This window comes from Streptomyces sp. NPDC050658 (assembly GCF_044457025.1).
In the GTDB taxonomy this organism is placed as follows: domain Bacteria; phylum Actinomycetota; class Actinomycetes; order Streptomycetales; family Streptomycetaceae; genus Streptomyces.
In genome coordinates, this window is sequence record NZ_JBITGM010000006.1 from 532,290 (window position 1) to 587,832 (window position 55,543).

General features: G+C 71.0%; 53 protein-coding genes and 1 pseudogene. 30 read left to right on the forward strand and 24 right to left on the reverse strand.

All coding sequences use genetic code 11. The features are described from left to right. Positions 1–42 precede the first annotated feature (42 nt). Positions 43–588 carry a hypothetical protein gene (locus ACIBKX_RS23715; RefSeq protein WP_363273739.1) on the reverse strand — a complete coding sequence of 182 codons (546 nt, stop codon included), beginning with the start codon at positions 586–588 and terminating at the stop codon, positions 43–45. 89 nt (positions 589–677) lie between these two features. Between ACIBKX_RS23715 and ACIBKX_RS23720 the strand changes: the two genes are divergently transcribed. After that, complete coding sequence (locus tag ACIBKX_RS23720) at positions 678–1,271, forward strand: TetR/AcrR family transcriptional regulator (protein ID WP_363273737.1); 594 nt, start codon at positions 678–680, stop codon at positions 1,269–1,271. 135 nt (positions 1,272–1,406) lie between these two features. On the opposite strand, the gene ACIBKX_RS23725 is transcribed toward ACIBKX_RS23720, so the two are convergent. The 4 genes from ACIBKX_RS23725 to ACIBKX_RS23740 all read right to left on the reverse strand — a co-directional run bounded on the left by ACIBKX_RS23725 (position 1,407) and on the right by ACIBKX_RS23740 (position 4,980). Then, positions 1,407–2,096: a response regulator transcription factor gene (locus tag ACIBKX_RS23725; protein WP_363273735.1), complete on the reverse strand. Its 690-nt coding sequence runs from the start codon at positions 2,094–2,096 to the stop codon at positions 1,407–1,409. After that, complete coding sequence (locus tag ACIBKX_RS23730) at positions 2,060–3,385, reverse strand: sensor histidine kinase (RefSeq protein ID WP_363273734.1); 1,326 nt, start codon at positions 3,383–3,385, stop codon at positions 2,060–2,062. Before ACIBKX_RS23730 ends, ACIBKX_RS23725 begins: the two co-directional genes overlap by 37 nt. 112 nt (positions 3,386–3,497) lie before the next feature. Next, complete coding sequence (locus tag ACIBKX_RS23735) at positions 3,498–3,959, reverse strand: hypothetical protein (protein WP_363273733.1); 462 nt, start codon at positions 3,957–3,959, stop codon at positions 3,498–3,500. A gap of 166 nt (positions 3,960–4,125) precedes the next feature. Further along, positions 4,126–4,980, reverse strand: coding sequence for an alpha/beta fold hydrolase (locus tag ACIBKX_RS23740; protein WP_363273731.1), 855 nt, complete (start codon positions 4,978–4,980; stop codon positions 4,126–4,128). Positions 4,981–5,210: 230 nt separating this feature from the next. Here ACIBKX_RS23740 and ACIBKX_RS23745 point away from each other — a divergent pair, with 230 nt between their 5' ends. The 3 genes from ACIBKX_RS23745 to ACIBKX_RS23755 all read left to right on the forward strand — a co-directional run bounded on the left by ACIBKX_RS23745 (position 5,211) and on the right by ACIBKX_RS23755 (position 10,719). Next, positions 5,211–6,617 carry a PLP-dependent aminotransferase family protein gene (locus tag ACIBKX_RS23745; protein WP_363273729.1) on the forward strand — a complete coding sequence of 469 codons (1,407 nt, stop codon included), beginning with the start codon at positions 5,211–5,213 and terminating at the stop codon, positions 6,615–6,617. Then, the gene (locus ACIBKX_RS23750; protein WP_363273728.1) at positions 6,614–7,009 is read left to right on the forward strand and encodes a hypothetical protein; all 396 of its coding nucleotides are present in this window, start codon (positions 6,614–6,616) and stop codon (positions 7,007–7,009) included. The genes ACIBKX_RS23745 and ACIBKX_RS23750 overlap by 4 nt, the downstream gene beginning before the upstream one ends. A gap of 410 nt (positions 7,010–7,419) precedes the next feature. Then, positions 7,420–10,719 (forward strand): BTAD domain-containing putative transcriptional regulator, encoded by a 3,300-nt coding sequence (locus tag ACIBKX_RS23755; RefSeq protein WP_363273847.1) that lies wholly within the window; start codon positions 7,420–7,422, stop codon positions 10,717–10,719. A 134-nt stretch (positions 10,720–10,853) separates the two neighbouring features. Here the strand turns inward: ACIBKX_RS23755 and ACIBKX_RS23760 are convergent, their stop codons facing one another. After that, positions 10,854–12,572: a bifunctional 3'-5' exonuclease/DNA polymerase gene (locus ACIBKX_RS23760; RefSeq protein ID WP_363273727.1), complete on the reverse strand. Its 1,719-nt coding sequence runs from the start codon at positions 12,570–12,572 to the stop codon at positions 10,854–10,856. 111 nt (positions 12,573–12,683) lie between these two features. On the opposite strand from ACIBKX_RS23760, the gene ACIBKX_RS23765 reads away from it, so the two are divergent. Next, the gene (locus ACIBKX_RS23765) at positions 12,684–13,523 is read left to right on the forward strand and encodes a nitrilase-related carbon-nitrogen hydrolase (RefSeq protein WP_363273726.1); all 840 of its coding nucleotides are present in this window, start codon (positions 12,684–12,686) and stop codon (positions 13,521–13,523) included. Positions 13,524–13,853: 330 nt separating this feature from the next. On the opposite strand, the gene ACIBKX_RS23770 is transcribed toward ACIBKX_RS23765, so the two are convergent. Continuing rightward, on the reverse strand, positions 13,854–16,031 hold the full coding sequence (locus ACIBKX_RS23770; RefSeq protein WP_363273725.1) for an ABC transporter permease: 2,178 nt from the start codon (positions 16,029–16,031) through the stop codon (positions 13,854–13,856). Between the two features lie 473 nt (positions 16,032–16,504). Further along, positions 16,505–17,224, reverse strand: a pseudogene (locus ACIBKX_RS23775) (ABC transporter ATP-binding protein); the annotation flags it as partial. A gap of 83 nt (positions 17,225–17,307) precedes the next feature. Here ACIBKX_RS23775 and ACIBKX_RS23780 point away from each other — a divergent pair. Both ACIBKX_RS23780 and ACIBKX_RS23785 read left to right on the forward strand, forming a co-directional pair. Beyond that, positions 17,308–18,432, forward strand: a complete 1,125-nt coding sequence (locus ACIBKX_RS23780) for a DUF2786 domain-containing protein (protein ID WP_363273724.1) — start codon at positions 17,308–17,310, stop codon at positions 18,430–18,432. Between the two features lie 264 nt (positions 18,433–18,696). Next, positions 18,697–21,069: an FUSC family protein gene (locus ACIBKX_RS23785; RefSeq protein ID WP_363273723.1), complete on the forward strand. Its 2,373-nt coding sequence runs from the start codon at positions 18,697–18,699 to the stop codon at positions 21,067–21,069. A gap of 23 nt (positions 21,070–21,092) precedes the next feature. Here the strand turns inward: ACIBKX_RS23785 and ACIBKX_RS23790 are convergent, their stop codons facing one another. The 3 genes from ACIBKX_RS23790 to rpmB are packed head-to-tail and all read right to left on the reverse strand — an operon-like array spanning position 21,093 to position 22,173. Beyond that, positions 21,093–21,593, reverse strand: coding sequence for a hypothetical protein (locus ACIBKX_RS23790; protein WP_363273722.1), 501 nt, complete (start codon positions 21,591–21,593; stop codon positions 21,093–21,095). A 38-nt stretch (positions 21,594–21,631) separates the two neighbouring features. After that, positions 21,632–21,937 carry a 30S ribosomal protein S14 gene (rpsN, locus tag ACIBKX_RS23795; RefSeq protein ID WP_363273721.1) on the reverse strand — a complete coding sequence of 102 codons (306 nt, stop codon included), beginning with the start codon at positions 21,935–21,937 and terminating at the stop codon, positions 21,632–21,634. After that, a complete protein-coding gene (rpmB, locus tag ACIBKX_RS23800) occupies positions 21,937–22,173 on the reverse strand; it encodes a 50S ribosomal protein L28 (RefSeq protein WP_363273720.1) in 237 nt (78 codons plus the stop codon). Before rpmB ends, rpsN begins: the two co-directional genes overlap by 1 nt. Before the next feature lie 83 nt (positions 22,174–22,256). Between rpmB and rpmG the strand changes: the two genes are divergently transcribed. The 5 genes from rpmG to ACIBKX_RS23825 all read left to right on the forward strand — a co-directional run bounded on the left by rpmG (position 22,257) and on the right by ACIBKX_RS23825 (position 24,621). Continuing rightward, on the forward strand, positions 22,257–22,421 hold the full coding sequence (gene rpmG / locus ACIBKX_RS23805) for a 50S ribosomal protein L33 (protein ID WP_003999141.1): 165 nt from the start codon (positions 22,257–22,259) through the stop codon (positions 22,419–22,421). A 1-nt stretch (position 22,422) separates the two neighbouring features. Beyond that, a complete protein-coding gene (locus tag ACIBKX_RS23810) occupies positions 22,423–22,668 on the forward strand; it encodes a type B 50S ribosomal protein L31 (RefSeq protein ID WP_363273719.1) in 246 nt (81 codons plus the stop codon). Continuing rightward, positions 22,665–23,822: a GTP-binding protein gene (locus ACIBKX_RS23815; protein ID WP_363273718.1), complete on the forward strand. Its 1,158-nt coding sequence runs from the start codon at positions 22,665–22,667 to the stop codon at positions 23,820–23,822. Before ACIBKX_RS23810 ends, ACIBKX_RS23815 begins: the two co-directional genes overlap by 4 nt. Before the next feature lie 3 nt (positions 23,823–23,825). Next, positions 23,826–24,062 carry a 30S ribosomal protein S18 gene (rpsR, locus tag ACIBKX_RS23820; protein WP_363273717.1) on the forward strand — a complete coding sequence of 79 codons (237 nt, stop codon included), beginning with the start codon at positions 23,826–23,828 and terminating at the stop codon, positions 24,060–24,062. Between the two features lie 319 nt (positions 24,063–24,381). Next, complete coding sequence (locus ACIBKX_RS23825) at positions 24,382–24,621, forward strand: DUF397 domain-containing protein (RefSeq protein ID WP_360774291.1); 240 nt, start codon at positions 24,382–24,384, stop codon at positions 24,619–24,621. A gap of 112 nt (positions 24,622–24,733) precedes the next feature. Here ACIBKX_RS23825 and ACIBKX_RS23830 read toward each other — a convergent pair whose 3' ends face one another. Next, positions 24,734–25,219: an ATP-binding protein gene (locus ACIBKX_RS23830; protein ID WP_363273716.1), complete on the reverse strand. Its 486-nt coding sequence runs from the start codon at positions 25,217–25,219 to the stop codon at positions 24,734–24,736. 343 nt (positions 25,220–25,562) lie between these two features. Here ACIBKX_RS23830 and ACIBKX_RS23835 point away from each other — a divergent pair, with 343 nt between their 5' ends. The 3 genes from ACIBKX_RS23835 (at position 25,563) to ACIBKX_RS23845 (ending at position 28,637) form a co-directional block, all read left to right on the forward strand. Next, positions 25,563–26,426: a helix-turn-helix transcriptional regulator gene (locus ACIBKX_RS23835; protein WP_363273715.1), complete on the forward strand. Its 864-nt coding sequence runs from the start codon at positions 25,563–25,565 to the stop codon at positions 26,424–26,426. Between the two features lie 64 nt (positions 26,427–26,490). After that, positions 26,491–27,948: an aldehyde dehydrogenase family protein gene (locus ACIBKX_RS23840; protein WP_363273714.1), complete on the forward strand. Its 1,458-nt coding sequence runs from the start codon at positions 26,491–26,493 to the stop codon at positions 27,946–27,948. Positions 27,949–28,091: 143 nt separating this feature from the next. Then, the gene (locus ACIBKX_RS23845; protein WP_363273713.1) at positions 28,092–28,637 is read left to right on the forward strand and encodes a DinB family protein; all 546 of its coding nucleotides are present in this window, start codon (positions 28,092–28,094) and stop codon (positions 28,635–28,637) included. On the opposite strand, the gene ACIBKX_RS23850 is transcribed toward ACIBKX_RS23845, so the two are convergent. Continuing rightward, positions 28,634–29,230 (reverse strand): VOC family protein, encoded by a 597-nt coding sequence (locus tag ACIBKX_RS23850; RefSeq protein WP_363273711.1) that lies wholly within the window; start codon positions 29,228–29,230, stop codon positions 28,634–28,636. The two genes, ACIBKX_RS23845 and ACIBKX_RS23850, sit on opposite strands and share 4 nt — an antisense overlap. A gap of 40 nt (positions 29,231–29,270) precedes the next feature. On the opposite strand from ACIBKX_RS23850, the gene ACIBKX_RS23855 reads away from it, so the two are divergent. The 3 genes from ACIBKX_RS23855 (at position 29,271) to ACIBKX_RS23865 (ending at position 31,879) form a co-directional block, all read left to right on the forward strand. Next, a complete protein-coding gene (locus ACIBKX_RS23855) occupies positions 29,271–29,912 on the forward strand; it encodes a PadR family transcriptional regulator (protein ID WP_363273710.1) in 642 nt (213 codons plus the stop codon). Positions 29,913–30,086: 174 nt separating this feature from the next. Beyond that, positions 30,087–31,055: an ATP-binding cassette domain-containing protein gene (locus tag ACIBKX_RS23860; protein ID WP_363273709.1), complete on the forward strand. Its 969-nt coding sequence runs from the start codon at positions 30,087–30,089 to the stop codon at positions 31,053–31,055. Positions 31,056–31,129: 74 nt separating this feature from the next. Then, on the forward strand, positions 31,130–31,879 hold the full coding sequence (locus tag ACIBKX_RS23865) for an ABC transporter permease (RefSeq protein WP_363273846.1): 750 nt from the start codon (positions 31,130–31,132) through the stop codon (positions 31,877–31,879). A gap of 37 nt (positions 31,880–31,916) precedes the next feature. Here the strand turns inward: ACIBKX_RS23865 and ACIBKX_RS23870 are convergent, their stop codons facing one another. After that, complete coding sequence (locus ACIBKX_RS23870; RefSeq protein WP_363273707.1) at positions 31,917–33,338, reverse strand: glutamate decarboxylase; 1,422 nt, start codon at positions 33,336–33,338, stop codon at positions 31,917–31,919. Between the two features lie 189 nt (positions 33,339–33,527). On the opposite strand from ACIBKX_RS23870, the gene ACIBKX_RS23875 reads away from it, so the two are divergent. Next, positions 33,528–34,286 carry a MerR family transcriptional regulator gene (locus tag ACIBKX_RS23875; RefSeq protein WP_363273706.1) on the forward strand — a complete coding sequence of 253 codons (759 nt, stop codon included), beginning with the start codon at positions 33,528–33,530 and terminating at the stop codon, positions 34,284–34,286. Between the two features lie 55 nt (positions 34,287–34,341). Here the strand turns inward: ACIBKX_RS23875 and ACIBKX_RS23880 are convergent, their stop codons facing one another. Then, the gene (locus ACIBKX_RS23880; protein ID WP_363273705.1) at positions 34,342–34,710 is read right to left on the reverse strand and encodes a YbjQ family protein; all 369 of its coding nucleotides are present in this window, start codon (positions 34,708–34,710) and stop codon (positions 34,342–34,344) included. A 136-nt stretch (positions 34,711–34,846) separates the two neighbouring features. Between ACIBKX_RS23880 and ACIBKX_RS23885 the strand changes: the two genes are divergently transcribed. Beyond that, positions 34,847–35,551, forward strand: coding sequence for a VTT domain-containing protein (locus tag ACIBKX_RS23885; RefSeq protein WP_363273703.1), 705 nt, complete (start codon positions 34,847–34,849; stop codon positions 35,549–35,551). Positions 35,552–35,560: 9 nt separating this feature from the next. On the opposite strand, the gene ACIBKX_RS23890 is transcribed toward ACIBKX_RS23885, so the two are convergent. Beyond that, the gene (locus tag ACIBKX_RS23890) at positions 35,561–37,246 is read right to left on the reverse strand and encodes a threonine/serine exporter family protein (protein WP_363273701.1); all 1,686 of its coding nucleotides are present in this window, start codon (positions 37,244–37,246) and stop codon (positions 35,561–35,563) included. A gap of 134 nt (positions 37,247–37,380) precedes the next feature. After that, on the reverse strand, positions 37,381–37,869 hold the full coding sequence (locus ACIBKX_RS23895) for an inorganic diphosphatase (RefSeq protein ID WP_135330561.1): 489 nt from the start codon (positions 37,867–37,869) through the stop codon (positions 37,381–37,383). A gap of 448 nt (positions 37,870–38,317) precedes the next feature. On the opposite strand from ACIBKX_RS23895, the gene dacB reads away from it, so the two are divergent. The 7 genes from dacB (at position 38,318) to ACIBKX_RS23930 (ending at position 46,508) form a co-directional block, all read left to right on the forward strand. Next, the gene (gene dacB / locus ACIBKX_RS23900) at positions 38,318–39,523 is read left to right on the forward strand and encodes a D-alanyl-D-alanine carboxypeptidase/D-alanyl-D-alanine-endopeptidase (RefSeq protein WP_399375976.1); all 1,206 of its coding nucleotides are present in this window, start codon (positions 38,318–38,320) and stop codon (positions 39,521–39,523) included. A 98-nt stretch (positions 39,524–39,621) separates the two neighbouring features. Then, positions 39,622–40,743, forward strand: coding sequence for a zinc-dependent metalloprotease (locus ACIBKX_RS23905; protein ID WP_363273699.1), 1,122 nt, complete (start codon positions 39,622–39,624; stop codon positions 40,741–40,743). Positions 40,744–40,977: 234 nt separating this feature from the next. Beyond that, on the forward strand, positions 40,978–42,072 hold the full coding sequence (tilS, locus tag ACIBKX_RS23910; RefSeq protein ID WP_363273698.1) for a tRNA lysidine(34) synthetase TilS: 1,095 nt from the start codon (positions 40,978–40,980) through the stop codon (positions 42,070–42,072). Between the two features lie 51 nt (positions 42,073–42,123). Beyond that, a complete protein-coding gene (hpt, locus tag ACIBKX_RS23915; RefSeq protein WP_135330538.1) occupies positions 42,124–42,684 on the forward strand; it encodes a hypoxanthine phosphoribosyltransferase in 561 nt (186 codons plus the stop codon). A 159-nt stretch (positions 42,685–42,843) separates the two neighbouring features. Beyond that, positions 42,844–44,871: an ATP-dependent zinc metalloprotease FtsH gene (gene ftsH, locus ACIBKX_RS23920; RefSeq protein ID WP_363273697.1), complete on the forward strand. Its 2,028-nt coding sequence runs from the start codon at positions 42,844–42,846 to the stop codon at positions 44,869–44,871. 141 nt (positions 44,872–45,012) lie between these two features. Next, on the forward strand, positions 45,013–45,618 hold the full coding sequence (gene folE, locus ACIBKX_RS23925) for a GTP cyclohydrolase I FolE (protein WP_363273696.1): 606 nt from the start codon (positions 45,013–45,015) through the stop codon (positions 45,616–45,618). 368 nt (positions 45,619–45,986) lie between these two features. Then, on the forward strand, positions 45,987–46,508 hold the full coding sequence (locus ACIBKX_RS23930; protein ID WP_363273695.1) for a hypothetical protein: 522 nt from the start codon (positions 45,987–45,989) through the stop codon (positions 46,506–46,508). A 2-nt stretch (positions 46,509–46,510) separates the two neighbouring features. Here ACIBKX_RS23930 and ACIBKX_RS23935 read toward each other — a convergent pair whose 3' ends face one another. From ACIBKX_RS23935 to ACIBKX_RS23960, 6 genes are all read right to left on the reverse strand, one after another. Continuing rightward, entirely contained in the window at positions 46,511–47,005 is a 495-nt protein-coding gene (locus ACIBKX_RS23935) for a DUF3180 domain-containing protein (protein WP_363273694.1), read from the reverse strand. 77 nt (positions 47,006–47,082) lie between these two features. Continuing rightward, on the reverse strand, positions 47,083–47,694 hold the full coding sequence (folK, locus tag ACIBKX_RS23940) for a 2-amino-4-hydroxy-6-hydroxymethyldihydropteridine diphosphokinase (RefSeq protein ID WP_363273693.1): 612 nt from the start codon (positions 47,692–47,694) through the stop codon (positions 47,083–47,085). Then, positions 47,691–48,050, reverse strand: a complete 360-nt coding sequence (gene folB, locus ACIBKX_RS23945; RefSeq protein ID WP_363273692.1) for a dihydroneopterin aldolase — start codon at positions 48,048–48,050, stop codon at positions 47,691–47,693. The genes folK and folB overlap by 4 nt, the downstream gene beginning before the upstream one ends. A 133-nt stretch (positions 48,051–48,183) precedes the next feature. After that, the gene (locus ACIBKX_RS23950; RefSeq protein ID WP_363273691.1) at positions 48,184–48,678 is read right to left on the reverse strand and encodes a nuclear transport factor 2 family protein; all 495 of its coding nucleotides are present in this window, start codon (positions 48,676–48,678) and stop codon (positions 48,184–48,186) included. Further along, positions 48,675–49,547: a dihydropteroate synthase gene (gene folP, locus ACIBKX_RS23955; RefSeq protein ID WP_363273690.1), complete on the reverse strand. Its 873-nt coding sequence runs from the start codon at positions 49,545–49,547 to the stop codon at positions 48,675–48,677. Before folP ends, ACIBKX_RS23950 begins: the two co-directional genes overlap by 4 nt. A 30-nt stretch (positions 49,548–49,577) precedes the next feature. Further along, complete coding sequence (locus ACIBKX_RS23960) at positions 49,578–51,383, reverse strand: phosphatidylglycerol lysyltransferase domain-containing protein (protein WP_363273688.1); 1,806 nt, start codon at positions 51,381–51,383, stop codon at positions 49,578–49,580. Positions 51,384–51,612: 229 nt separating this feature from the next. Here ACIBKX_RS23960 and ACIBKX_RS23965 point away from each other — a divergent pair, with 229 nt between their 5' ends. Next, positions 51,613–52,737, forward strand: a complete 1,125-nt coding sequence (locus ACIBKX_RS23965) for an alpha/beta hydrolase-fold protein (protein ID WP_363273687.1) — start codon at positions 51,613–51,615, stop codon at positions 52,735–52,737. A 4-nt stretch (positions 52,738–52,741) separates the two neighbouring features. Here ACIBKX_RS23965 and ACIBKX_RS23970 read toward each other — a convergent pair whose 3' ends face one another. Continuing rightward, the gene (locus tag ACIBKX_RS23970; protein ID WP_363273686.1) at positions 52,742–53,899 is read right to left on the reverse strand and encodes a betaine/proline/choline family ABC transporter ATP-binding protein; all 1,158 of its coding nucleotides are present in this window, start codon (positions 53,897–53,899) and stop codon (positions 52,742–52,744) included. A 132-nt stretch (positions 53,900–54,031) separates the two neighbouring features. On the opposite strand from ACIBKX_RS23970, the gene ACIBKX_RS23975 reads away from it, so the two are divergent. Continuing rightward, positions 54,032–54,760 carry an ABC transporter permease gene (locus tag ACIBKX_RS23975; RefSeq protein ID WP_363273685.1) on the forward strand — a complete coding sequence of 243 codons (729 nt, stop codon included), beginning with the start codon at positions 54,032–54,034 and terminating at the stop codon, positions 54,758–54,760. Next, on the forward strand, positions 54,757–55,431 hold the full coding sequence (locus tag ACIBKX_RS23980; RefSeq protein ID WP_363273684.1) for an ABC transporter permease: 675 nt from the start codon (positions 54,757–54,759) through the stop codon (positions 55,429–55,431). The genes ACIBKX_RS23975 and ACIBKX_RS23980 overlap by 4 nt, the downstream gene beginning before the upstream one ends. Positions 55,432–55,543: the final 112 nt, after the last annotated feature.

Below are 55,543 nucleotides of genomic sequence, written 5' to 3' on the forward strand. Positions count from 1 at the left end.
TTTCTAGAAAGTAGTTTCAGTTCCGTGGGGGAGCGGCTCGGTTCAGCGGGCGTATGAGCCCAGGCCCACCAAGCAGTAGACGTACTCGTTGATCGTCGTTCCGTTCAGCGTGTAGCGGGAGGAGAAGGCGTACTGCGTCTGGGAGTTGTCCTCGCACGCGCTCAGCTCCGACGTCATCGGGATGCTCTCGATCACCCGGTAGTGCGCGTCCGACGCGGAGCAGTCCACCTCGTCGATGTCGCTGACCTCCTGCGCGGTCTCGGAGTCCGGCAGCGTGCCGTTCAGGCAGGTGCCCGAGTCGTAGGGGCTGGGGGCCGCGCTGCTGGGCGTTGCGGGGTCGGAGTACGAGGGGACGTTCGTGGGGACGTCCGTGGGGATGTCCGTGGGGATGTCCGTGGGGATGTCCGTCGGCGGTTCGTAGCTGCTGTAGCTGGACGGTGTGGAGCCCGGTGACGCCGTGCTCTCGTCGTCGTCGCCCTGATTCGCGACGAGTACGGCGATGACGACCGCTGTCGCGACGCCGAGTACGGACAGGCAGCCGCGGGCGAGGGCGCCGGGCCGGGGTGTGGGGGACGTGGGTTCAGGCATCGGATCAGTGTGGATCAGGCGACGCCTTGTTTGGAGCGTGTTTCTAGAAATTCATTCTAGAAGTGATGTGCCTTACGCTGGGTGTCACCATGAGCCCCAAGCAGCAACGCGGTGCGGAAACCGCCGACCGACTCCTGGACGCCGCGCTTCAGGTGTACGCCGAGGCCGGCGAGCAGGGCGTCACCGTGAGCGCCCTCACCAAGGCCAGCGGTGTCAGTCTCGGCAGCCTGTACCACCACTTCGGCAGCGTCGACGGCCTCATGAACGCCCTGCTGGTGCGCTGGCTCGGCCGGCTGCTCGGCGAGCTCGTCGCGCCGGTGCAGCGGTCCCGGACCGCCAAGACGGGGATCCGCGCCCTTGTGCGTACGTACCTGACGTTCATCCAGGAGAACCCCGACGCCGCCCGCCTGGTCCACTCCTACTACGCCGACCGGCTGATCATGGACCAGGCGAAGCAGCTCCGCGACGCGCAGGAGGCCCGCCTCTCGCCGCTCGGCGTCTGGGCGCAGCAGCACATGGAGTCGGGCGAGATCGTCCGGTTGTCGGTGCCGATGGTCGAGGCGCTGGTCATGGGACCCGTCATCGCGACCGCCCGCCGCTGGCTCTCCGGGATCGACGACTCCGATCTTGAGGAAGCGGTGCGGGTCCTGCCGGAGCGGATCTGGCGGTCGATCAGCGCCTGAGGTGCTTTGAGGTCCCTTGGGGTGCTTTGTGATGCCTTGTGATGCCTTGTGATGCCTTGAGGAGCCTTGTGATGCCGTGAGGTCCCGTGAGGTCCCGTGAGGTCCCGCGAGGTCTCATGAGATCGCTTGGGGCGATCAGCGGTTCAGGTACGCCAGGACAGCCAGCACCCTGCGGTTGTCCGTGTCCGACGGGGGCAGGCCCAGCTTCGGGAAGATGTTGCCGATGTGCTTGGCGACGGCCTTCTCCGAGATGACCAGGGCCTCCGCCGTGCCCGCGTTGGAGCGGCCCTGGGCCAGGCACGCCAGGACCTCGCGCTCGCGTGGCGTGAGGCGGGACAGGGGCTCGTCGCGGGTCTTGGCGAGGAGGAGCCGGGAGACCACGTCGGGGTCCATCGCCGTGCCGCCCTCGGCCACCCGCCGGATGGTGGCGATGAAGTCGGCGCCGTTGGAGACCCGCTCCTTGAGGACGTACCCGATCCCGGTGGAGCCGGAGGCCAGCAGTTCGCGGGCGTAGAGCGGCTCGACGTACTGGGACAGGAGCAGGATCGGCAGCCCGGGGGTGTGGGCCCTGGCCCGGAGCGCCGCGCGCAGGCCGTCGTCCGTGAAGTCGGGAGGCAGGCGTACGTCGACGATCGCGATGTCGGGCGGGGCGGTGGATCCGGTGGATCCGGTGGATCCGGTGGATTCAGGGGATCCGGTGGTCAGGGCCTTCAGGAGATCCGGGCCGTTGTCCACCGCCGCGACCACCTCGTGGCCGAAGGCCTGGAGCAGGCGGCTGATGCCGTCCCTCAGGAGGAAGTGGTCTTCTGCGAGGACAACACGCACGGGAGCTCCATCGTCACCATGGTCGGGCCGTTGAGGGGGCTGCTCACGGCGAGGACTCCGTCGAAGGTGGCGAGGCGGCGTTCGATGCCGCGCAGGCCGGTGCCCGCCGAGATGTCCGCGCCGCCATGGCCGTCGTCGGTGACGGTGATCCGCAGCGTGCCGTCCTCGTGGCGGATGTCGATCCAGGCCCGCTCGGCACCGGAGTGCTTCGCCGCGTTGGTCATGACCTCCGAGACCGCGAAGTACGCCGCCGACTCCACCGGGGGCTCCGGGCGGCTCGGCAGGTCCGACTCGACCTCGGTGCGCAGCGGGGACAGCATGGCCAACGAGCGTACGGCGTCGGCGAGTCCGCGGTCCGCGAGGACCGGCGGATGGATGCCGCGGACCAGGTCGCGCAGCTCCTGGAGGGCCTTGACGGAGGACTGGCGGGCCTCGACGAGCAGGGCGCGGACGGCCTCCGGATTGGACTCCAGGAGGTGTTCGGCGGCGTCGAGGGTCATGCCCATCGCGACCAGGCGGGCCTGCGCGCCGTCGTGCAGGTCGCGTTCGATGCGGCGCAGTTCGGCGAGCTGGGTGTCGACGGCGTCGGAGCGGGTGGTGGTGAGGTGCTCGATGCGCCCGGCGAGGAGTTCGCTCTCGCCGGGCGCCAGCAGGGCGCGCAGACAGCGGTGGTGCAGGCGGACGGCGCGCGGGCCCGCCCAGTAGACGGCGAGCGGGAACTGGAGTACGCCGACGACTCCCGCGAGCGTGGCCGTGGCCCAGCCCTGCACCGGGATGAACAGGTACCAGATGCTGCCCCAGGTCTCGGACAGCTGCGCACCGAAGAAGGCGGTCGTCAGGCCCCAGAGGCCGCTGAGGATCAGGGCGAGCGGGGCGAAGGCGATGAGCCCGCCGACGAAGGGGTCGAGGCTCACCCAGCGCCAGTCGCGCCAGAACTGGTTGTCCTTGGTGCGGAGTTGCGCGCGCAGGGCTTTGGCGGTGGGCTCTTCGGAAGCGGCCTCGGTGGGAAGCTGCGGGTAGGGGGCCGGGATGTCCACGCCCGACCACTCCTTGGCCAGGCGGCGCTGACGGTCGGCCAGTCCGCGTACGGCGCGCATGGTGCGCGGAAGCAGCGGCAGGCCGAGGCCGCTGCCGAGCAGTGCGTGCACGACGTGCAGCCACAGCGAGAGCCAGCACGCGCGGTGCGCGAGGCCCCAGAGGACCAGGGAGCGCTTGAGGCCGACGGGGCCCTCGCGCGGGGTGAGTCGACCGGCCGCGGGCTGCGGGTTGCGCTGTCGTATGCGGGACATACGGCGATTATGGGCGGGCCCGCGGGGCGTTGTCGGTGGTGAAAACTCCCCTCTTCGGGCAGTCTTCGAGCAGCCTTCGGGCAGTGGGTTCGAGCCGGTCGTGTACGTCGGTTCAGTGCCGCAGCGCTCTGCCGATCTCCGCCTTCGGGGTGCCGGAAAGGCTGCGGTTGCTGCGTGCCGTACCGGACTTGGAGGCTCCGGGGTCCACGCCGTCGATGTTCATGACGACCGTGTCGAGGAGATTGCCGTCGCCGTCACGGAAGTCGACGGAGACCGTGTAGTCCGCCTTCTTGTCCGTGCTGTTGGTGGCGGTGATCTCGGCGGTGGTCCGGTCGCCGTCGGCTTTGGTGGCGCCGTCCGTCTTCACGTCTCCCTTGGCGTTCACCCCGTCCTTGACCTGCGCCATCTTGGAGGCCGCGGCCTCGGTCGCCTCGGCGACCGCCTCACCGGCCTTCGCGGTCGCCGATGCGACGGAGTCCTTGGCCTTGTCGACGTCCTCCTCGGAGCAGCCGGTGACCGTGAGGGCGAGCAGGGCGGCGCAGGCGGCGGCCGCGGCGATGGGGGTGCGCTTCATGCGGCCACCCTCCGGGGGCTGGGCGGGGGGCGCGAGGCGGGGCGGTCCGTACGGGGGATTTCGTACGGAGATCTTGGATACGGGGACTCTGTACGGGGACTCCGTACGGGGACTCCGTACGGGGACTCCGTACGGGGACTCCGTACGGGGGTGAGGGCGTCGCGGGTCAGGCGGTGATCCGGGAGAGCCACTTGCCGACCGCCGCGTTGAACGCCTCCGGGCGTTCCAGGTTCGGCAGGTGGGCCGCCGATTCCACCACGCACAGGTCCGCGCCGGGGATCGCCTCGTGCATGGCCTCGGCGTCGGCCACCGGCGTATAGGTGTCGTCACGGCCGACGACGATCAGGGCAGGGACCGTGACCTGGGTCAACAGGGTCCGGTAGTCGGGGCGTTCGGCCCGTCCGCGCAGGGCTGCCGCCGCGCCCTCCGGCGGGGCCGCCAGCATCATGCTGTGCACATGGGCCGAGGCCTCGCGGTTGTACGGCGCCGCCATCTTGTCCAGGACCTCGTCCGCGTACGGCTTCATGCCCTCGGCGAGCAGGCGGTCGGCCAGAGTGTTGCGCCAGACCTTGCCCTCGGGCGTCTCGGCGGCCGGGAACGTGTCCGCCAGGAGCAGGCCGCTGATCCGCTCGGGGAAGAGGCGGTAGCACTCCATGGCGATCTGGCCGCCCATGGAGAGGCCGCCGAGCGCGCAGCGGTCCACGCCGAGGTGGTCGAGGAGGGCGAGGACGTCCGCGGCGAAGGTGGCGAAGGGAGTGGTGCCGGGGACCACCTCCGACTCGCCGTAGCCGCGGAGGTCGGGGGCGATGACGCGGTGGGCCGGGGAGAAGGCGGTGCGCTGCGGGGTCCACATGGTGCGGTCGAAGGGGTGGCCGTGGATCAGGAGCAGGGGCGCCCCTGGGGCGCGGGAGCCTGCCGTGCGGGAGCCCGCGGCGCGGGGGCCCGCGGCGCGGGGGCCCGCGGCGCGGGGGCCTTCGTCGTCGTAGCCGATGGTGAGGCCGTTGAGCTGTGCGGTTGCCATGGTGAACGAGGCTAGGTGCGGGGAACTCCGCGGTGCAATAGGGTCTTTGCTCTCGGTGCAATGTGCGCGGGGTGCGCGGGCGGGATGCGGTGCTCTGGGTTGGGGTGGGCCTGTGTTCGGGGCCTCCTGCCCGCGCACCGCCCGTTACTGCCAGTTGGAGGAGTCGGACTCTCTCGTGGGGGTCCCCGCCGTCGGCGGCCTCGGGTCGTGAGTGGAGAAAGGCTGGTTCCGTGTCTCGTGACTACCGCGTCGTCGCCGATGAGATCGCCGGGGAGATCGAGCGCGGCGCGCTTCTTCCCGGCGATCAGCTGCCCACCCAGCGCGCCTTCGCCCGGCAGCGGCGCATCGCCAACTCCACCGCCATCCGCGTGTACGGCGAGCTGGTGCGCCGCGGGCTCGCGGTGGGCGAAGTGGGGCGTGGGACCTTCGTCAGGGCCGCGCCCCCGCACCCCGGAGGGTCCGCCTCGCTCGCCGAGCGGCCGCGGGGAGCGGACGTGCCGCCGGTGAATCTGGAGCTCAACTACCCCGTGACCGAAGGGCAGTCCGAGCTGATGGCACGCGGCATCGCCCCGCTGCTCCGCCCCGACGTCCTCCTGGAGGCCACCCGCCCGGCGGCCGCCGACGGCACTCCCCAGGCACGTGCGGCCGCCGCCGAGCTGCTCGCCCGCCCCGGCTGGCGCCCCGACCCCGCGCACATCCTCTTCGCGGGCAACGGGCGGCAGGCCATCGCCGCCGCGATCTCTTCCCTCGTACGCCCCGGAGGCCGGCTCGGTGTGGAGGAGTTGACGTATCCGCTGGTCAAGGCCATCGCCGAGCGGCTCGGGGTGAGTCTGGTGCCGGTTGCCGTGGACGAGGAGGGGATGCGGCCGGACGCGCTCGCCGCCGCCCACCGCGGTGCGTCGCCGCTCAGTGCGGTCTACGTGCAGCCGACGCTGCACAATCCGTTGTCCCTGACGGCGGGTGTGGAGCGTCGGCTTCAACTGGCGGCTACTCTTGGCGAGTTGGGGCTCTTCGCGATCGAGGACACCACCTGGGCCTTTCTGGCGGCAGCCGCAGACGGCGGCGCCGTCCCCGCTCCCCTTGCCGCCCACGCCCCCTCCCGCACCGTCCTCGTCGACAGCCTCTCCAAACGGCTCGCACCCGGACTCACCGTCGGCATGCTGGCCGCGCCGCCGGATCATCTGGACGTCCTGGCGCGGACCCTGCGCTCCGGGGCCTGGACGGCGGGCGGGGTGAATCTGGAGGCCGCTGTGCGGTGGTGCGGGGACGGGACGGTGGACTCGGTGGTCGCCGCCAAGCGGGCGGACGTGGCGGCGCGGCACCGGATCGTGCGGGAGCGCATCGGGGCCGAGGCCCGCGTGGGCCGGATCCGCACCGATCCGCACAGCTACTTCTGCTGGTGGGAGCTGCCCGCGCGGTGGCGGACCGAGACCTTCGTGGCCGCCGCGGCCGAGCGGGGTGTCGCCGTGACGCCGGGTTCCGCCTTCGTGGTCGGCGAGCGGGCCGCGCCCGGCGCGGTCAGGATCGGGCTCGCGTCGCCGCCGCCGGAGGTGCTCGCGGGCGCCTTGGACGTGTTGGCCGATCTTGCCCGGAACCCCGGCTCCCGGGCCGGTGTCGATGCGAGGATGCCCCGATGAGCGAGACGGTGGAGTTCGTGCGGTTCCAGTCGCCCGTACGGCATGAACGCGGCCATTTTCCCGGGGTGTTCGTGCTGGTCAACGGGCTTGCGCGGGAGGGCAGGCTGACCCCGGAGCAGGAGCGTTTCCGGCGGGTCAACAACGACTGGTACGACGCCGCGTACCCGACTCCGTCGAAGGTCGACCCGGCCGTGTACGACGACGAGTTCACGCCGGGAGCCGTGGCCTGGTTCAAGTCGACCGCCACGCATCTGATCGAGCGGGTGCCGGGCTATCTGGAGATCCTGGACGCGCACGGCGTGGAGTGCCGGAAGGTGCGGTCGTCGGATCCGGGGCGGGTCGTGTACGAGGACGAGTTCCAGGTGGTGGTCGTGCCCTACGGCACCCAGTGAGTGAACGGCCGTCGGTGAGCGAAACGGCCCTCGGTGAGTGAACGGCCCTCGGTCAGTGAACGGCGTCGGTGAGTGATTGGTGTGGGGCGCGTGAGCAAATCGTGCCGGTATCCGGGGTGTGGCCGGATCGCCGTGGGCTCGGACCGAGGGTAACCCCTCAGTAGCTCCGGCCCTCGATTCCACCCCGTGCCAGGCGTCGCGATGCCGCGCGTTCCCCAACTCGCCTGCTGAGCAAGGGAATTCACTGTCGTGCGCGGAGGATGACCAGACCCGGCCGCGGCGGCGTCACTCCCCCGAGCTGCGCGATTCGCGCGAGCACCGCCGTGGCCGGTTCCGATGCACTGATCCCATCAGGGCCCGCCAACCGATCGCTAACATGAGGCCAACGGTTGGCGGGAGATGGCATGGGCATGCGGTGCGAGTTGCGGTTCGGACTCCTCGGGGCCCCCGCCGTGTACGACGTGGACGGCGAGCCGCAGCCCGTGCAGAGCGCCAAGGGGCGGGCCCTGCTCGCCGCGCTCCTGCTCGAACCGGGCCGGGTGGTCTCCGTCGAGGCCCTCAAGGACGCGCTGTGGGGCGACCATCCGCCCGCTTCCGCGCACGCCTCGCTGCAGAACCACGTGACACGGCTGCGCCGGCTCCTCGACGACCCCGACCGGCTGCGGGCGGTACCGCCGGGCTACCGGCTGCGGGTGGCGGAGGGTGAGCTCGACGTACGCGTCTTCGAACAGCTCGTCTCGCGGGCCCGGACCGCGCACGCCGAGCGCGCCTGGGACGGCTGCGCGCGTGCCGCCACCGACGCGCTCGCCCTGTGGCGCGGCACCCCGCTGGACGGGCTGCCGGCGGACGCGGCGGGCCACGCGCTGGTCCCGCGTCTCGAAGAGGCCCGCCTGCTCGCCCTGGAGCTGCGCTACGACGCCGAGCTGGCCCTCGGTAAGGGTGCCGGACTCGTCCCGGAGCTGGCCGAGCTGGTCGCCGAGTACCCCTTGCGGGAGACCTTCCACCGGCAGCTGATGCTGGTCCTGCACCGCGCCGGACGGCAGGCGGAGGCGCTGGCCGTACACCGGGAGCTGCGGCGCAGGCTGGTGGAGGAGCTGGGCGTGGAGCCGGGTCCCGCGGTGCGGGAGGCGCACCGGGTGGTTCTCCAGGAGCCCGTGGGAGCACCTGAGCCGCAGCCGCAGCCGCAGCCGCAGCCGCAGCCGCAGTCGCTGTCGCAGTCGCTGTCGCAGTCGCTGTCGGAGTCACAGTCGTCGTCGGAGTCGTCGGGTTCGGAGTCGGGCGCGACGCCGGGAGCCGAGGGGAACGCGGCCGCTATGACCTCGACCTCGACCTCGACCTCGACCTCGATCTCGGCCCCGGCCCCGGCCCCGGCTTCCGCTCCCGCGCCGGTCGCCCCCGCCCAACTCCCGCCGTCTCCACCGCACTTCACCGGACGTACCGATGTGACCGAGGCTCTTTCGCGGCTGCTAGCCGGGGCCGGTGCCGGGACCGGGACCGGGGCCGGGGGCACGGCGGACGGGGCCCGAGGCGTGGACAGCGGCCGGACGCCGCCCGTGGCCGTCGTCTCCGGCATGGCGGGCGTGGGCAAGAGCGCCCTCGCCCTGCATGTCGCGCACGGACTGCGCGAGCTTTTCCCGGACGGCCAGCTCTACGTCAATCTGCACGGCGCCACCCCCGGCATGACCCCCCTCACCCCGGACCAGGCGCTCGGCGCGCTGCTCCGGGACCTGGGTGTCGAGCCGCAGCACAGCCCCGACCACCCCGACGCTGCGGCCGCGCTGCTGCGTTCGCTGCTCGCGCCCACCCGCACGCTGATGGTCCTGGACGACGCGGCGACCGCCGCGCAGGTGCGGCCGCTGCTTCCGGCGGGGTCCGGCTGCGCGGTCATCGTCACCAGCCGGTCGCCGCTCGCCGCGCTCGACGGTGCGGGGCGCTTCCCTCTGGAGCCGCTCTCCGGAGGGGACAGCGCCGCGCTGCTGCGTGCCGTGTCCGGGCGGCCGGGGCTGGACGCCGGGCATCCGCTGGTCGAACTTGCGGGGCGGCTCCCGCTGGCCCTGCGGATCGTCGCGGCCCGGCTCGCCGCGCGGCGCGCGCTGACGCCGGACGCGTTGGCGGACCTGCTCACCGCGAGCGACGGACGGCTGCACCACCTCGAACACGACGACCTGAGCGTGCGCCGCTCGCTCGCCGTCGCCCTGGACGCGCTGTGCACCTCGGACCGGGAGACCGACCGGGACGCGGCCGCCGCGCTCGCCCGGATCGGCGCCGTGGACCTGCCGACGTACGGAGTGCCGCTGCTCGCCCGGCTGTTGGGGGTTCCGGAGCGGCGCGCGGAGGCCGCGCTCGACCGGCTCGTCGATGTCGCGCTGCTCGACGAGACGGCGTACGGCAGATACGCCCCGCACGACCTCGTCCGCGATTTCGCGAGGGAGGCGGCCCGCGAGGACGGCAGCGGGGCCACGGACGCGGACGTGGCGGAGAGGGCACTGCACTGGTACGCGGAGTCGGCCCTCGGCAGCCTGCTGGCGATCATGCCGGACGGCCTGGACCGGGACGACCGGATGCGGGGGGTGGTGGAGCGGCTTTCGGAGCGGCGCGGGGGTGCCCTTGCCCTGGGGGGTTCAGCGGATGCGCCGGGCGGTTCGGCGGATGCCATGGGGAGTTCGCCGGATGCCGTGGGAAGTTCGCCGGATGCCATGGGGAGTTCGGCCGACGCCGTGCCGTCGATGACCACCGACGAGGCCTTCGCCTGGGGGGACACGGAGCTGGTTAACGTCATCGCCGTCGCCGACCGCTACGGCCGTTCGTCCGCGCTGCTCCCCGTCCTGGTCCGCTGCATCTTCTCGTACCTCAAGCGCCGTGGCCGCCTGGCCGAGGCGGATCTGCTGACCCGCCTCGCGGTGACCGCCGCACGGCGCAGCGGCGACCGCGAGGCCGAGGCGCAGGCGCTGACCGACCTCGCGGGGCTCAACTACGTGTCGGGGCGCAGTGGCGCGGCGCTGGAGCGGATCGACGAGGCGCTGGCCCTGTGGCAGGAGCTGGACCATGTGTCGTGCGTCCACCGTGGTGTCATCAACCGCGGTCTGCTGCTCGAAGCCCTGGGGCGGCACGAGGAGGCGGCCGACGCCCTGCGGCAGAGCCTGGACCTCGCCAGGGGCCTGGACGATCCGTTGAGCGAGGCGTTCGCGCTCAGCAATCTCGGCAACATCTACGAGCACACCGACGCGCGCGCCGCGATCGACTGCCACGAGCGGGCGCTCGCCATCGCCGAGTCCGTGGGGCACGTCGGGGTCCGCCAGGAGGCGCACTGCGACATCGGCTTCTCCCATCTGGCCCTCGGTGAACCGGCTGTCGCGCTCAAGCACTTCGAGGAGAGCCTGCGCATCCACGACGAGGGCGAGGACTGGCACAACGAGTCCCGCGTGCGGCTCGGCATGGTGCGCGCCCTGCGCGAGATGTCCCGCACCCAGGACGCGACGCGCGAGTGCGACGAGCTCCTGAAGCACGCGGAACAGCGGGCCGACGCCCATCGCGCGGGCCTGGCCCGCCATCAGCGCGGACTTCTTCTGTACGCCGACGGGCGCGCCGAAGAGGCGTACGCGCAATGGAAGGCGGCGCTGGCTTCGCTCGAAGGCACGGACAGCAGTGAGGTCGTGGAGGAGCTGCGCGAGCTGCTGGCGGACGCGGACATGCCGAGCCGGATGCCTTGAGGTCGACGGGTCCTGCGCCTTGAGGTCGACGGGTCCTGCGCCTTGAGGTCGACGGGTCCCGCGCCTTGAGGTCGACGGGTCCTGCACCTTGAGGCCGACGAGGCCCGTGCCCCGAGACCGCGGCAGCCCAGCGGCTACTTCGCGTCGGCGTAGCACTCCACCACGGCCGTGGTGAACGGAAAGCGCACCGGTGTCTCGCCGAACGCGATGCGTCCCGCCAGCTCCCCGGCCTCCCGGATCGCCGTCACGACGGCCGGTGCCTCCTGCTCGGGGCAGTGCACGATGACCTCGTCGTGCTGGAAGAAGACCAGCTCGGAGCGGAGCCCGGAGTCGGCGATGGTCTGGCGGAGCGCGGCCAGCATCAGCAGGGCCCAGTCGGCCGCGCTGCCCTGGACGACGAAATTGCGGGTGAATCGGCCGCGGGCGCGGGCGTTCGTCGAGGCGTAACCGGGCGTGAACTCGCTCTCCTGGGCGGCCTGTTCGGTCTCGTCGCCGCCCTGCGGGAGGCCTGCCTCGTCGAAGTCGCCGGCGCCGGCCGCGGGCGGGCTTGTCCTGCCCAGCCAGGTCCGTACGAGCCTGCCGTCCTCGCCCGCCTTCGCCGCGTCGTCGACGTACGCGACCGCGGCCGGGAATCTTCGGCGCAGCGCCGCCAGGTTCTTCAGGCCGTCCCCCGACGTCTGGCCGTAGACGGCGCCGAGGAGCGCGAGCTTGGCGTGGTCGCGGTCGCCCGCGAAGGCACGGTCGGACAGCCGGGTGTAGAGGTCCTCGTCGCTGCCCGCGACCTCCATCAGGCCCCGGTCGCGCGAGATCGCGGCGAGGACGCGCGGCTCCATCTGGTCGGCGTCGGCGACGACGAGCCGCCAGCCGGGGTCGGCGACGACCGCGCGGCGGATGACCTTGGGGATCTGCAGGGCGCCGCCGCCGTTCGTCGTCCAGCGGCCGCTGGTGGCGCCGCCCGGCGTGTACTCGGGGCGGAAGCGGCCGTCGCGCACCCAGTCCTGGAGCCAGCTCCAGCCGTGCGCGGTCCAGATCCGGTACAGCTTCTTGTACTCGACCAGGGGCTTCACGGCGGGGTGGGCGATCTCCTCCAGCTCCCAGCGCCGGGTGGACCTGACCTTGATGCCGGCCTGCGCGAAGGCCTTGATGACGTCGGCGGGCAGATCGGGGCGGACGCGGCGGCCGAAGGCGGCGGAGACCTCGTCGGCCAGCTCGGCGAGGCGCCTTGGCTCACCGCCCGCCGCGTTCCGCCCGCCGCTCGCGTAGCGCTCGCCGAGGAGGTCGGTGAGCAGGGCGTGGTGGACGTCGGCGCGCCAGGGGAGCCCCGCGACGTTCATCTCGGCGGCCACCAGCATCCCCGCCGACTCGGCCGCGGTGAGCAGTCGCATCCGGCCGGGGTGCTCGGCGGCCGCATGTCTTCGCTCCTGCTCGGCATAGACCTCCAGCAGCGCGTCGAAGGGGAGCGGGGTGACGGGGGAGGGCTCGAAGAGTGAGTCCTGGGCGCCGGGGGCGGCCGCTCTGGCGGGCGGGTCGGGCGGCACCGGGGCGTTGTGCAGCCGGGCCCAGGCGGCGGCGGCCGAGCGGGGCTCGCCGAGGCGGCCCTCGTGGGCGAGGAGGAGCTGCTCGGCGACCTCGATGTCGTAACACCTGGGGATCCGGGCGCCGGCGGCGAGGAGCCGCGGATAGATCTCCGGGGTGGAACGCCAGACCCACCGGGTCACATGCGGCCGGTCGCGGACGGCCGCGGCGAGGTCGGGCTCGCGCAGCACGGGGCCCGCGGGGCGTGCGTCGGGGCCGAGAGGGGCGAGCTCGGCGCCGCCCGCCTCGGTCGCCGCGATGGCCCACCGGTCGGTCATGCGATCGAGTCTGACAGCCGCCACTGACAATCACCGGGACGCCGCTTCCCCGCGGCCTCGGGCGGGCGTCCCCGACATGCGGGGTGCGTCCGGCGCTGCGAGGCTCGGGGCATGAGAGTGGCCCTTGCGCAGACCGACTGCGCCCTCGGCGAGGTGGACGACAATCTCGCGGTGGCGCGGGAGCAGATCGGGCAGGCGGCGGCGCAGGGGGCGGACCTCGTCGTCTTCCCGGAGCTGAGCCTGCACGGCTACCACCTGGGCGGTCTGCACCGGGACACGTCCCTGGACGCCACGGACGCACGGCTCCTGGAGCTGTCGGCGGCGGGCCCCGACGTCATGGTCGGCATCCACGAGCGGACGAGTCTGCGCGCGTACAACACATCGGCGTACTACGCCGACGGCCAACTCCTCCACGCCCACCGCAAGTTGTACCTCCCCAACTACCTGGCCTGGGAGGAGCGCAAGCACGTGAGCCCCGGCCAGCACTTGCGCGCGTACGACCTGCCCGGCGGTTACGGCCGCGCCGCGACCCTGGTCTGCAATGACGCGTGGCAGCCGGTGCTGCCGTGGCTCGCGGTGCAGGACGGGGCGGAGGTGATCATCGTCCCCACGAACAGCGCGGCCAGCCTGGATCCCGAGGCGATGGACACGGGCGTGTACTGGGACACGCTGCTCTCCTACACGGCCCGGATGCTGCAGTGCTGGGTGGTCTTCGTGAACCGCGTCGGCAATGAGAACGGGGCGTCCTTCTGGGGCGGTTCGCGGGTGGTGGACCCACGGGGCTCGGTGGTGGCACAGGCACCCAAGTGGGAGCCGGCGCTGGTGACGGTGGACATCGACGTCCACGAGTCCCGCCGCCACCGACGGGCGGTACCGCTGGTGGCGGAGGCGCGGCTGGGGTTGATCGACCGGGAGGTACGGAGGTTGATCGACGAGGGCGGGGACAGCTAGTTCTGGCGGGGGCGCCTTCTGCGGGCTCTCCGTGGGTGCGCTTTTGTGTGCGGGTGCGTTGTGGCTGGTCGCGCAGTTCCCCGCGCCCCTGACGGGGCGCTACCCGCAGCGCACATCGAGCCGCGAGGGGACGGGCGTCGGCCCCCACCCGCGGTCAGCGCGCATCGAGACGCGAGGGGACGTGTCGGTATGTCCGCACGGAGCACGGTACGAACATCTCCCGAGCCGAAGCAGGAGAAGAGTCAGCAGGAGATGGCGAGTACGGACATACCGACGCGGCCCCGCCCCCAACACGAACCGCACCGCACCGCACGACCACCGACCCACCCCCTAAACCCTCCGTACCCCCACCACCCCCGCCAAACTCCCCACCACCACACAGCCACCCAAGGCCACGCCCACCTCACCCCAAGGCACCACCACCCCCGCCGGTACCGACAGGAGCCCCAGCCCCGCAGCCAGGCCGCCCAGGTTGACGGCGGTGACAGCCGCGCCCAACACCGCCCCCAACCCCACCCCCACCAACGCCTCCCCGGCCACCACCAGCCGCACCTGGAAGCCCGTGGCCCCGGCCAGCCGTAGCGACCGCAGTTCCGGGCCCCGTACCGCCGTGGCCATCAGCAGCGTTCCCGCCAGCGAGACCGCCGTGTAGACGAGGGCGATGGCCAGCAGCATCAGGAGGCCCAGCCGGGTCTGCGGTTTCGTCGCGGGGTACGTGGCGGCGAGCCACTCCTCCGCCGACCGCACCCGGATGTCCGAGACATCGGAGCCCCCGAGCCCCCGCAGCCCCGCGGCGACGTCCCCCGCATCCGCCCCCTCCCGCAACCGCACATCAACCCGGTCCACCGCCGCCACCGCGTTCGCGGCCGTCACATACGCCCCGTTGCCCCCCGACCCCCGCGCAAGCACCGCCACGACCCGCAGCCGCGCCTCCCGCCCGTCCCCGAGCCAGACGTCGACCCAGTCGCCCACCTGCCGCCGCTCCCACTCCTCGTTGACGACGATCGACCGGTCGTCGAGATCGCGGACGTCCCCCGCCACCACCGGCAGCCGGGACACCGAGGCGAAGGCCGCCGGATCACGCACGGCCCGCGCCTCCGAGCGGACGAGCGCGGTGCCTTCCTCGCGTACGAACACAGCCGTGGCGGCAGAGGCGGCGGCGAAGGCCACCCCGTCCACCCCCGCGACGCGCCCCGCGATCTCACCCGCAGGGCCCAAGTCCCGCCCCGTGACGACCAGTTCGGCCCGCGTCTGCTCCCGGACCTCCGTAGCCCTCGCGGCACCCGCACTCTCCGCCGAGCCGAGCAGCGACCCCGCGAGCGCCACCGTGACCAGGACCGGCGCGGCGACGGCGGAGGTCCGGCGCACGGCGGCGGCGGAGTTCTCCCGGACGAGGAGTCCGACGGCGCCCGGCAGACGGACGGCGCGCAGGAGCGGACGTACGAGAAGAGGGGTGAGCGCGGCGCACGCGGTGATGAGGATCATCGGCTGAGTGGTGTACGTCTTGCGCTTCAGCAGCGCGGCCGGATCGGTCCACAGGGTCCACCCGAGCAGCCCGAGGCCACCGGCCAGCAGCGCACCGCCCGCGATCCGCCTGCTCCACGGCATCACCCCGCTGTCGACGCCCGCGTCCCGCAAGGCCTCGACGGGCCCGACGCGCCCCGCCCGCCGGGAGGCGGACCAGGCCCCGGCGAAGGCCACCGAAACCCCGACTCCGAAGGCGAGCGGATACGGCCAGACGGCACGGCCCACCCCGAACCACTCCGGGGCGATCCCCGCGTCCACCAGCGCCCGAGCCAGCAGGGGCGCGCCCCAGGCACCCAGCACACCCCCCGCTCCGGAGGCGACGACCCCCACCGCGAGCGCCTCGGCGAGCAGCGTCCTGCGGACCTGCCCGGGCGTCGCCCCCGCCATCCGCAGCAGCCCGAACTCCCGCCGCCGCAGGGCGACGACGAAGGCGAAGGTGGAGGCGGTGACGAAGACGGCGACGAACGCGGACACACCGCCCGCCGTCCCCAGGAAGGAATGCACGGCGACCAGCGCCTCCGCGTCCCGCGCCGGGCCCGGATCGGCGAGCCGCCGCTCGCCCCCGGTCAGCACACGGGCCCGATCGCCGACGAGATCACGTACGGCGGAAACGGGCGCATCGACACCCACGGCATCCGGACCAGGTCCGTCCACACCCACGGCGTTCCGCCCGCCGGTATCCACCCGCACAGGCCCGAGCCTCCCAAGCTCGCGCAGCAGTTCGATATCCACAGGGTGTGGATGAGCGAGCGGCTTCGACACGACATCGACGTCGGGTCCCCGCCGGACCGGCACGCTCAGCCGGTCCTGTCCCATCACGACGACGGGCGACCCCGCGAACCGCACGGGTTCACGCTCGGGGGCGTTCAGGCTGGCGGCGAGCCCGAGCCCCATCGCGGCGACGAGCGCGACTCCCAGGGTCACGGCGACGAAGGCCCCGAGCAGACTGCTCCACCGGGCCCGCAGAAGAGCGAGAGCCATCACCGCCGGATCACCCCCGCGGGCCGAAAGCTGTCCCTGCCCGCAGTCGGAGAGCCGTCCCTGCCCGCGGGCCGAAAGCTGTCCCTGCCCGCAGTCGGAGAGTCGTCCCTGCCTGCGGGCCGAAAGTCGTCCCTGCCCACCGTCAGAGAGCTGTCCCTGCCCGCAGTCGGAGAGCTGTCCCTGCCCGCAGTCGGAGAGCCGTCCCTGCCCGCGGGCCGAAAGCCGTCCCTGCCCGCAGTCGGAGAGCCGTCCCTGCCCGCGGGCCGAAAGCTGTCCCTGCCCACCGCCAGGGAGCTGTCCCTGCCCACAGTCAGAGAGCCGTCCCCGCCCGCAGTCGGAGAGCCGTCCCTGCCCGCGGGCCGAACGCTGTCCCTGCCCACAGTCAGGGAGCCGTCCCTGCCCACCGCCAGGGAGCTGTCCCCGCCCACAGTCAGAGAGCCGTCCCCGCCCGAGGGCCGAACGCCGACGCCTCCCGCGGCCTCAAGCCCCGCCATCCGCCGGGCGACCTCCCCGGCGTCCGGGCGGACCACCTCGTCCGCGACGCGTCCGTCGACGAGAAAGACCACGCGGTCGGCGGCAGCGGCGGCGACGGGATCATGGGTGACCATCACGACGGTCTGCCCGGCGCGATCGGTCAACTCCCGCAGCAGTCGCAGCACTTCACGACTGCTGCCCGTGTCGAGCGCCCCGGTCGGCTCGTCGCCGAACAGCACGGCGGGCCGTGTGACGAGCGCACGGGCGAGCGCGACCCGCTGCTGCTGGCCGCCGGACAGCTCGCCGGGCCGGTGCCGGGCGCGGTCGCCGAGCCCCACCCGTTCCAGCGCGTCGCGAATCTCCGTACGCGAGGGCCGGCGCCCGGCGAGTCGCAGGGGGAGGGCGACGTTCTGGGCGGCGGTGAGCGAGGGAAGCAGGTTGAAGGCCTGGAAGACGAACCCGATGCGGTCGCGCCGCAACAGGGTCAGCCGCCGCTCGCTCAGCCCGGTCAGCTCGACCCCGCCCACCTCGACCGACCCGGACGTCGGCCGGTCGAGCCCGGCGGCACACTGCAGCAGCGTCGACTTGCCGGACCCGGAGGGGCCCATGATCGCGGTGAAGGTGCCGGCCTCGAAGCGGAGGTCGACGCCGTCGAGCGCGGTCACGTCGCGGTAGCGCCGGCGGACCGCCGTGAGACGTACGGCAGTTGAAGTGGTCATGGCTCAAGCCAACCGTCCGGGGGCCGCCCCGGCACGACCACTGGGGGGCGTCCCGGGGGTAGGGCCAGCCATACCCTTGCCGTATGGATCAGGTGACCGAGGTGATCGACAAGGCGTTCGCGGCGGCGCTGTACGCGGACGGCGACGACGGCCTCGACACCGGCGCGTCACTCCTCGCGGCGGCGCCAGAGGCGGACGCGGAGCTGCGTCGCAGGGGCGAGGAGCTGCTGCGCGGGGCGTGGCAGCGGGGCTGGCAGCCGGCGGACGTGATGCGGATGGTCGGCAGGTCCGACGTACCACGGGCGGTGGCCGCGGAGCTGATCATCACGGAGGCCGTTCGGTACGGCGATGATCTGCCGCCCCGCTGGAGGGCGCAGCTGGAGGGACTCGACCCGCACGGCGAGCGCCCGCGCGCGGCCGACCGCTTCTCCCGTACGACGCAGACCCTCGCCCTCTACCGCCTCCTCCTGCGCCTCCCGTCGATCGAACCGGTGGGCCCGCCGCCGGGCACCCCCCTCCGCACACCCACGCCCCCCGGCCACGATGAGCCCCGCATGCTCACCCGCATCAGGGCCCTGCTGGCGAAGGCGGAGGGGACGGACTTCCCCGAAGAGGCGGAGGCGCTGACGGCCAAGGCGCAGGAGCTGATGGCCCGCCACACCATCGACGAGGCGCTGCTCGCGTCCCGTACGCACGCGAAGGACGTTCCCGCCGCGTGCCGGATCGGTGTGGACACGCCGTACGAGACGGCGAAGGCGATTCTCCTGGACGCGGTGGCCACGGCGAACCGTTGCCGCGCGGTGTGGAACGAGGCGTACGGCTTCTCCACGGTGGTCGGCTTCGAGCCGGACCTGGAGGTGGTCGAACTCCTCCACACGTCGCTCCTGGTCCAGGGGACGGCGGCGATGGCGAGGGCGGAGGCGGGCCAGCGGGCGGGGGGCCGCAAGCGCACGAAGACGTTCCGGCAGTCGTTCCTGATGGCGTACGCGAACCGTCTCGGCGCTCGGCTGGCCGCGACCGCGGAGCATGTCACCGACGAGGCGCCGGAGCCGGAGCTGCTTCCGGTCCTGGCGGCCCGCGACGTGGCCGTCACGGCGACGGCCGAGCGGATGTTCCCGGCAACGACGACGACACGCGTCCGGGGCGCGACGGACCTGGCGGGCTGGACGGACGGCACGGCGGCGGCGGACGAGGCGAACCTCTCCTAGCAGCTTTGCCCCCACCCCGACTGAATCGCTGCCCGGCATGAGAGCTGTGCCCACCCTTCCCCAAGCTCTCGGCTTCGTTCGAGCAGGGGAGACCCACTAGCCCTGCGGAACGCCTGCCCACAGCAGGGACGGGACGCTTGCAGGAGATGGCGAGTACGGACATACCGGCGCGGCCCGCCCCAGAGACGAACCGCATCGCACGACCACCACCCCCAGGCCGAACAAGCACCGCAACCCATCCCATATCCCCCGTATCATCACAGAGTGACCTGGTTCCGAGCGCTGAAGGAGACCTCTCGCTCGGGGCTCAGCGTCGAGCGGAAGCGGCTCGAACCGCTCATCGCCATCCGTGGCGCCGCAGGCCTCGCCATCATCATCGGGGTCAGCCTCACCCTCTTCGGCCCGGCAGTCGCCGCCAGCTCCGCCTTCGGGGCCTTTCAGGCGGCCATCGCCACGTTCCAGCGCAGCTGGCGCCCCCGCCCGGAACTCGCCCTCGCCTCCGGCACCAGCCTCGCCGTCTCCACGTTCCTCGGCTACCTCACCGGCTCCCACACCCTCCTCTTCCTCGCCCTGCTCTGCTTCTGGACCCTGCTCTCGGGCCTCAGCTGGGCGGCGGGCCCCACCATCGGCATCATCGCCTCGTCGAACGTCGCGATCATGCTCGTGACGGTCACGCTCCCCACCTCGCTGCCCGCCGCCGCGGGCCACGCGGCGATGATGGTGGTGGGCGGCGCGGTCCAGGCCGCGCTGGTCGTCCTGTTCCCGGTACGCAGATGGGGCGCCCAGCGGGACGCCCTCGCCGACGCCCTCGCGGCCGAGGCCGACTACGCCCGCCGCCTGCGCCAGGACCCGCTGGCCGACTTCGACCCGGAGCCCCTGATGGCGGCCCGCGCCGCGGCGACCATCACCCCGCGCCAGGCCCGCACCCGCCCCGCCGAACTGCACGGCGCCCGGGGCATCGCGGAACGCATCCGCCCGGTGCTCGCCTCGCTGGCCGACCCGGCCGTCGGCGTACCGGAAGAGGGCCCCGAACGGGACAGGGTCCGCGAGATCCTCGCGGCGGCGGGCTCGATCCTGGACGCCGCCGCACGGGCCATCCGGCACGGCGAACCGGTCCGGATGCCGCCCGCGGCCCTGTCCACCCTCAAGACCCCGGACACCGGAGCGATCCTCACGGGTCCGGCCTACCGGGCGGCGAAACGCCTGGCGGACCTGCTGAGCGACGTACTGGAAACGGCGGGAAAACCCCCGGACAGAGCCGAACCCCCAGCAGGCTCGGCACAAGCCGAAGGTCCCGCACCCGCAGCAGGTCCCACCCCCACCCCCACCGCAACCCCCCTCCTGCGCCCCACCCTCCCTGCCCTCGTCCCCGCGGCCCTCCGCGCCATGCGGAGCGAACTGCGCCACGAATCCCCCGTCGCCCGCCACGCGATCCGCGTCACCACTGTCGCCGCGGCCGGCTATCTCCTCGGCACCTGGCTCCCCTTCGGGCACGGCTACTGGGCCCCCATGGCCTCTGTGATGGTGATGCGGCCGGACTTCTCACAGACGTACTCGCGCGCGGTGGCCCGCTTCGGCGGCACGCTCATCGGCGTCGCCCTCGCCACGGGCCTGGTCCAGCTCGCGGACCCCGGCACCGGACTCTCCGCGACGCTCGCCGTCCTCTGCGCCGGGATGATGTACCTGCTGATGCGCACGGGCCAGGTCGCCGCCCAGGCCTGCATCGCCGCGTACGTGGTGTTCCTGCTCGGCATGGGCGGCGAGCAGTGGACGCAGACGGTGCCGGAACGCGTCGTCCTGACCCTCCTCGGCGGCGCCCTCGCGATGATCGCGTACGCCGTCTACCCGGCCTGGGAGACGCCACGGCTGCGCACCCGCCTCGCCGACTGGCTGACCGCGGACGGCCGTTACGCCGCCGCGGTGGTCGGCCACTACGCCGACCCGGCGGGCAAGGCCTGCCCCGACGTCCGCGAGGCGCTGCTCGCCGCAAGGGACGCCCGCATCGCCTGGCAGGAGGCCACGGCACGGGCCGAGAACGAGCCGGTACGCCACCGGGGCCTGTCCCGCGCCGCGGCGGCCGACGCCGAGGACGCCCTCGCCCAACTCGGCCGCGTGGCCATGCTGATGGAGGCCCATCTGCCCGAACGCGGCGCGACGCCGGTCCCGGCGGCCGCCCGGCTGGCAGAGGCGCTGCGCAAGTCGACGGAGGCGGGCGCCAAGGCGGTGCGCGAACGCCGCGTGCCGAAGTGGGAGGCGGTCAGCACCGCGCTCGCCGAGTGGGACGGCGAAGGCGTACCCGACCGGGTGGTGCGCAAGGGCGCGGGCCTGCTCCTCACGGCCCTGGAGGAACTCTCCGACGCGGTCGACACGAGCCCGCCGCCGATGCTGGTGGACGGCACGGAAACAAAGAGCGGGCACCCGGAAACGAAGAGCGGGCACACAGAGACCAAGAGCGGGCACCCGGAATCCGACACCCGGCACCCGGAAACCAACAGCCGGTACCCGGAATCCGACACCCGGCACCCGGAAACCAACAGCCGGCACCCGGAAACCAACAGCCGGCACCCGGAAACCAACAGCCGGTACCCGGAAACCAACAGCGGGCGGCAGGACCCGGAAGATCCCGCCGCCCGCTGACGGCCGTACGAAGCGAAGAAGCCTCAGGACTTCGGCAGGCCCGCCGTAGGCAAGCCATCGGGCAGCTTCCCGCCCTCGGTCTTGGTGAACTCGTCCTTGCCCGAGCCCGTCCAGGACACCGTCATCGACGAGTCGTTCACCGAATCGACCGTGCCGGACGTGCGCCCGGAGTCGCCCTTGACGCACTTGAGCTCGATGGCCGACTCGCTCGCGGTGCCGCTGCACAGCACGTCCTCGCCGAGCAGCGTCGCCTTCTTCTCGGCGATCACCAGCGCGAGCGGGCTGCCGTCGGCGGTGGTGACCCAACTGCCCTCGATGCTGCCGTCCTTCGCGCCCGTGTCGCCGGAGCCCTCCTCCGGCGTCTCGGCCCCGCCGGACCCCTCGGCCCCCGAAGAGGACCCCGCGGACCCCTTGCCCTTGCTCCCGCCGTCGTCGCCGTCACTGCTGCAACCGGTCAGGACGAGAGCGGCGACAAGACCGGCCGCCGCGGCACCGATACGTACGTTCCGGACGTGCGTGCGCACTGATTCCCCCTAGCTACGTCGATGGATCGCGCGCCAAGCTACCAGGACGACTTGCGCACTCCGGGGAGGAATCCGGCGTGCGCTTGATCACGCAACTTCACCCTGGAGAGCCCGAACTTCCGCACGTATCCGCGCGGTCGCCCGTCGACACCGTCCCGATTGCGTACCCGCGTCGCACTCGCGTCCCGCGGCTGACGTGCCAACTCGGCCTGGGCGGCGCGCCGTTCGGCATCACCGGTGCCGGGCCGCCGGACGATCTCCTTGAGTTCGGCGCGCCGCGCGGCGTACCGGGCGACGGTCTCGCGCCGCTTCTCGTTCTTCGCGATCTTGCTCTTCTTCGCCATCAGACCCTCACCCCGCGGGCACGGATCCGGGCGACGGCGGCCTCGACGCCGATGGCGTCGACGGTCTTGATGCCCTTGGCGCTGAGCCGGAGCCGGACGTACCGGCCCTCGCTCGGCAGCCAGTAGCGCTTGCTCTGGACGTTCACGTCGAACCGGCGCGACGTGCGCCGGTGCGAATGGGAGATCTGGTTGCCGAAGCCGGGCTTCGCGCCGGTCAGCTGGCAGTGGGCGGACATGGTGACGCACCTCTCGGTCGCGGGGAAGGGGTTCCCCTGGAGAACCGTTTTGAAAACGGGATTCATTTTCATACACTAGCGGCATGGCTCGCAACGAACTCCGCCCCGTCATCAAGCTCCGGTCCACGGCCGGCACCGGGTACACGTACGTGACCCGGAAGAACCGCCGGAACGACCCCGACCGCATGACCCTGCGCAAGTACGACCCCGTCGTCGGGCGCCACGTCGACTTCCGAGAGGAGCGCTGACATGCGCAAGGACATCCACCCGCCGTACGGCCCGGTCGTCTTCCGCGACAAGTCCGCCGGCTTCGCCTTCCTGACCCGGTCCACCGCGACCAGCGAGAAGACGGTCGAGTGGGAGGACGGGCGTACGTACCCCGTCGTCGACGTCGAGGTCTCCTCCGCGAGCCACCCCTTCTACACGGGCACGGCCAAGGTCCTGGACACCGCGGGCCGCGTGGAACGCTTCGAGCGCAGGTACGGCGCCCGATGAGCCCCACCGGCAACGGGTTGGACGTCGCGATCGTCGGCGGCCTGCACGCCGACGCCCGCAGACAGGCCGTCGAGCGGCTCCTCGCCACCGTTCCGGGCAGCGTGGCGCTCCACCACGACCTGGCGACGGCGGTGCACGGCACGGTCGTCCGTACCGTGCGCGACGCCACCGGAGTGCTCTCCACCGGCGAGGCGCCGCTGGTCAACGACTGCGCGTGCTGCGCCCTGCGCGAGGACCTGGTGCCCGAGCTGGAACGGCTCGCGGACTCGGGCCTCACGCGGCTCGCGGTCGTCGAGCTGTGGGACTCCGTTGAGCCCAAGGCGATGGCCGAGGTGATCGCGGCGCACGGCGGCGACGGCAGGCTGCGGCTCAGCGGCGTGATCACCGCCGTGGACCCTGCGCTGCTCCTTTCCTGCCTCGGCAACGGCGACGACCTCATGGAGGCCGGACTCGCCGCGGCCACATCGGACCAGCGGACCGTCGCCGACACCTGGGCCCGCCAGCTCGAGTACGCGCCCGTGCTCGCCCTCGCCGACTCCCCGGAGGCCGACGACGAGGACCGCGCGCTGCTCGCGCAGCTCCACCCGACCGCCCGTCAGGTCCCGATCGGCGGTCATGGGGACCTGGCGGGTGCCGCGCTGGCCGGCTTCGACGTCGAGGCCGCCGCCGCGGCGCAGCATCCGTCCTGCGCGCTGCTGCCGACCGACGCCGACGAGGCCGGGGTCGCGACGCTCGTATGGCACCGGGACCGGCCCTTCCACCCGGAGCGGCTCTACCAGGCCCTGGAGGACCTGACCTGCGCGGCGGCGCGCAGCCGCGGCCGGTTCTGGCTGGCCGACCACCCGGACACGCTGCTCGGCTGGGACGCGGCCGGCGGTGCGCTGTGCGTGGAGAGCGCGGGGCCGTGGCTGGCCTCGCTGCCGGACGCGGCGTGGGAGATGGTGCCGCCGGTGCGGCGGGCCGCCGCCGCGCTCGACTGGCATCCGGAGCACGGCGACTGCTGCCAGCACCTGGTCTTCACCTCGCCCGGCCTCGACCGCGACGGTCTCGAACAGGTCCTGGAGTCCTGCCTGTTGACCGACGAGGAGTACGCCGCCGGGCGCGAGGCCTGGAAACACCTGCCGCCCGCCTTCGACACCCTCCTGGAGGTCTGACCCATGTCCCCTCGTAAGCCCCTGCGCGTGCAGAAGCCGAAGCCCAACCCGCTGGACCAGGCCGGGATCACGTACATCGACTACAAGGACACGGAGCTGCTGCGCAAGTTCATCTCGGACCGGGGCAAGATCCGCTCCCGTCGGGTGACGCGGGTCTCCGCCCAGCAGCAGCGGCAGCTCGCCCGCGCGGTCAAGAACGCCCGGGAGATGGCCCTTCTGCCGTACGGCACCACCCGCTGAACGCACCACGGAGCCACGTCGTCCGCAGGACGTTCCCCGCGCACTTCGCGGGGAACGTCCTGCTTCACTTTCTGGACGGTGGAACACGAACGGCGCCGCGTGCGTCTCTTCTTAGTACACACGGAGTACATCGAGTGCCTGACGGCGTCCGCATGTGATGCGGGAGCCTGGGCAGGTGCTGACAGAGCTGTAACCAAGGGAACACCCCGCGTGCACGTGCATCTGCCCATGCATCGGCATGTGAACACAGCTATGATCCGGGACAGTTGACCACTGCATCTAGAGCCACATCAGGCACTGCACCACCGGGGAGCGACCTGTGCACCACGTGTTTAACGGCATGGCGGCCACGGAGCTCCACGGAGTGGTCTGGCAGAAGAGCAGGCACAGCAACTCGCAGGGATCCTGTGTGGAGTTCGCGAAACTGCCCGGCGGAGACGTCGCCGTACGCAACTCGCGCTTCCCCGACGGCCCGGCGCTCGTATACACACGGGCGGAGATCGAGGCGATGCTGCTCGGCATGAAGGACGGGGAGTTCGACCACCTGATAGGCGGTTAGCCCCGGGCCGGTGAAGGGTGACGGCGCCGAGCGCCCGGTGCCGCGCCGTACGCGGACCGGGCGGTGCCCTACGCCAGGTGGAGCGGTGCTCTACGCCAGGTGGAGCGGTGCCCTACGCCAGGTGGAACAGTGCCCAGACGACCTTGCCGCGCAGCGTGCCGGCCAGCGGGTGCCAGCCCCAGCTGTCGCTGAAGGAGTCCACCAGGAACAGGCCGCGGCCCGACTCGGCGGAGAAGTCGTCGTCCGTCTCCCGGGCCACCGGGCTGTCGTCACTGGGGTCGCGCACGGCGCACACCAGTCTGCTGGTCCAGCGCATCAAGTGCAGCCGTACCGGCGGGTTCTGGTCGCGCGGAGTGTCGGACGGCAGCGCGTGTCTGAGGGCGTTGGTGACCAGCTCGGAGACGACGAGGGCGATGTCGTCGAATCGTTCTTCCAGTTCCCACTGGCTCAGCGTCTTGCGCGTGAACTGCCGTGCGCTGCCCACCGCTTCATAGCGGGCGGGCAGGGAGCAGGAGGCCGCGCCGGAGACCGCGGAGGGGTCGAGTGGGGGAAGCCCCTGCCGTAACGGCTCGAGCATGGTCGATCCATTCGTCCCCATGCGAGGCACTCCCCGGTTTCGCGGTACATAGCGATGGAGCGGTGGTGCGATGGTGCGGTCGGCACTGCGGGAGCCATACCGCAAAGGAGCGGTACAGCCCGGTACGACGGTGGTACAGAGGTGGCGCGCGGACCATGGTTCCGAATGCGTACAGCAGATGCAAGGGCAGATGCACGTGCACGCGCCGGACTTGGTCGCTCCCGTGCCGCTTCTTGCCCATTTCTTCCTACGACTTCTTGTGGAGGACTTCCGAAGGCTTTCCGTTTCTGTAACCGAACGAGTACGGCCTGAAGCGTTTAATGGCAGACTGCTGGCTTCCAAGTGATGGGGAGGATTGAGCGAAGTGACCGCAGGGGAGTCGAGCGGGTCGGTCGTACGGCGCATGCTCCTTGGCTCGCAACTCAGGCGCCTCAGGGAATCGCGCGGCATCACCCGTGAAGCGGCCGGCTACTCGATCCGCGCTTCCGAATCGAAGATCAGCCGCATGGAGTTGGGACGGGTGAGCTTCAAGTCCAGGGACGTCGAGGATCTGCTGACGCTGTACGGCGTCACCGAGGAGACGGAGCGTGTCGCCCTCCTCTCCCTCGCCAAGGAGGCCAACCTCGCGGGCTGGTGGCACAGTTACTCGGATGTCCTGCCCGGCTGGTTCCAGACCTATGTGGGCCTCGAGGGCGCCGCTTCGCTCATCCGCGTCTATGAAGTCCAGTTCGTCAACGGCCTGTTGCAGACCGAGGCGTACGCCCACGCGGTCGTCGCACGCGGCATGAAGGGCGCGAGCAGCGCCGAGATCGACCGCCGCGTCGCGCTGCGCCTGGAGCGCCAGAAGCTGCTGGTCTCCGAGCGCGCGCCCCGCTTCCACTGCGTACTCGACGAGTCCGCGCTGCGACGGCCCTACGGGGACCGGGAAGTGATGCGGGGTCAGATCCAGCATCTGATCGACATCTCGGAGCGGCCGAATGTCACCCTTCAGGTGATGCCGTTCAGCTTCGGTGGGCACTCGGGCGAGAGCGGAGCGTTCACCATGCTGCGCTTCCCGGAGTCGGACCTCTCGGACGTGGTGTACGTCGAGCAGCTGACGGGAGCGCTGTACCTCGACAAGGCCGAGGAAGTGGCCCAGTACGAACGGGTCGTGGGCCAGTTGCAGGGCGACAGCCCGAATCCGGCCGATAGCCGCGATCTTCTACGCGGTCTGCTCCAACTGACCTGAAACGTCAGTACGATGACGTGAATTCAGATGTCGGATGTCTGCACCGTCTGCGGCAAGGGGTCTCATGTCCTTCTTCACTGACCTGGCTCACCAGTACATCGACGGTGAGTGGAAGGCCGGATCCGGCTCCTGGGACATCATCGACTTCAATCCGTACGACGGCGAGAAGCTGGCGTCCATCACCGTGGCCACGGCCGACGAGGTGGACCAGGCCTACCGCGCGGCCGAGCGCGCCCAGAAGGAGTGGGGGGCGACCAACCCCTACACGCGGCGTGCTGTCTTCGAACGTGCCCTGCGCATAGTCGAGGACCGCGAGGACGAGATATCCGAGGCGATCATCGCCGAACTGGGCGGCACGCGCCTCAAGGCCGCCTTCGAGATCCACCTCACCAAGGAATTCCTGCGCGAGGCCGTGCACTTCGCGCTGCTGCCCGAGGGCCGCATCCTGCCCTCGCCCGGCGACGGCAAGGAGAACCGCCTCTACCGCGAGCCGGTGGGCGTGGTCGGCGTCATCAGCCCCTTCAACTTCCCGCTGTTCCTCTCCGTCAAGACGGTCGCCCCGGCGCTCGCCCTCGGCAACGCGGTGGTGCTCAAGCCGCACCAGGACGCCCCGGTGATCGGCGGCACGCTGCTCGCGAAGATCTTCGAGGAGGCGGGGCTCCCGGCCGGCCTGCTCAACGTCGTCGTCACCGACATAGCCGAGATCGGCGACGCGCTGCTCGAGCACCCGGTGCCGAGCGTCATCTCCTTCACCGGATCGGACCGCGTGGGCCGCCATGTGGCCACGGTCTGCGCCGCCAACTTCAAGCGCTCGGTCCTGGAGCTGGGCGGGAACAGCGCCCTTGTCGTCCTGGACGACGCGGACATCGACTACGCCGTGGACGCCGCGGTGTTCAGCCGGTTCGTGCACCAGGGGCAGGTCTGCATGGCCGCCAACCGCGTGCTCGTGGACCGTTCCGTGCAGGCGGAGTTCACGGAGAAGTTCGTCGCGAAGGTCGAGTCCCTGACCGTCGGCGACCCGGCGGACCCGGCCACCCACATCGGCCCGCTGATCAACTCCTCGCAGGCGGACGCCGTGACGAAGACCGTCGAGCAGACGGTCGCCGCGGGCGCGAAGGCCCTGCTCCACGGCCGCACCGAGGGCAACCTCGTGTACCCCACCGTCCTGACGGACCTGCCGGACGACTCCCCGGTCAGGCACCAGGAGATCTTCGGCCCGGTGGCCCTCCTGGTGCCCTTCGACGGCGAGGAAGACGCCCTGCGCATCGCCAACGACACCCCCTACGGACTCAGCGGCGCCGTTCACACGGGGAACGTGGAGCGCGGCGTGCGGTTCGCGCGGCGGGTGAACAGCGGCATGTTCCACGTGAACGACGGCACCGTGCACGACGAGCCGATCGTGCCCTTCGGCGGCGAGAAGAGCTCGGGTGTGGGCCGGCTGAACGGCGAGTCCACGGTGGAGGCCTTCACGTCCCAGAAGTGGATCTCGGTCCAGCACGGCAGGTCGCGCTTCCCGTTCTGAGTACGTCGTTTCCGAGTACGTCGTTTCCGAGTACGTCGTGCACACCCGGACCCTTGCGGACAGAACCTGACCGCAAGGGTCCGTAGCGTCTGTGGTGTCGGAAAGCCCGGCAGACGGCACAGACGCATCGAGAGGCGGACCCCATGGTCACCCACGTCAACGCAGAGGCCCCCGGCGACGAGCGCGGCGCGCTGCTCGCCTTCCTGGACGCCGAGCGCGGCGGCATCCGGCGGGCCCTGATCGGCCTGAGCGAGGAGCAGGCGGCCACGAAGCCGAGCGCCAGCGAACTCTCCCTCTCCGGGCTGCTCAAGCACGTCGCGGAGGTCGAGGAGGGCTGGATCGCGCGGGCCCGCGGCGTCGCCCCGGCGATCGAGCGGAACGAGGCGAACTGGGACGAGTGCTTCCGCCTGGTCGAGGGTGAGACGGTCGATTCGGTGCTCGCGTACTGGCGCCAAGTGGCCGACCGCACGGAGGAGTTCATCCGCGCGCTGCCCACCCTCGACGAGACCTTCGCCCTCCCGGACCAGCCGTGGTTCCCGAAGGAGGACGTGTCGATGCGCTGGGTGCTGCTCCGCCTGATCACCGAGATGTCCCGCCACTCGGGCCACGCGGACATCATCCGCGAGTCCCTGGACGGCAAGACGGCCTTCGAGCTGGTGGCGCAGGAGCGGGGCGAGAGCTGGGGCTAGCCCTCCTCGTCGACGGACGCGGCCAACTCGGCCCGCAGGGCGCGCAGTTCCGCCAGCTGCTCGGGGGTCGGGGTTCCGTCGGCCGCGAGCGCGTGGTCGATGACGCGGATAGCGGCTGCGGGGTCCTCCTTGGAGTGACCGAGGAGGGTGGCCTGGTGCAGGGCGCGGGCGTAGCGCTCCTTGGGGACCGGCGCGTGCTCGAAGGAGTCGGCGATGCGCTGCCCGACGCGGACGCAGTTGCCCGCGGGGTCGGTCATCAGGAACTGCCGTACTCCGTAGCTCATGTCCTTCACGGGCCCGATCCGCGGCAGCCCGCGGGTCGGAATCCGCCCGAGACTCTCCTTGAGCCCGGCGCGGAAGGCGTCGTGGAGGGTGTCGACGCGGTCGGTCAGGACGTAGCAGGTGCTGTACGACGCCTTCGGGTCGTACCCCTTCAGCTGGAAGAACTGCAGCTCCATGTCGCCGCGCCGGACCACGCCGTACGGATTGGGCGCCTTCTGGCGGAAGGTGACCTCGAAACCGATGGCCTCGTAGAAGCCGAGCGTCTCGTCGAGCTGATGACAGGGGAGTAAGGGGATCATTGTCTCGGCCATACCGCTAGCCTAATCAAAGTTGATTAGAAAGAGGTGGCTCATGTCGGCGATCCGGCTCCTCGTCCTCGGCGCCGTCCGTCAGCACGGGCGGGCCCACGGCTATCAGGTGCGCAACGACCTGGAGTACTGGGGCGCCCACGAGTGGTCCAACGCCAAGCCCGGGTCGATCTACCACGCGCTGAAGCAGATGGCCAAGCAGGGCATGCTGCACGCGCACGAGATCGCGCCGTCGACGGTGGGCGGGCCGCCGCGCACGGAGTACGAGATCACGGAGCGCGGCACGGAGGAGTTCTTCGCGCTGCTGCGCAACGCCCTCACCTCGTACGACCAGCGGCCCGACATCCTCTCGGCGGGCCTCGGCTTCATGGTGGACCTGCCGCGCGCCGAGGCCGTGGAGCTGCTCAAGGACCGGGTGCGCTCCATCGAGGCGTGGCGCAGGTCGGTCACGGAGTACTACACGCCCGAGGAGGGCCCGGAGCAGCTCGGGCACATCGGCGAGATCATGAACCTCTGGGTGCACACGGCCGACGGCGGCGCGGAGTGGGCCCGCGGCCTGATCGAGCGGATCGAGGGCGGCGCGTACACGTTCGCCGGGGAGGGCGAGCCGTTCGTCGGGGTGCTCCGCGAGGGCGAGGAGAACCCGTACGCGACCGGCGAGCGGCACGCGGAGGACGAGTACTAGGGCTCACCCCTGTCATGCGCCAGGGCTCACCCCTGTCATGCGCCAGGGCTCACCCCTGTCATGACTAATCAAGTTTGACGAATCCCAAATCCGGGAGTACCTTCCTTCGCGTTGAGCTCGTAGTCAAGTTTGACTACGAGGCTACGCATGGGGACCGAGCTCGGAGGGAGACGGATGACGGACGCGATCGTCGTCGAGGGAGCACGGAAGCGGTACGGGGAGAAGCGCGCCCTGGACGGCCTGGACCTGACCGTGGGGCGCGGCACGGTGCACGGAGTGCTCGGCCCGAACGGCGCGGGCAAGACCACCGCGGTGCGGGTGCTCGCCACGCTGCTGCGGGCGGACGAGGGCCGGGTGGAGGTCGCCGGGTACGACGTACGGCGCCGGCCCGACGAGGTGCGCCGGCGCATCGGACTGCTCGGGCAGCACGCCGCCCTCGACGAGGAGCTGAGCGGGCGGCAGAACCTGGAGATGTTCGGGCGGCTCTACCACCTGGGCGCCCGGTACGCGGGCACGCGGGCCGATGAACTCCTGGCCCGCTTCGGCCTCGCCGACACGGGCCGCAAGGCGGTCAAGCAGTACAGCGGCGGCATGCGGCGCCGCCTGGACCTCGCCGCCTCGCTCATCACGGAGCCGGAGGTGCTCTTCCTGGACGAGCCGACCACGGGGCTCGACCCGCGCGGCCGCACGGAGGTGTGGGAGGCGGTCCGCTCGCTGGTCGACGGCGGCACGACGGTGCTGCTCACCACCCAGTACCTCGAAGAGGCCGACCAGCTCGCCGACCGCATCTCGGTGGTGGACCGCGGCCGCGTCATCGCGGACGGCACGGCCGACGACCTGAAGTCGAAGATCGGCGGCGACCGGATCGACGTGGTGGTGCACGACGCGGCCCAACTGGAGCCCGTGGCAAGGCTGCTGCCGGGCGAGGCCACCCTCGACCCCGACCGACGCCTGGCCAGCGCACCGGTCGCGGACCGGATGGAGGCGCTCACCGGGGTCGTCCAGGCGCTGCGGGCGGCCGGCATCGAGGCCGAGGACATCGCGGTGCGGCGGCCGACGCTGGACGAGGTCTTCCTGCGCCTGACGGGACGCACGGAGACGGAAGAGGCCGGGACGACGGAACGTACGAAGGAGGCCGTGTGAGTACGACGGTGACGAGCGGCGGGCCGGCGGTGCGCCGCAGCCCGGTCGGCTGGGCCGCGGCCGACTCCTGGACCATGACCCGGCGCGAACTCGCCCACTGGGCGAGGCAACCGGTGCAGGTCCTCGTCGGTCTGGTCTTCCCCGTGATGCTGCTGCTGATGTTCAACTACCTGATCGGCGGCGGCAAGGGCATCGAGGGCGACTACGCCGAGTTCCTCGTGCCCGGCATGTTCGCGCTGACCATGGCCTTCGGCCTGGACGCCACGATGGTCGCGGTCACCCAGGACCTCAACAAGGGCGTGGTCGACCGCTTCCGGTCCATGCCGATGACCAACGGGGCGGTCCTGGTGGGCCGTTCGGTCGCCGACATGCTCCAGTCGTTCGCCTCGCTCATCGTCATGATCGGCGTCGGCCTCGCGATCGGCTGGCGCTGGCACGGCTCCTTCGCGGCGGCGCTCGGCGCGGTGGGGCTGCTGCTCCTGCTGCGGTTCGCGATGCTGTGGATCGGCATCCACCTGGCGATGGTCGCGGGCAAGCCGGAGCTGGTGACGGCCGTGCAGATCCTGGTCTGGCCGGTCGGCTTCCTCTCCAACGCCTTCACGGTCCCGCAGAACATGCCGGGCTGGCTGGGCGCGGCGGTCGAGTGGAACCCGATGTCGGCGACGGCCACGGCCGTGCGCGATCTGTTCGGCAACGACCCCGGAGTGGTGGGGACGTCCTGGGCCGCGGAACACGCGGGGCTGATGGCCGTGGTGTGGCCGGTGGTGCTCGTGGGGATCTTCCTGCCGCTCGCGGTACGCAGGTTCGGGGCGCTCAGCAAGTAGGTGGTGCCCTGGGGAGGCCCTGATGTCCGGGAGCCCCCTAGTGGTGGAACCCCGTGGCTGCGTCCCGGTCGCGGGTCAACGGGTGCGGCTGGTTGCGGAGTTCGGGCACCAGGCTGCCCAGATCCGCGAGGAACAGCTCCGCGAGGTCGGCCGAGAAGCCGTTGCGGCAGACCACGCGGAGCACCGCCAGGTCCTCGCGGTGCGCCGGGAAGGTGTACGCGGGCACCAGCCAGCCGCGCTCGCGCAGCCGCCGGGACACGTCGAAGACGTCGTACGCCTTCACGTCCTCCAGCGTCGTGAAGGCGAACACCGGCAGCTGATCGCCCCGCGTGATCAGCCGGAAGTCGCCCAGCGCCTCGACGCGTTCCGCGAGGCCGCGGGCGACGTTCCGGCTCGCCTGCTGCACCGCCCGGTATCCCTCACGGCCGAGCCGCAGGAACGTGTAGTACTGCGCGACGACCTGCGCTCCGGGCCGGGAGAAGTTCAGCGCGAAGGTCGGCATGTCGCCGCCGAGGTAGTTCACCCGGAACACCAGCTCCTCCGGGAGCGCGTCCGCGTTCCGCCACAGCGCCCAGCCGACGCCCGGATAGACCAGTCCGTACTTGTGGCCCGAGGTGTTGATCGACGCGACCCTCGGCAGCCGGAAGTCCCACTCCAGGTCCTCGTCCAGGAAGGGCGCCACCATCCCGCCGGACGCCCCGTCCACATGCACGGGGATGTCGAGGCCGGTGCGCTCCTGGAGGGCGTCCAGGGCCGCACAGAGGCCCGCCACGGGCTCGTACGACCCGTCGAAGGTGGAGCCGAGGACCGCCACGACGCCGATGGTGTTCTCGTCGCAGAGCTCGGCGGCGGCATCGGGGTCGAGATGGAACCGGTCGCCCTCCATCGGGACCTGGCGCGCCTCGACCTCCCAGAAGTTGCAGAACTTCTCCCAGCAGACCTGGACGTTGATGCCCATCACGAGGTTCGGGCGGGCGGCGGGGGACGGATAACGATCACTGTTCTTCTTGGCCCAGCGGCGCTTGAGCGCCATCCCCGCGAGCATGCATGCCTCGCTCGACCCGGTCGTCGAGCAGCCGACGGCGGCCGTCGGGTCCGGCGCGTGCCACAGGTCGGCGAGCATCGCCACACAGCGCCGCTCCAGCTCGGCGGTGTGCGGGTACTCGTCCTTGTCGATCATGTTCTTGTCCCGGCACTCCGCCATCAGGACGCCGGCCTGCGGCTCCATCCAGGTGGTGACGAAGGTGGCGAGGTTAAGCCGCGAGTTCCCGTCCAGCATCAGCTCGTCGTGCACCAGCTGGTACGCCGTCGTGGGCGGCAGCGGGCTCTCGGGGAGGCGGTGCTTGGGCGGCGCCTCCGTCATGCCGCTCGCCGGATTGGCCTCTCCGTAGAAGGGGTTCACCGCGAGCGGGCGCTCGTCGTGCTTCCGGGGGTGGGGGCCGGGATGGCGGCGCGGCATGGGCGGTCTCCTCTGGTGAGGCGTTCCCTTTGGGCGATGCGTTCCCCTCTGGCGAGGATAGGGCGGGGTCCGGGGGCACGCACTTCACCCGGAGCCCCGTCGCGGGGCCCGCGGCGGTGAATCGGACTTGCACCTCACGTGACGTGAGGACTCAGGCTGAGGTGCGTACCGAGAGAGAGGGCGGAAGCCATGAGCTACTCCGTGGGACGGGTCGCCGGTTTCGCCGGGGTGACGGTGCGCACGCTGCACCACTACGACGAGATCGGCCTGCTCGTGCCCGGCGAGCGCAGCCACGCGGGCCACCGGCGCTACAGCGACGACGACCTGGACCGGCTGCAGCAGATCCTGTTCTACAGGGAGCTCGGCTTCCCCCTCGACGAGGTGGCGGCCCTCCTGGACGACCCGGAGACGGACCCGCGCGAGCATCTGCGCCGCCAGCACGAGCTGCTGACCGCCCGGATCACCAGGCTCCAGGAGATGGCCGCCGCCGTCGAGACCGCCATGGAGGCGAAGACGATGGGAATCAACCTCACGCCCGAGGAGAAGTTCGAGGTCTTCGGGGACCACGACCCCGACCAGTACGCGGAGGAGGCCGAGCGGCGCTGGGGCGACACCGACGCCTACAAGGAGTCACAGCGCAAGGCCGCCTCCTACACGAAGGAGGACTACAAGCGGATCTACGACGGGTTCAACGACCTGCACGCCCGCATGGGGGAACTGCTCGCCCAGGGGCTGCCCGCGGACTCGGTGGAGGCGATGGATGTCGCGGAGGAGCACCGGCAGTTCATCACGCGCTTCCACTACGGCTGCTCGCACGAGTTCCACGCCTGCCTTGGTGAGATGTACGTGGCGGACGAGCGGTTCTCGGCGATGTACGAGGCCATCCGGCCGGGGCTCGCGGTGTTCATGCGGGACGCGATCCTGGCGAACGGGGTGCGGCACAGCTGATGCGTAAGGGGCGCCCGCAAGGGCGGGCGCTCCTTACGGCTGCTGCTCCTTACGACTACTGCTCCTGCGTGATCACGACCGCCGTCCCGTACGCGCACACCTCCGTGCCCACGTCCGCCGCCTCCGTGACGTCGAACCGCATCATCAGGACCGCGTTGGCCCCCCGCGCGCGTGCCTGCTCGACGAGCCGCTCCATGGCCTGGTTCCGGGTCTCCACCAGCGTCTTCGTGAGGCCCTTCAGTTCCCCGCCGATCATGGACTTGAGGCCGGCGCCGATCTGGCTGCCCAGGTGCCGGGAGCGGACGGTGAGGCCGAAGACCTCACCGATAACCTGGTCGACGCGGTACCCAGGTACGTCGTTCGTCGTGACCACCAGTACGTCGGACTGCGGGCTGACGCCGCCGCCGAAATCTTCGATACCCATGGCACACAGCTTTGACCCGGATCACGCACAGTGCACCCTGGGGAGAACAGTGGAACCTGGGCACGTCACCTCGCGTTGATAGCTTTGTGCGGTCATCCCCGCCGCATCGCCCCCTCACCCACAGGAGCCCGGAACCGTGACGACGCTTGCGCTCGGACCAAGCTGGCTGGATCCGGATTACCTTCTGAACACGTTCGGGGTCTGGGGCCTGCTGGCGATCGTCTTCGCCGAGTCCGGCCTGCTCATCGGCTTCTTCCTGCCGGGTGACTCGCTGCTGTTCACGACGGGTCTGCTGATCACGACGAAGCAGCTCGACTTTCCGCTCTGGCTCTGCATCGTCCTGATCTGCATCGCCGCGATCCTCGGCGACCAGGCGGGCTACCTCTTCGGCAAGAAGGTCGGCCCGGCGCTCTTCAACCGCCCGGACTCCAAGCTGTTCAAGCAGGAGAACGTGGTCAAGGCCCACGAGTTCTTCGAGAAGTACGGCCCGAAGTCCCTGGTCCTGGCCCGCTTCGTGCCGATCGTGCGGACGTTCACGCCGATCATCGCCGGCGTCAGCGGCATGCGGTACCGCTCGTTCATCACGTTCAACATCATCGGCGGCATCCTCTGGGGTGCCGGTGTCACGATGCTCGGCGCCTGGCTCGGCAAGATCGACTTCGTGCACAAGAACATCGAGGCGATCCTCATCCTGATCGTCCTGATCTCGGTGGTGCCGATCGTGGTCGAGTTCCTGCGGGCGCGCAGCAAGGCCAAGAAGGCGGGCCCGGCCGACGGCCAGGCCCCCGGAGCCGCTCCCCAGGCCCCGCAGGCCTCGCGCGGCCGGCACGCCAAGCGGTAGTTCCCCGGCTCAGAAGCCGCGCGTCCGCTTGGCCGCGCGGCGGTTCGCCGCCGTGGCCGCGCCCGGCACCTTCAGGATCAGCCGGGAGACCTCGCTGCCCAGGTTCACGCCGATCGCGATGGCGAGGGCCGTCGCCGCGGCCTTGGTGAGCGAGTTGAGGCCCGTGGTCATGTCGTTCTGCGCCAGGGCCAGCAGGCCGAAGTACGTCGCGCTGCCGGGCAGCAGCGGGCCGATCGCCGCCGTGACGTACGGCAGCGAGGAGGCGAACCGGTAGCGCGAGAAGAGCTGGCCGAACAGGCCCACGAGCCCGGCGGCGATCGCCGTGGCCGCCACCGGCGACAGCTCGAGCGGGGTCTGCGCGAGGGCGCCGAACATCACCCAGGCGATGCCGCCGTTGAGCGTCACGATCAGCACCGTGTGCCGCTCCTGCTGGAGCAGGATCGCGAAGGCGAGACTCAGCGCCATCGACGCCAGGATCTGGATCACCGGGCGGGACGTGGTCTCCAGGAACGCCGTCTCCGGCTCCAGGCTCGTCGCGTCGAGCATCACGCCGAGCGAGAGCACGAGCAGTACGCCGACGACGATGCCCACGACGAGGTAGCAGACCTCCAGGAGACGTGCCGCCGCGGTGATGTAGTAGCCGGTCAGACCGTCCTGTACGCCCGCCACCAGGGCCCGCCCCGGGATCAGCGCGAAGAGGCCACCGGTGATCACCGCGGACGCCCTGACCTCCTGGGAGTGCAGCAGGCTGAGCGTGACGCCCATCGCAGCGGGCGGCATCGCGGCGCCCACGAACTGGTAGAACTCCGGAAGCCCGCGGCCCGCGCAGAGCCAGGCGAGCCGGTCGCCGAGCATCGCGCCGATCGCCGCGATCACGAAGACCAGGACGCCACCGCCGACGAGCACCGACGCGGAGCCCGCGAGCAGCCCGCTCGCCGCCGTCAGCGCCCAGCCGGGGTAGGGGTGGCGGTTGCGGCGGATCTCGGCGAGGCGCCGGTAGGCCTCCTCCAGGGTGACGTCGGTGTCCGTGTCGCTGATGTCGTCCACCAGCTGGAAGACCGCCGCGAGCCGGGTGTAGTCGGTGCCCCGGCGGCGTACCGTCCGGGAGGCCGTGACCGGGTCGTCCACCAGGGACGGCTGGTGCGAGATGGAGAGCAGCGTGAACGTGACGGTCGGCTCGCAGCGGTCCAGGCCGTAGCTGCGGCAGACGGCGAACATCGCCGCCTCCACGTCCTCGGCGCCCTCGCCGCCCGCGAGCAGCAGCTCGCCGATGCGGAGCGTCAGGTCGAGGACGCGCGGGATGGCGGGCCCGGTCTCGTCCTCGTGCTTCTGCGTTGCCTCCGGAGTGGGCCGCTCGGCGACCGGCATGCGCAGCATCGTGCGCATCTGGTCCTGCCAGGGCACTTCCTTGGTGAGCTTCACCCGCGGGATGCCCTGCGGGGGCGTGAAGGCGGCCGGAGCGTTGCGGGCGCTGTAGGTGTGCGGCGGGGTGAACGCGGACTTGTCGGTCTCCTGGGTGGCCGACGAGGGACTCGTCAGACCCGAGAGGCCCGTCGGGATCGCGAACTCGGACGTCGTCTGCGCGTCGTCCTCGGGCGTCGGTGGCTGCGACACGACACCGATGGGCTGGGTGAACGCGCTGCGTGCCTCGTCCGACTGTGGCTTGCGGTCTTCCGCATCGTCCTGCTCAGCCACTTACCTCTGCCTCACTCCCACATGCGAACCCTTGTGCACCTCCAGTACGAAAACAGTATGCGCACGGATACGCGAACGGGCCGCGCGGTCCCTGTGAAGAGACCGCGCGGCCCGTCGAAGCGGGGGAGGGGGGCTCAGTGACCCTGGGCCTCGGCGCGCTTGTACGACTTCTCGATCTCGGCCTCGGCGTCCGCGCGGCCGACCCAGTCGGCGCCCTCGACGGACTTGCCGGGCTCCAGGTCCTTGTAGACCTCGAAGAAGTGCTGGATCTCCAGGCGGTCGAACTCGGAGACGTGGTGGATGTCGCGCAGGTGCTCCACGCGGGGGTCGGAGGCCGGGACGCAGAGCAGCTTGTCGTCGCCGCCCGCCTCGTCGGTCATCCGGAACATGCCGATCGCGCGGCACTTGATGAGGCAGCCCGGGAAGGTCGGCTCGTCCAGGATGACGAGGGCGTCCAGCGGGTCACCGTCCTCGCCGAGGGTGTTCTCGACGAAGCCGTAGTCCGCGGGGTAGCTGGTCGACGTGAAGAGGCGACGGTCCAGACGGATCCGGCCGGTCTCGTGGTCCACCTCGTACTTGTTCCGCGAACCCTTCGGAATCTCGATGGTGACGTCGAACTCCACGGGTGGCTCCTCCATGATCAGCACATACTTCGGGTGATTAAGTGTCCCTCACGCAGATGTGTGATCGCGAAAGGGGCTGGTCGTCGTGCCTGAGCTCAAGCCTTGGCAGCGGACCCGGCAGCTATTGAGGCAGCTTCCCAAGCCTTCGGCCTCCCAGCTCCCCGCCGCTCTGAAAAATCCTGCGAAGCTCAAGACATGGCAGCTCACAGCGGGTGCGGCCACTGTCGGACTGGCGATCGCGGCCGGGACTGCGGCCGCGGCCGGCCCCTGGGACTCCTCCGGTCAGCGTACGGCCGAGCGCGACGCGGCCGCCTCTCAGGAGCGTGGGGGTGGCGCAGATCACGGCGCTCGTACGCCCGGAGGGGCGCCTGAAGCCGCCCCGAGCGCCCCCTCCGTGCTCCGGGGGCTCGGGGCGCCCGCGGGGTCCGCGAAGGGCGGGGCGGCGCCCGTGCCGAGCGGCAAGGCGGTCGCAGGGGCCCTGGACCCCCTCATGAAGGACAAGGCCCTCGGCCCCGAGCGCTCGGCCGTCGTCATCGACGCGGCCACGGGGGAGCGGGTGTACGGCAAGGGCGCGGGGGAGAGTCTGACGCCGGCGTCCACCACGAAGATCGCCACGGCGGTCGCGGCGCTGTCGGCCGCGGGCGCGGACCACCGCATCACCACGAAGACGGTGATCGAACCGGACGCGAAGAAGGGGCCGGACGCGAAGAAGGTCGTCCTCGTCGGCGGCGGCGACCCCACGCTCACCGCCCGCAAGGACGGTCCGTACACGGAGAGCGCGGCGAGCCTGCGGGAGCTGGCGCAGGACACGGCGCGGGCGCTGAAGGACCGCGACGCGGACAAGGTGACGCTGTCGTACGACACGTCGCTTTACCCGGGGCCCGCCCAGCACCCCATCGGTCCGAACGAGAACCTCACCCTGGTCAGCGCGCTGATGGCCGACGAGGGCCGCCTGGACGACTCCGCCAGCGGGCCGGCCCCGCGCTCGGGCGATCCGGCGGGGGACGCGGCGAAGAAGTTCGCGGAGTTCCTGAAGGACGAGGGCATCGAGACGGAGAAGGAGCCGCGCCCGGCCAAGGCGTCGGCCCGCGCGAAGTCCCTCGCCCGGGTCGAGTCCCCGCCGCTGTCCTCCCTCGTCGAGCGGATGCTGACGCACAGCGACAACGACATCGCGGAGGCGCTGGCCCGCCAGACGGCCGTCGCCGCGAAGGAACCGGCGAGCTTCAAGGGGGCTTCCAAGGCGATCGACGCCCAGTTGAAGAAGGCCGGACTCCCGCTCAAGGGCACGAAGTTCGCGGACGGCAGCGGCCTGGACCGCGCGGACCGCATCTCCGCGTCCCTCCTGGCGGCCCTCTTGGACCGGGCGGCGGACCCGAAGCACCCCGAACTCCGCTCGACCGTGACGGGCCTCCCCGTTGCGGGCTTCACCGGCACGCTGGTGGACCGCTACCCCAAGGACTCCCCCGGCACAGGAGTGGTGCGCGCCAAGACCGGCACCCTCACGGGCGTGAACACCTTGGCGGGCACAGTGGTGGACGCGGACGGCCGCCTCCTGGTCTTCGCCTTCATGACAACGGGCACGACGGACCCCAAGGCGGCCCAGGCGGCGCTGGACGGAATGGCTTCGGCGGTGGCGGGGTGCGGGTGCAGGTAGCGCCCCGCTCTTGCGCAGCGCCGGGAACTGCGTCCCCTAGGGGAAAGGTGGGGGCTCAACCCCCTCCGCAGCCGGACCCGACCACGTACCGTTGACGCATGACGAGCATCGGTGGTGCGGAGATGGTCGACTGGAATCTCGCGGTGGCGACCGCGACCCGGCTCGTGCGGCCGGGTCCAGAAGTGAGCCGGGACGAGGCACGGGCCATCGTCGCCGAGCTCCGCAAGCATGCCAAGTCCTCGGAGGAGCACGTCCGTTCCTTCACCCGGATGGGGACGGGCGAGATGCACGACACCCCGGTGCTCGTCGTCGACCGGGCAGGCTGGATCCGGGCGAACGTGGCGGGCTTCAGGGAGATCCTCAGGCCCCTGCTCGACAAGATGCAGGACCGTCGCGGCCAGGGGCCCGGCGGCGCGATGCTGGGGGCCGTCGGGGGCAAGGTCACCGGCGTGGAGCTGGGCATGCTGCTCTCGTTCCTCGCCTCCCGCGTCCTCGGCCAGTACGAGACCTTCGCCCCGGCCACCCGCGACCTCCCGGCGGGGGAGAACGGCGGCGGCAGGCTCCTCCTCGTGGCGCCGAACATCGTGCACGTGGAGCGCGAACTCGACGTGGACCCCCACGACTTCCGGCTCTGGGTCTGCCTCCACGAGGAGACGCACCGCACCCAGTTCTCCGCCGTGCCCTGGCTCCGCGACCATCTGGAGGGGGAGATCCAGTCATTCCTCTCCGAGACCGACGTCGACCCGATGACGTTCCTTGAGCGCATCAGGGAGGCCGCCCAGTCGCTGGCCGGCGGCCGCCCCGAGGGCGAGGAGGACGACGGGGGCCGCTCCATCGTCGAGCTCGTCCAGACCCCCGCCCAGCGGGAGATCCTCGCCCGCCTCACGGCCGTCATGTCGCTCCTGGAGGGCCACGCGGACTTCGTGATGGACGGGGTCGGCCCCGATGTGGTGCCGTCCGTCGGGGAGATCCGGGAGAAATTCCAGCAGCGGCGCGCCCGTGGGGCGAGCCGCCTTGACCAAGCCCTGCGCAAGCTCCTCGGCCTCGACGCGAAATTGCGCCAATACCGCGACGGCGAGCGTTTCGTCCGTGCGGTCGTCGGCGAGGTCGGAATGGACGGCTTCAACAGGGTGTGGACTTCGCCGAACACGCTGCCCACCAAGGCGGAGATCGCCAAACCGGCGGACTGGGTCGCGAGGGTGCACCGTAAGGGAGAGTGAGGGACCGGATGCGGCCGATGGCAGGAGAACGCCCCCGCAATCACCCGTCCGAGGGACCGTGAGCCATGGGTAGGCGTGCAATGCTCGGGGAACGGCTCGGCTCTGTCACCATCGACACACTCTGAGTGACTAACCTCGTGAGGTCTGACTGAGGCCCGATCTCCTCGAGTGGTCCTGAGTGACAGTAGTGACAGGTCCGAGGCTCACCCCCGAACTTCATGAAGGGAACCGGACATGGGTCCCCATCCTGCGGTCGCGGCGATACGCCTGGCGGTCCGCCGCGTACTCCACGACGTACTGACCGACGTCCAGCGCACCGACCTCCAGCGCCCCGACGCACAGCGCAGCCCCGAGCGCGTCCCCCCGCGCGCCGTTCTCCCCCACCCTCCACGCGAGCAGGCCGAACCGCCACTCGTGCTGGTCGCCTGCTCCGGCGGCGCCGACTCCATGGCGCTCGCCTCCGCCCTCGCCTTCGAGGCCCCCAAACTCGGCATCCGCGCCGGCGGCGTCACCGTCGACCACCGGCTGCAGGAAGGCTCCGCCCTGCGCGCCGCCGAGGTCGTCACCCGGCTCACCGCGCTCGGCCTCGACCCCATCGAGTCCGTCGCCGTGGACGTCGGCAGGGACGGCGGCCCCGAAGCCGCCGCCCGCGACGCGCGGTACGCGGCGCTCGACGCCGCCGCCGAGCGGCACGGCGCCGCCGCGATCCTGCTCGGCCACACCCGCGACGACCAGGCGGAGACGGTCCTGCTCGGCCTCGCCCGCGGCTCCGGCATCCGCTCGCTGTCCGGCATGGCGTCCGTCTCCGGCGGGCCCGGCGCAGACCGCCGCTACCGCCGCCCGTTCCTGCACATCGACCGGCAGACCGCCCGCAAGGCCTGCATGGTCCAGTCGCTGCCCGTCTGGGACGACCCGCACAACACCGACCCCGCCTACACCCGATCCCGGCTGCGGCACGAAGGACTGCCCGCCCTGGAGAAGGCGCTGGGCAAGGGTGTGGTGGAGGCGCTCGCCCGTACGGCCCAGTTGTCCCGGGATGACGCCGACGCCCTGGACCACTGGGCCGCGCAGGCCGAAGCCTCCGTGCGGGATGCCGCCGGACTCCTCGAATGCGCCAAGCTCTACGCCCTGCCGCCCGCCGTGCGCCGCAGGATCGTGCGCCGCGCCGCCATCGAGGCGGGCGCGCCGGCCGGCGCGCTGTTCGCCCGGCACATCGAGGAGATCGACCGGCTGATCACCGGATGGCGGGGCCAGGGCGCCATCAATCTGCCGGGCAAAGTCGTGGCTCAGCGCCAGGGTGGCAGACTGGTCATCCGGCAAGGCTGCTGACCGAGGGGACCCTGGTCCCCGCGCAGCCGGTGGGACGGACGACCGAAAGTGATGCGGGTGGACGCGAAAGACATGGGCACCGACCTTCAGTCGGTGCTCATCACCAAGGAAGAGATCGACGCGAAGCTGGCCGAGCTGGCCGCGAAGATCGACGCGGAGTACGCGGGCAAGGACCTGCTGATCGTCGGAGTCCTCAAGGGCGCCGTGATGGTCATGGCGGACCTGGCGCGTGCGCTGTCCACCCCGCTCACGATGGACTGGATGGCGGTCTCGTCGTACGGCGCGGGCACCCAGTCCTCCGGAGTGGTGCGGATCCTCAAGGACCTGGACACCGACATCAAGGGCAAGCACGTCCTGATCGTCGAGGACATCATCGACTCCGGTCTGACGCTGTCCTGGCTGCTCTCCAACCTCGGCTCGCGCGAGCCCGCCTCGCTGAAGGTGTGCACGCTCCTGCGCAAGCCGGAGGCGGCCAAGGTCGCGATCGACGTGGAGTGGGTCGGCTTCGACATCCCGAACGAGTTCGTCATCGGGTACGGCCTGGACTACGCGGAGAAGTACCGCAACCTGCCGTTCGTCGGCACCCTCGCCCCGCACGTCTACGGCGGCTGAGCGGGAACCCTCACCCGGTTCCCGGCGTTGAAGCTTGCGAAGACGGGTTTGTCAGCCGTCCCGTGCGGCTTCGGGTGACAATGCTGGGGTACCGTCCGAAGAACAGCCTTTATCAAACTCACTATGGCAGGAGGGACGGGGCGTCATCGCTCCGTATGGATGGACGTGAAGCGATACTTCCGTGGGCCAGTCATGTGGATCGTGCTGGCCGTCCTTGCCGTGGTCGTGTTGATGCAGGTCGTCGGTTCGTCCGGCGGCTACAAGACGGTTGACACCGGCCAGGTTGTGCAGGCGATCAACGACGACAAGGTCGAGTCGGCCAAGCTCACCACCGGTGACGAGCGGACCATCAAGGTCGAGCTCAAGGACGGCCAGAAGGTCAAGGACAGCAGCAAGATCCAGGCGAGCTACATCGGCGACCAGGGCGTCGACATCGCCAACACCTTGCAGGAGAAGTTCGAGGACAAGAAGATCCCGGACGGCTACACCGTCTCGGAGTCGAAGCAGAATCCGTTCGTCGGCATTCTTCTTTCCCTGCTCCCCTTCGTCCTCATCGTCGTCGTCTTCCTGTTCCTGATGAATCAGATGCAGGGCGGCGGCTCCCGTGTCATGCAGTTCGGGAAGTCCAAGGCCAAGCTGATCACCAAGGACACCCCGAAGACGACGTTCTCTGACGTCGCGGGGTCCGACGAGGCGGTCGAAGAACTCCACGAGATCAAGGAGTTCCTCCAGGAGCCGGCCAAGTTCCAGGCCGTCGGCGCCAAGATCCCCAAGGGCGTGCTGCTCTACGGCCCGCCCGGTACGGGCAAGACGCTGCTCGCGCGTGCCGTCGCGGGCGAGGCGGGCGTTCCCTTCTACTCGATCTCCGGTTCCGACTTCGTCGAGATGTTCGTCGGTGTCGGTGCCTCCCGAGTGCGTGACCTCTTCGAGCAGGCGAAGGCGAACGCCCCGGCGATCGTCTTCGTCGACGAGATCGACGCGGTCGGCCGCCACCGCGGCGCCGGCCTCGGCGGCGGTCACGACGAGCGCGAGCAGACGCTCAACCAGCTGCTCGTCGAGATGGACGGCTTCGACGTGAAGGGCGGCGTCATCCTGATCGCCGCCACGAACCGGCCCGACATCCTCGACCCGGCGCTGCTCCGTCCCGGCCGTTTCGACCGGCAGATCGCCGTCGACCGCCCGGACATGCAGGGCCGTCTGGAGATCCTCAAGGTTCACCAGAAGGGCAAGCCGGTCGCTCCGGACGTCGACCTGGGCGCCGTCGCGCGCCGCACGCCGGGCTTCACCGGCGCCGACCTGTCGAACGTGCTGAACGAAGCGGCGCTCCTGACGGCGCGCAGCGACAAGAAGCTGATCGACAACCACTCGCTCGACGAGGCGATCGACCGTGTCGTGGCGGGCCCGCAGAAGCGGACCCGGATCATGTCCGACAAGGAGAAGAAGATCACCGCGTACCACGAGGGCGGACACGCCCTGGTCGCGGCGGCTTCCCCGAACTCGGACCCGGTCCACAAGATCACGATCCTGTCCCGCGGCCGGGCCCTGGGTTACACCATGGTCCTGCCCGAAGAGGACAAGTACTCGACCACGCGCAACGAGATGCTCGACCAGCTGGCGTACATGCTGGGCGGGCGCGCGGCCGAGGAGCTGGTCTTCCACGACCCGACGACGGGCGCGGCGAACGACATCGAGAAGGCGACTGCGACGGCCCGTGCCATGGTCACGCAGTACGGCATGACCGAGCGGCTCGGCGCGATCAAGTTCGGCGGCGACAACACCGAGCCGTTCCTGGGGCGCGAGATGGCGCACCAGCGCGACTACTCGGAAGAGGTCGCGGCGCTGGTCGACGAAGAGGTCAAGAAGCTCATCGAGACCGCGCACAACGAGGCCTGGGAGATCCTCGTCGAGAACCGCGACGTCCTCGACAACCTGGTCCTCCAGCTCCTGGAGAAGGAGACCCTCGGCAAGGAGCAGATCGCCGAGATCTTCGCCGGAATCGTCAAGCGCCCGGCCCGCCCGGCGTGGACCGGTTCCTCGCGGCGCACGCCGTCGACCCGCCCGCCGGTGCTCTCCCCCAAGGAGCTGTCGCTGACGAACGGGGCGAACGGCTCGACGCCCGCGGTGACCGCCGGCACCACGGAGACGCCCGTCGTCGACGTGGTCAAGGAAGACCGCCCCGAGAGCTGACCCCCGCGCCTCAGCAGGCCCGGAATGGAAGCTGCGCCCCCCTGGTTTTAGCCTGGGGGCGCAGTTTTTTCGTACGCAGTGGCGCAGCAGCCGGATCGCGCGACAGCGCAGGGACGCAGAACGCAAGGAACGAGGCACCAGATGACCGACCCCGTGACGCTGGACGGCGAGGGCTCGATCAGCGAGTTCGACGAGAAGCGGGCCGAGAACGCCGTGCGCGAACTCCTGATCGCGGTCGGCGAGGACCCGGACCGTGAGGGCCTGCGGGAGACTCCGGGACGCGTGGCACGCGCGTACAAGGAGATATTCGCCGGACTGTGGCAGAAGCCCGAGGACGTCCTGACGACGACGTTCGACCTCGGTCACGACGAGATGGTCCTGGTGAAGGACATCGAGGTCACATCGTGCTGTGAACATCATCTGGTGCCGTTCAGGGGCGTCGCGCACGTGGGCTACATCCCGGCCACCAGCGGCAAGATCACCGGACTGTCCAAGCTCGCCCGGCTCGTGGACGTCTATGCCCGCCGCCCGCAGGTGCAGGAGCGGATGACGACGCAGATCGCGGACTCGCTGATGGAGATCCTGGAGCCGAGGGGTGTCATCGTCGTCGTGGAGTGCGAACACATGTGCATGTCGATGCGCGGCATCCGCAAGCCCGGTGCCAAGACGATCACCTCCGCGGTGCGTGGACAGCTGAGGGACCCTGCGACGCGCAATGAGGCGATGAGTCTGATCATAGCCCGATAGCCCGGATTGTCAGTGGTGCCCTATACTGTCCCGGATCAGTGGAGTTGATCGCTGGTCAAAGGGGATCGCGATGGGGTATGGGCTGCCCAGCAGGCAGACAGTGAACGCCGTGGGCGGGCGCCGACGTGCACGGGACGTTCAAGTTGGCTGCAGACTCTGGACGCTGGACGGCGAGCGCACGGTTCAGACGGCTGTCACGGGCGTGGTAGCCGTCAAGGCGCGGGAAGTCGTGGACGTCGTGACCGACGGCGTGACAATGACGGTTGCGGCGGACCAGATGCTTGGCACACCTGACGGGTGGGTCCACGCGCGAGACGTTGAGGGGACTGTGGTCGCTTGGACCCCCGCGCGCAAGCTGTGCCGGTCACGTGACGAGGCCCTCTGGCTACCTGGGGCGGCAGGTGCCCGGCTACCGGGTCCGTGTGGTCTCGTCGTACCTCGCGGACTTGATGCGGCGGTATGTGGGCGGGGACGCCCACCACATGCGGCAGGGATTCCCTCGTGTGGTGTTGCGCAGCGAGGAGACCTTTCAGGGCTTCCTGGACGGGTACATGGACGGTGATGGGTTCCCCGTCAAGACGTGGCCTGCGAGGGCACTGGTCAGCGCGAACGTGCCTTTCCCCGCGGAACTCGCCCAGATCGTGGGCGCCAGGTTCACCCCGCGAACCGACGGGCGGGCGTCGAAGCTCATCGTGGCCGACAGCTGGCCCTCCCGAGGCACGTTCAGGCCCGAGCAGCATCCGGTCGAGCTGCGGGAGTCCTCCTGGACTCTTGTCCGCGAAGTACGTCGACGCAGTGCTGGAGACAAGCCGTTCACCCTCTACGCGTTCCGGCTGGATCCGCTGCCCAGCTTCCTGGTCAACGGTCACTTGGCCCGGCAGCAGTGGTGAAGCTAGGCGGCGGGAGCCGTACCGCCGCTCTGGCCGTCCTCGTCCGTGTCCTCCGGGAGCTTGCAGACGCGCTCCAGGAAGAAGGCGGCCGCTATCACCGCGATGCCCGCGACCACCGAGAAGCCTGCGTAGATCGCCTGGTCGCGGCGGGTCGGGATGTCCAGGTACTCCAGGAGGAAGGCGCCCACGCCGCCGTACATCCCGCAGACGAGGGCGGCGACCAGGGCGCTGGCCTGGCCGAAGACGACGGCGCGCGCGGCCATCAGTGGCTCGACGCCCTTCGCGCCGGGGCGGCGCTCGCGCTGGGCGCGCAGCCGGGAGCGCAGCGAGAGGGCCGTGGCCAGCAGCACCGCGGCGATCACCGCGAGCACGATGGGCGCGGCCAGCGGGACCCTCGGCAGGGTGCCGAGCGAGTCCCAGAGCCGGGCGCCCACCCAGGACAGCACGCCGGCCACCACGAAGAGGCCGGCCAGCGTCCTGATGCGCAGCTGCTTCACGGGTGACCCTTCGAGTTCGAACGTACGGATCTTCGGTGTGTACGGATCTTTGTGTACGACCCGTTAGACCCTAACGACTACTCGGGCAGCCGGAGTTCCAGGTCGCCGCGCGGCTTGACGCCCTCGCGGGTGAGCGCGGCGAGCAGCTCCGCCACCGGGCCGCGGCCGGGCAGCTGGGCCTCGGGCTCCACGTCGTACCAGGGAGCCAGGACGAAGGCACGTTCATGCGCCCGGGGGTGGGGGAGGGTGAGGACCGGGTCGTCGGAGACCACGTCCGCGTACGCCACGATGTCCACGTCGATCGTGCGGGGGCCCCAGCGCTCGTCACGGACGCGGTGGAAGGCCTCCTCGACCGCGTGTGCCCGCTCCAGGAGGGAGGAGGGCGGCAGGGTCGTCTTCACCACGGCGACCGCGTTGAAGTACGACGGCTGGGAGCCGGGGTCGACGCCCCAGGGCTCCGTCTCGTACACCCCGGAGACCGCTTTGACGCGCAGGCCGGGGGTGTCCTCCAGGGCGTCGATCGCGCCCTGGAGGTTCTCCAGGCGGTTGCCGAGGTTGCTCCCGAGGGAGATCACGGCGCGCTTGGGGTTGGAGAGGGTCGTGTCGGCGGCGTCCACCTGCTCCACGACGGAGGCGGGCACCGGCTGGACGGTCGGGTCGCTCTGCCCTTGCGTGGAAAACGCGGTCATACTCGGCTCCGGGTGATGGTGACGGTCACATCGTCGAAGGGGACGGTGATCGGGGCGTCCGGCTTGTGGACGCAGACCTCGACCTCCAGGCATCCGTCGTGCTTCAGACACGTCTGGGCGATGCGCTCGGCGAGCGTCTCGATGAGGTCCACCGGCTCGCCCTCGACGACGGCCACGACCTCCTCCGCCACCACGCCGTAGTGCACGGTCTTCGACAGGTCGTCGTCGGCGGCGGCCGCACGGGTGTCCAGGCCAAGAACCAGGTCCACGATGAAGGTCTGGCCCTCTTCGCGTTCCCGCGGAAAGACACCGTGGTGCCCACGGGCCTTGAGGCCGCGCAGCGCGACACGATCCACGCGAATCACTCCTGCAATCGTCGGTATCGGCAGGCCTGCACCGAGTGCGGTCGGCACACCAGCCTCGATCGAATCTACCTGCGCGCACTGACAGTGTTCGCCCGCGGGGGCTCCTGGCACCGCCCCTACCCACTCAGGAGGGTGACTCCTCGCCCTCTTCGTCGTCGGTTTCGGCAAGCACGGGTGACGCGTGGTGTGACCAGAGCTTCCATCCGTCGGCTGTGCGCCGGAACACATTCGTGGCGACCACGAGCTGCCCGACGAGCGGCCCGAGCTCGCCGCCGCCCTCCGGGGGCGGTCCGCCGCTGAGGATGTTCTCGGTACAGGTCACCAGGGCCGTGTCGCCGGCCACCCCGACGTGTACGTCGGTCAGGAAGAACTGGATGTACTCCGTGTTCGCCATGATCAGCGCGTACGACCTGAGGACCTCGCCGCGGCCGGTGAGGACCGGCCAGCCGGGGTGGACGCAGGAGATCGCGTTCGCCGCGTCCCCGGAGCCGGTCGTGATGGCGTCGCCCGTGTCCAGCCACATGCCGGACACCTCGTCGAAGTCGCCGCGCTCCAGTGCTTCGTAGAAGGCCGTGTTGGCGAGCTCGACCTGCTCGACGTCGGTCCGGGCCCCGGTCACAGGTCGCCGCCGGCCGCGCTGGTCACGGCGTGCGCGACACGGACGGCGTCGGCGGTGGCCCGCACCTCGTGCACCCGGACCGCCCAGGCGCCCTGGTGGGCGGCGATGGCGGAGACGGCGGCCGTGGCGGCGTCCCGCTCCCTGGCGGGCGGCGGGGCGCCCTCCGGGCCCGCGAGGACGCGGCCGAGGAAGCGCTTGCGGGACGCGGCGACCAGGATCGGGTGGCCCAGCTCCCGCAGCCGGTCGAGTCCGGCGAGGAGCGCCAGGTCGTGCTCGGCGTCCTTGGAGAAGCCGAGGCCGGGGTCGACGACGATCCGCTCGGGGGCGATGCCGCCCTCGATGGCGGCCCGCACGCGCGCGTGGAGCTCGTCGACGACTTCGGAGACCACGTCCTCGTACACGGGCTTGGCGTGGATGTCGGCCAGGAAGCCGCGCCAGTGCATGACCACGAACGGCGCGTGGGCGGCGGCGACCGCCGGGACCATGCGCTCGTCGGCGAGTCCGCCGCTGACGTCGTTGACCAGGACCGCGCCCGCGGCGAGCGCCTGCTCGGCGACGGCGGCCCGCATCGTGTCCACGGAGACCGTGACGCCCTCGGCGGCCAGACCCCGCACGACGGGGACCACGCGGCGCAGCTCCTCGTCCTCGTCCACGCGGGTGGCGCCGGGCCGGGTGGACTCGCCGCCCACGTCGACCAGGTCGGCGCCCTGGGCGACCAGGTCGATGCCGTGCTTGACGGCGGCCGTGGTGTCGAACCAGCGGCCTCCGTCGGAGAAGGAATCGGGCGTCACGTTGACGACCCCCATGACCGCACAGCGGCCCCACTCCGGCAGCCCCTCGACCGATCCCCGCCCGCGCAACGTACTCATGCCTCCAGCCTAGGCCCGTACGGGCGGGGGCTACGCCGCCCGTACCTCGCGCTCGGTGGCCCGGTGCGGGCACGGGCGCCGCTGTGCGCTCCCCCGGCGCAGGAAGCGGGGCAGGGCGAACGTGACGAAGCCCTCGGCCTGCATGGCCGCGAAGCCGATGCGGGGGAGGTCCTTGGAGGAGCGGTAGACGACGAAGCGGGGCTCCCAGCGGGGGCGGAACTTCGCGTTGAACTTGTACAGGGACTCGATCTGGAACCAGCGGGAGAGGAAGACCAGCAGGCCCCGCCAGGCGCGCAGGACCGGGCCCGCGCCGATCTTCTCGCCGCGGGCGAGCGCCGCGCGGAACATCGCGAAGTTGAGCGACACGCGCGCGATGCCGAGCTTCGGGGCGGCCTGCAGGGCGGCGACGATCAGCAGTTCGTTCATGCCGGGGTCGGCCGAGCGGTCGCGGCGCATGAGGTCCAGGGAGACGCCGTCCTTGCCCCAGGGGACGAAGTGGAGGACGGCCTTCAGGTCGCCGTACTCGCCCGGATCCTCGTCGGCCTTGTGGGCGGTGGCTATCAGGCAGTCGCCGTCGTCCGGGTCGCCGATGCGGCCGAGCGCCATGGAGAAGCCGCGTTCGGTGTCGGTGCCGCGCCAGTCGTCGGCGGCCCGCTGGATCTTGGCCAGCTCCTGTTCGCCGAGGTCACGCACGCGCCGTACGCGCGTCTCGTAGCCATTGCGCTCGATCCGCTTGACCATCTGGCGTACGTTGCGCATCGCACGCCCGGCCAGGGAGAAATCCGCGACGTCCACCACCGCCTCGTCGCCCAGTTCCAGGGCGTCGAGGCCGGTCTCGCGGGTCCAGACCTCGCCGCCCGTCTCGGAGCAGCCCATGACGGCGGGCGTCCAGGAGTGGGCCTTCGCCTCGTCCATGAAGCGCTCGATCGCGCCGGGCCAGGCCTCCACGTCGCCGATCGGGTCACCGCTGGCGAGCATCACTCCGGAGACGACGCGGTAGGTGACGGCCGCCTTGCCGCTGGGCGAGAAGACGGCGCCCTTGTCGCGGCGGAGCGCGAAGTGGCCCAGCGAATCGCGGGCGCCGTGCTTGGCGAGCAGCTCGCGGAGCCTGGTCTCGTCGTCCGCGGAGAGCCGCGCGGCGGGGTGTTCGGGGCGGAAGGCCAGGTAGATGGTGGTGATGGCGGTGAGCAGGCCGAGCGCGCCGAGCGAGTAGGCGACCGTCCAGGACGTCCTTCCGTAGTAGTCGACCGGGCCCTCGAAGCCGAACAGGCCGTACAGGACGTGGGCGAGCCGGTCCGTGATGCTCGGGTCGCCGATCACCTTGCCGGGGTGGGCGCTGACGATGACCAGGCCGAGGGCGAGCGAACCGGCCCCGAGGACCACGAAGTTGGCGAGCGCGCGCCAGCGGCTGCGCGGGTCGGGCAGTGCGGCGAACTCAGCGCGGTGGCGCAGCAGCAGGGTCAGCAGCGCGAGCGAGATCAGTACGCCGATGACCGAGTGCCGGTAGGCGAACTGGGCGACGGCGCCCGCCGGGAGCAGCACGACGGCGGCCCGCCAGGCGCGCCGCTTGTGGCGGCGCAGGCCGTGGGCGAGGAGCAGCAGCAGGACGCCCGAGCTGAGCGCGAGGGCGGCCGCGAAGGGGCCGAGCGCGCCGGGCAGCACCTCGGCGATGGCGTGCATACGGCTGTGCCTGAAGCGCGGGAAGACGCCTGCCGCGATGTTCAGCAGGCCCACGAGGGTGCAGGCGCGGGCCACCAGGACCGGCACGGCCTCGGGGCGGGGGCCGCGGAGCAGTCGGCGGAGCTTGCCCCTGCCGTCCGGAACCGGACCCGACATTTCCCCATCTATCCTGACAGACATCGCATCCCGTAGTTCGCGAGAGAGCTTGGTTCCGGTGCCAAAAGTGGCATCCGGCGACATTGCGCCCTCTAGGACGGTCCTTCCGGGAATCGGGTTCACTCCGGATCATAAAACCGCCGAAAAGCGGGGGCGATCCCCGGCCAACGGCGGCGGGGACCGGACCCGGCGGCACGGGACAGGCAGAAAGCGCAGGCAGGAACACCCCATGGGTCTTACGAGCAACAAGGTCCTCGCATTGGCGGTGGCGCTTGCCGTCGTACTGTTCGTCGGCACGATCTGGATCTGGCCGCGGCTGGCCCGCCGGTCCTGGAAGGCCGTCACCGGCCGCGTCGGACTGCTCGCCGCCACCCAGCTCGCGATCTTCGCGTCCGTGGGCCTCGGCGCGAACCAGGCGTTCGGCTTCTACGCGACATGGGCGGACCTCTTCGGCCAGGAGACGGCCCCCGGAGTGGTCGTCGACCACGACCCCGCCAAGGGCGGTCCGGGCAGCCCGGTCGACGTGCTCAAGACCCGCCCGGTGAACGTCCCCGGCGGCGGCAGGCCGTCCACCGGCGGCCAGATCCAGAAGGTCAACGTCAGCGGCAAGGAGTCGGACATAGCCAGTCCGGCGTACGTCTATCTGCCGCCCGAGTACTTCCAGCCCCGCTACAAGGACCGCAAGTTCCCCGCGGCCGTCGTGCTGACCGGCTACCCCGGCACCGCCGAGGCGCTCATCAAGGGCCTGCACTACCCGCAGACCGCGCATGAGCAGGTCGAGGACGGCAAGATGCAGCCGATGATCCTGGTCATGATGCGGCCGACCGTGGCGCCGCCCCGGGACACCGAGTGCGTGGACATCCCCGGTGGCCCGCAGACCGAGACGTTCTTCGCCAAGGACCTGCCCCAGGCGATCTCCGAGCACTACAGGGTGGGCGCGAGCCCGGGCGGCTGGGGCGTCATCGGCGACTCGACGGGCGGCTACTGCGCCCTCAAGCTCGCCATGCACCACCCCGACGTGTACGCGGCAGGGGCGGGCCTTTCCGCGTACTACAAGGCGCCCGTCGACGTCACGACCGGCGACCTCTTCCACGGCGACAAGGAGTTGGAGCGGCACGCCGACCTGATGTGGTCCCTGGACCACATGCCGCCGCCCCGGACGTCCCTCCTCGTCACCACCAGCAAGCAGGGCGAGGACAACTACGGGGACACCGAGAAGTTCATCGGCAAGGTGAAGGCGCCCACCAGGATCTCGTCCATCACGCTGGACAGCGGCGGGCACAACTTCAACACGTGGCGCCGCGAGATCCCCGCGACGCTGGAGTGGATCAGCGGGCGGCTGTCCGTCAAGTAGGCCGTCAGCCGCCGCTGATGGCGGCGACGGTCTCCAACTCGACGTCCCCGCGCGCGATGTCGCGCGCGTCGGCCGCCGTCGACCTGCGCAGCGCCTCGTGCAGCCGGGCCGGCGTGAGCACGCCCAGGAAGCGGCCCTCGCCGGCTTCGTCGATGACCGCGATCCAGCCCGCGTCGTGCTGGAGCATCGTCGCGAACGCCTGCTTCAGGGGCGCGCCCACGGGCAGCCAGGCCTCCATGCGGCGCGCGTGGTCCCGTACCGCCCCCGAACCCGTGCGCGCGTGCTCGGCGGAGATCCAGCCGTGCAGGTTGTTCTCGCCGTCCAGGACGACGGCCCAGCGGGCGTCGAGCTTCGCGGGCAGCGGGTCGTCCAGGTGCACCACGGGCGGCTGCTCCAGGTCGCCCTCCTCGATGGGTGTCACGGAGAGCCGCTTCAGGCCGCGGTCCGCGCCGACGAAGTCCGCCACATAGTCGGTGGCCGGGGCGCCGAGCACCGTCGACGGGGTGTCGAACTGCTCGATGCGGCCCTGGCCGTAGACGGCGATGCGGTCGCCGAGGCGGACCGCCTCCTCGATGTCGTGCGTGACGAAGAGGACCGTCTTGCGCACGGCCTGCTGGAGCCGCAGGAACTCGTTCTGCAGGTGCTCGCGCACCACGGGGTCGACCGCGCCGAACGGCTCGTCCATCAGGAGCACCGGCGGATCGGCCGCAAGCGCGCGGGCCACGCCGACGCGCTGGCGCTGGCCACCGGAGAGCTGCTCGGGGTAGCGGTCGCCGAAGGTGGCGGGGTCGAGGCCGACCAGGTCGAGGAGTTCGGCGGCGCGCTCGCGGGCCTTGGCACGCTTGACGCCGAGGAGATGCGGGACCGTCGCGGTGTTCTCCAGGACCGTCTTGTGCGGGAACAGGCCGACCTGCTGGATGACATAGCCGATACGGCGCCGGAGTTGGACCGGGTCGATGGCCGATATGTCGTCGCCGTCCACGAATATCCGGCCCTCGGTCGGCTCGATGAGACGGTTCACCATCTTCATCGTCGTCGTCTTGCCGCAGCCCGACGGGCCGACGAGCGTGACCAGTTCCCCCTCGGCGACCTCGAAGGACAGATCGTCGACGGCGGTGGTGCCGTCCGCGTACCGCTTGGTGACGTGCTCGAACCGGATCATGATTCCCCATTGTCGCGGGCGGTGTGTAAAGCCCATGTTGCGCCAGTACGACGAGTCTCGGCGATTGTCGGTGCCGCGCGTTAGGGTCGCCAGACGGACTCGGACATCGGGACGCGGGGGGAGTGGGGCGGGATGAGCGGGCAGAACTGCCTGGTGTCGAACGACTGGATCTGCGGGGAGTACGTCCGTTCCCGCAGCCAGGAGTTGATCGACGCCACCGTGCAGCACGTGGGCATCACCGCCGCCTCGGTGGCGATCGGCGTCCTCGTCTCGCTGCCGCTCGCGCTGCTCGCCCGGCGCTTCCGCTTTCTCGCGGGACCCATCCTCGGCGTCACGACCGTGCTGTACACCGTCCCCTCGCTCGCGATGTTCTCGCTCCTGCTCCCGTTCTTCGGGCTCTCGGCATCGCTGGTCGTGACGGGCCTGGTGCTGTACTCCCTGACGATCCTGGTGCGGAACATCCTGGCGGGGCTCCAGGCCGTTCCCGAGGAGGCGCGGGACGCGGCGAAGGGGATGGGGTACGGACCGGTCCGGCTGCTGTGGGAGGTCGAACTGCCGCTCGCGCTGCCCGCGTTGCTGGCCGGCGTGCGCATCACGACGGTCTCGACGGTGGCGCTGACCACGGTCGGCGCGATCGTCGACTACGGAGGCCTGGGCACGCTGATCCTGGACGGCCTCGACACGACCTTCAAGGCACAGGTGCTCACGGCGTCCGTGCTGTGCGTGCTGCTCGCCGTCGTGGCGGACCTGCTGCTCCTGGCGCTCCAGCGGTGGCTGACGCCGTGGACGAGGGCCCATCGAATACGGACGAACCGCGCCGCCCGTGCGGACCGCGCGGTCAAGGTGGCTGAACCTGCATGAACGCGATCACCGGTGCGTACGACTGGCTGACCACGTCCGCCAACTGGCAGGGCGACAAGGGGGTGTGGCACCGGCTGGGGGAGCACCTGTACTTCAGCGGGGTGTGCCTGGCCGTCGCGTGCCTGATCGCGCTGCCGATCGCGCTGTTCCTCGGCCACATCGGCAAGGGCGGCACCCTCGCGGTCAACATCTCGAACGTCGGCCGCGCGGTGCCGACTCTCGCGGTCCTCGTGCTGCTCACGCTTACGCCACTCGGCGAGCACGGCGACGTACCGACGCTGATCGCGCTGGTGCTCTTCGCGGTGCCGCCGCTGCTGACCAACGCGTACCTCGGGATGCGGGAGGTCGACCGCTCGGTGGTCGAGGCCGCGCGGGGCATGGGCATGAGCGGCCGCCAGCTGTTCGCCCGGGTCGAACTGCCGCTCGCGTACCCGCTGATCATGACGGGTGTCCGGTCGGCGGGAGTGCAGGTCGTGGCGACGGCGACGCTGGCCGCGATGGCGGGCGAGGGGGGCCTCGGCCGGATCATCACGGCCGGGTTCAACCTGCAGAACACGCCGCAGGTGGTGGCGGGCGCGCTCCTGGTGGCGCTGCTCGCGCTCTTCGTGGAGGCGGTCCTTGTGGTGGTGGGGCGGGTCTGCGACCCTTCGCGCGGTCTGGGCCGCCGGTGACAGCTGTGGCCGGTGACGCCTGTGGCCGGTGAGATCCGTGCCGGCGCGAGCGATGCGGCCGGTGACTGTGACACATCCGGCCGGTGACGGTGGCGCCCGGGTTTCTCTCTTG

Coding starts and splice junctions, on each gene's coding strand:
- folE (WP_363273696.1), top strand. CDS start 45,013: ATGACCGACCCCGTGACGCTGGACGGCGAGGGCTCGATCAGCGAGTTC.
- ACIBKX_RS23735 (WP_363273733.1), bottom strand. CDS start 3,959: ATGAAGCGCACCCCCATCGCCGCGGCCGCCGCCTGCGCCGCCCTGCTC.
- ACIBKX_RS23880 (WP_363273705.1), bottom strand. CDS start 34,710: ATGGGTATCGAAGATTTCGGCGGCGGCGTCAGCCCGCAGTCCGACGTA.
- ACIBKX_RS23870 (WP_363273707.1), bottom strand. CDS start 33,338: ATGCCGCGCCGCCATCCCGGCCCCCACCCCCGGAAGCACGACGAGCGC.
- ftsH (WP_363273697.1), top strand. CDS start 42,844: ATGGACGTGAAGCGATACTTCCGTGGGCCAGTCATGTGGATCGTGCTG.
- ACIBKX_RS23970 (WP_363273686.1), bottom strand. CDS start 53,899: ATGATCCGGTTCGAGCACGTCACCAAGCGGTACGCGGACGGCACCACC.
- ACIBKX_RS23965 (WP_363273687.1), top strand. CDS start 51,613: ATGGGTCTTACGAGCAACAAGGTCCTCGCATTGGCGGTGGCGCTTGCC.
- ACIBKX_RS23720 (WP_363273737.1), top strand. CDS start 678: ATGAGCCCCAAGCAGCAACGCGGTGCGGAAACCGCCGACCGACTCCTG.
- ACIBKX_RS23840 (WP_363273714.1), top strand. CDS start 26,491: ATGTCCTTCTTCACTGACCTGGCTCACCAGTACATCGACGGTGAGTGG.
- ACIBKX_RS23815 (WP_363273718.1), top strand. CDS start 22,665: ATGAGCCCCACCGGCAACGGGTTGGACGTCGCGATCGTCGGCGGCCTG.
- ACIBKX_RS23715 (WP_363273739.1), bottom strand. CDS start 588: ATGCCTGAACCCACGTCCCCCACACCCCGGCCCGGCGCCCTCGCCCGC.
- ACIBKX_RS23765 (WP_363273726.1), top strand. CDS start 12,684: ATGAGAGTGGCCCTTGCGCAGACCGACTGCGCCCTCGGCGAGGTGGAC.
- ACIBKX_RS23740 (WP_363273731.1), bottom strand. CDS start 4,980: ATGGCAACCGCACAGCTCAACGGCCTCACCATCGGCTACGACGACGAA.
- ACIBKX_RS23845 (WP_363273713.1), top strand. CDS start 28,092: ATGGTCACCCACGTCAACGCAGAGGCCCCCGGCGACGAGCGCGGCGCG.
- hpt (WP_135330538.1), top strand. CDS start 42,124: ATGCGGGTGGACGCGAAAGACATGGGCACCGACCTTCAGTCGGTGCTC.
- ACIBKX_RS23770 (WP_363273725.1), bottom strand. CDS start 16,031: ATGGCTCTCGCTCTTCTGCGGGCCCGGTGGAGCAGTCTGCTCGGGGCC.
- tilS (WP_363273698.1), top strand. CDS start 40,978: ATGGGTCCCCATCCTGCGGTCGCGGCGATACGCCTGGCGGTCCGCCGC.
- rpmB (WP_363273720.1), bottom strand. CDS start 22,173: ATGTCCGCCCACTGCCAGCTGACCGGCGCGAAGCCCGGCTTCGGCAAC.
- ACIBKX_RS23960 (WP_363273688.1), bottom strand. CDS start 51,383: ATGTCGGGTCCGGTTCCGGACGGCAGGGGCAAGCTCCGCCGACTGCTC.
- ACIBKX_RS23860 (WP_363273709.1), top strand. CDS start 30,087: ATGACGGACGCGATCGTCGTCGAGGGAGCACGGAAGCGGTACGGGGAG.
- ACIBKX_RS23980 (WP_363273684.1), top strand. CDS start 54,757: ATGAACGCGATCACCGGTGCGTACGACTGGCTGACCACGTCCGCCAAC.
- ACIBKX_RS23875 (WP_363273706.1), top strand. CDS start 33,528: ATGAGCTACTCCGTGGGACGGGTCGCCGGTTTCGCCGGGGTGACGGTG.
- folP (WP_363273690.1), bottom strand. CDS start 49,547: ATGAGTACGTTGCGCGGGCGGGGATCGGTCGAGGGGCTGCCGGAGTGG.
- rpmG (WP_003999141.1), top strand. CDS start 22,257: ATGGCTCGCAACGAACTCCGCCCCGTCATCAAGCTCCGGTCCACGGCC.
- ACIBKX_RS23750 (WP_363273728.1), top strand. CDS start 6,614: ATGAGCGAGACGGTGGAGTTCGTGCGGTTCCAGTCGCCCGTACGGCAT.
- ACIBKX_RS23755 (WP_363273847.1), top strand. CDS start 7,420: ATGCGGTGCGAGTTGCGGTTCGGACTCCTCGGGGCCCCCGCCGTGTAC.
- rpsR (WP_363273717.1), top strand. CDS start 23,826: ATGTCCCCTCGTAAGCCCCTGCGCGTGCAGAAGCCGAAGCCCAACCCG.
- ACIBKX_RS23760 (WP_363273727.1), bottom strand. CDS start 12,572: ATGACCGACCGGTGGGCCATCGCGGCGACCGAGGCGGGCGGCGCCGAG.
- ACIBKX_RS23730 (WP_363273734.1), bottom strand. CDS start 3,385: ATGTCCCGCATACGACAGCGCAACCCGCAGCCCGCGGCCGGTCGACTC.
- ACIBKX_RS23975 (WP_363273685.1), top strand. CDS start 54,032: ATGAGCGGGCAGAACTGCCTGGTGTCGAACGACTGGATCTGCGGGGAG.
- ACIBKX_RS23830 (WP_363273716.1), bottom strand. CDS start 25,219: ATGGGGACGAATGGATCGACCATGCTCGAGCCGTTACGGCAGGGGCTT.
- ACIBKX_RS23855 (WP_363273710.1), top strand. CDS start 29,271: ATGTCGGCGATCCGGCTCCTCGTCCTCGGCGCCGTCCGTCAGCACGGG.
- rpsN (WP_363273721.1), bottom strand. CDS start 21,937: ATGGCGAAGAAGAGCAAGATCGCGAAGAACGAGAAGCGGCGCGAGACC.
- ACIBKX_RS23865 (WP_363273846.1), top strand. CDS start 31,130: ATGACCCGGCGCGAACTCGCCCACTGGGCGAGGCAACCGGTGCAGGTC.
- folK (WP_363273693.1), bottom strand. CDS start 47,694: ATGACCGCGTTTTCCACGCAAGGGCAGAGCGACCCGACCGTCCAGCCG.
- ACIBKX_RS23905 (WP_363273699.1), top strand. CDS start 39,622: ATGACGAGCATCGGTGGTGCGGAGATGGTCGACTGGAATCTCGCGGTG.
- ACIBKX_RS23850 (WP_363273711.1), bottom strand. CDS start 29,230: ATGGCCGAGACAATGATCCCCTTACTCCCCTGTCATCAGCTCGACGAG.
- ACIBKX_RS23780 (WP_363273724.1), top strand. CDS start 17,308: ATGGATCAGGTGACCGAGGTGATCGACAAGGCGTTCGCGGCGGCGCTG.
- ACIBKX_RS23810 (WP_363273719.1), top strand. CDS start 22,423: ATGCGCAAGGACATCCACCCGCCGTACGGCCCGGTCGTCTTCCGCGAC.